This is a genomic window from Paracoccus zeaxanthinifaciens ATCC 21588, from assembly GCF_000420145.1.
Classification (GTDB): Bacteria; Pseudomonadota; Alphaproteobacteria; order Rhodobacterales; family Rhodobacteraceae; genus Paracoccus; species Paracoccus zeaxanthinifaciens.
In genome coordinates this window covers 284,457-325,944 of record NZ_ATUJ01000002.1, presented here as the reverse complement: position 1 = coordinate 325,944, position 41,488 = coordinate 284,457, and the positions used below count along the sequence as shown (strand labels likewise).

Below are 41,488 nucleotides of genomic sequence, written 5' to 3'. Positions count from 1 at the left end.
AGCCTGCCTCGGGCGGACTGGCTGCTCGCCGACCGAGGCTATGATGCGGATTGGTTCCGCGACGCCCTGAAAGACAAGGGGATCAGGCCCTGCATCCCGGGCCGGAAGTCCCGCGGCAAGCCCGTCAAATACGACAAGCGACGCTACAGACGACGCAACCGCATAGAGATCATGTTCGGTAGGTTGAAGGACTGGCGGCGAGTAGCGACACGTTACGATAGATGCCCAAAGGTCTTCCTCTCCGCCGTCGCTCTCGCTGCCACCGTCATGTTCTGGCTGTGACCATCAATGAGTCTGGAGCCTAATGCCCGATGGCGGGACACCGTCAGCACCTTGAACGACGCACTCCGTCACAAAACCTTCACTTGGCAGGCGCTCTCTATTTTACTATTTCACGAAATATGAAAAAACAGTTCCCCGACCAGCTGTCCACCCTCGGCCACCCTCAGCGACTGGCGATCTTCCGGTTGCTGATGCGTCGCTATCCCGATCGCGTTCCGGCCGGAGAGATCGCCTCGGCGCTCGGCGTCAAGCCAAGCACCATGTCGACCTATCTGTCCGCGCTGACACGTGAAGGATTGGTGGATCAGCAGCGGTCCGGCACGTCGCTTCTTTACGCGATCGACATGACGACCGTGCAACGGCTGTTCGGATACCTGTTCGGCGACTGCTGCCGTGGTCGTCCCGAAATCTGCATGCCTTTCAGCACAGGAACCGCCCCCATGCCTGACCGGAAATACCGTGTCCTCTTCATCTGCGTGGGCAATTCCGCGCGGTCCATCTTCGCCGAATCGATCCTCCGCAAGGTGGCCGGCGACCGGTTCGAGGTCTTTTCCGCAGGCACCCGCCTCGGATCGGAACTGAACCCCTTCGCGGTCCAGATCCTGCAGGACAAGGGGCATGACGTCTCGGTCCTGCGCGCCAAGGACGTGTCCGAGTTCGCCCGCCCCGACGCGCCGCAGTTCGACTTCGTCTTCACCGTCTGCGATCAGGCCGCGAACGAGGAATGCCCCGCATGGGACGGTCAGCCGGTCAGCGGCCATTGGGGGATGCCGGACCCGGTCAAGGTCGAAGGCACCAATGCCGAGAAGGCGCTTGCCTTCCAGCAGGCCTACGGGTCGCTGAAGCACAGGATCGAAGCCTTCGCCGCCCTGCCGATCGGCACCCTGGACCGCATCGCATTGCAAAAGGCCGTGGATGACATCAGCCGCACCAGCCAAGAGACGCTCGCATGACCACCTACGCACTGAACGGCCTTGGCCGCATCGGCAAGCTTGCCCTGAAGCCCCTTCTGGAAAGCGGCGCCGAGATCGCCTGGATCAACGACGCCGTGGGCGATCCCGAGATGCACGCCCATCTGCTGGAATTCGATACGGTCCATGGCCGTTGGGATGCCGCGTTCTCACACGACGCCGACAGCGTCACCGTCGACGGCACCCGCCTGCCCTTCATCGGCGCCCGGACGATTTCCGACCTGCCGCTTGACGGTGTGGACGTGGTGATCGACTGCACCGGCGTCTTCAAGACCGAGGCCAAGCTTGCCCCCTATTTCGAGGCGGGCGTGAAGAAGGTCGTGGTCTCGGCCCCCGTGAAGGACGGAAATGCCGCGAACATCGTTTTTGGCGTCAACGACGACACCTACGATCCCGCCGAGCACCGCATCGTCACCGCGGCATCCTGCACGACCAACTGCCTGGCCCCGGTGGTGAAGGTGGTGCACGAGACCTTCGGCATCCGGCACGGCTCGATCACCACGATCCACGACGTGACCAACACCCAGACCATCGTCGACCGCCCCGCCAAGGATCTGCGTCGTGCGCGGTCTGCGCTGAATTCGCTGATCCCGACGACGACCGGCTCGGCGACGGCAATCACCCTGATCTATCCCGAACTAACGGGCCGTCTGAACGGCCATGCCGTGCGCGTGCCGCTGCTGAACGCGTCGCTGACCGATTGCGTGTTCGAGTTGCAGCGCGAGGTCACCGTGGCCGAGGTCAACGCCGCCTTCGAGGCCGCGGCCAATGGTCCCCTGAAGGGCATCCTCGGCTACGAGACGCGGCCCCTTGTCTCGACCGACTATACCAACGATGCGCGGTCTTCGATCATCGACGCGCCCTCGACCATGGTGATCAACGGCACCCAGCTGAAGGTCTATGCCTGGTATGACAACGAATGGGGCTATGCCAACCGGCTGGTCGACGTGGCGCTGATGGTCGGGGGTGCGCTGTGACCCCGCGCCCCGAGGGCATGTCCGCCTATGTCGCCGTCACGGCGGCGTACTGGGCCTTCATGCTGACCGATGGCGCGCTGAGGATGCTGGTCCTGCTGCATTTTCACACCCTGGGCTTCAGTGCCGTGCAGCTGGCCTATCTGTTCATCCTCTACGAGGTTGCGGGGATGATCACCAACCTCGCGGCGGGCTGGATCGCGTTGCGCTTCGGGCTGACCTCGACGCTCTATGCGGGACTGAGCTTGCAGGTGATCGCGTTGCTGGCGCTGGCGCAGCTCGATCCGGGGTGGAGCATCGCGGCCTCGGTCGTCTTCGTCATGTGCGTTCAAGGGCTTTCCGGTGTCGCCAAGGATCTTGCGAAGATGTCGTCGAAATCGGCGGTGAAGCTGCTGGCCCCCTCGGCCGATGGCGGGTTGTTCCGGTGGGTCGCGTTCCTGACCGGATCGAAGAACGCCGTGAAGGGGCTGGGCTTCCTGCTGGGTGCGGCACTTCTGGCGACCGCGGGCTTCGATGGGGCCGTGCTGGGCATGGCGGTCGTCCTTGGCGCGATCCTTGTCGCGGTCGTGCTGTTCATGCCCTCGGGCCTGCCCAAGGGCAGGAAGGGCACCAAGTTCTCCGAGGTCTTCTCGAAATCGGCCAACGTGAACTGGCTTTCGGCGGCCCGCGTGTTCCTGTTCGGCGCGCGCGACGTCTGGTTCGTCGTGGGCATCCCGATCTATTTCTACGCCGTGCTGTCGGACGGATCCGAGGCGGGCAACCGCGCGGCCTTCTTCATGATCGGCACCTTCATGGCGGCCTGGGTCATCCTCTATGGGATGGTGCAGGCCAGCGCACCGAAGATCCTGCGCGCGGCGGGCCGCCCCGAGGGCGAGCTGATCCGCGCCGCCCGTAGCTGGGCGATTGCGCTGTTCGTTGTGCCTGCGGTGCTGACGGTGGCCGTCGCGGTTTCGCCTGCGCCGCAGACATGGCTGACGGTCACGCTGGTCGTGGGGCTGCTGGCATTCGGGGCGCTGTTCGCCGTGAATTCCTCGCTGCACTCGTATCTTATCCTCGCTTTCTCGAAATCCGAGCGGGTCACGATGGATGTGGGATTCTACTACATGGCGAACGCGGCGGGTCGCCTGATCGGCACCCTTCTGTCCGGCCTTACCTACCAGATCGGGGGGTTGACCCTGGTCATGGGCACCGCAGCCGTCATGGTCGTCCTGGCGGCCCTGACTTCTGGCCGCCTGACCGACCAGACGGCCTGAGCCTTCGGGCCTGATCGCGGCGCGGGAGGTCATTCCCCGCCGCGATCAGGCCCCTGTCGGTCAGGTCGATCAGACCATGCCACCGTTGGCACGCAGCGTCTGGCCGTTGATCCAGCCACCGTCCGGACCGACAAGGAAAGAGACCGCCCCCGCGATGTCTTCCGGTTGACCCAGACGCTCCAACGGGTTCGCCTTGGACAGCGCCTCGATCTGCTCGTCGGACTTGCCGTCCAGGAAAAGCGACGTCGCCGTCGGTCCCGGCGCCACGGAATTGACCGTGATGTTCCGGCCGCGCAGCTCCTTCGACAGGATGTCGCCCATCACCTCGACCGCAGCCTTGGTGGCGGCATAGATGCCATAGCCCGTCAGCTTGGCCCCCACCACCGAGGTCGAGAGGTTCACGATCCGCCCCCCGTCCGGCATGCGCCGCGCGGCCTCGCGCATGGTGTTGAAACTGCCCCTGAGGTTGATGCCGATCATGCGGTCGAAGATCTCGTCCTCGCTGGCCGCCAGGGGCGAAAATTGCAGGATCCCGGCCGAGTTCACCACCACATCGGGGACCCCGAAGGCCGCGTTGGCGTCATCGAACAGCGTTGCCACCTGCGCCGGGTCCTGCACATCGGCCTGCGCTGCGATGGCGCGGCCCCCGGCTGCCTCGATGCGCGCCACGACATCATTGGCCGCATCCTCGTTTCCTACATAATTGACCACGACCGCGAAACCGTCCTGCGCAAGCCGTTCGGCGATGGCCGCGCCGATGCCCCGCGACGCGCCGGTGACCAATGCGGTCCTTGGGTGTTGCTGCGTCATTCATGCATCCTTTCTGTCCTGTCTTCAGGATTTCAGATAGGCAATTGCGCAGGGGAAATCATCCGGTGCTCATCGGCTTCAGAATCCGGGAAAGGCGAACTGTGGATCGAATAGAGGAGATGCGCGTCTTCGTCCGCGTGGCCGAAACGCGAAGCTTTCGCCGCACGGCGGAAAGCCTCGGGATTCCCAGGTCGACGGTCACGGATGTCATCAAGCGGATGGAGGCCCGCCTTGGCGTGCGCCTGCTGGACCGGACGACGCGTGTCGTCGCCCCGACGCTGGACGGCGAGATCTGGCAAGAGCGGTGCCGCGCGATCATCGCGCAGGTCGAGGATGCCGAGGCGTCCTTCGCCAGCGGGGCCGTCGCGGGGCGTCTGAGGGTGGATGTCCACGGCACGCTTGCGCGGCATTTTCTGCTGCCAGACCTGCCCGCGTTCCTTGCAAGGCATCCCGACCTGGACCTCGTCATGTCCGAAGGCGACCGCCTGGTCGACCTGATGGCCGAGGGCGTGGATTGCGTCATCCGTGTCGCCGAACCGTCGGACAGCGACCTGATCGTCCGCCGCCTGGGGACGCTGCCCGAAGCCACCGTCGCCGCGCCCGCCTATCTGGCACGTCACGGCATTCCGCGGACGCCGGACGATCTCGACGGTCACAAGGCGGTGGCGTTCCTGTCCTCGAAGACGGGGGCGGCGATCGATCCGGAGTTCACCCTGAACGGTCGGCAGGTCACCCGCCCGCTTCCCGCCGCGCTGACCACCACGGGGGCCGAGACGATGGTCGCGGCCGCACGGCTGGGCCTCGGCCTGATCCAGGCGCCCCGCTATCATCTGGCGGGCGATATCGCCGCAGGCCGTCTGGTCGAGGTGCTGCCCGAGTTCGCCCCTGCCCCGTCGCCGGTCGTCGCGCTGTATCCGCGTGACCGCCAACTCTCTCCTCGGCTGCGGGTATTCCTCGATTGGCTGGCCGACAGATCATTTGGTGAAGGGCTGCGGCCCAAGGCTGACCGCATTCCGTTCAAGTCCGCCAAACTCGGGTGGGCAGAGGCCTGACCGCCTTCAGATGCGTAGCATCTGTAATGCATGAAAACCCGCCAAGGGTGCCGCTGCAAATCTTCGCGGCGCCCCGTCCGAACATCCCGGACCTTCCCCTCGCCGCCACCAGCGGTCATTTCATCGCGAAAGATCCCCTTCGTTCCAGGCCGTCGTCAGGCGGGACAAGTGCCGTACCCTCGCCCGCATCGAGGTAACCGAACTCCGAGATCTGATGGGTTCCGCCGTCCGGTCCGTTCCATAGAACCGTGGCGCGGTGATTGCGCACCTCGTGCATCACCGCATCATATGTCAGCGTCGGGGCGGTCGAGAGATCCCCGACATCCTCGATCCGCCACTGGCTGACTATCAGGGCGAAATGTCCAAGGTGGTCATGATATGCGGATTGGATGCGCGCGTCGATCATCGTCAGGTTCAGGGGGGCGGCATCTTCCGTCACCGAAAGATGCTGCCCAAGATAGCGCCCCAAGGCCGCTGACAGGTCCTGCCGCACGGGCTGGCCTGCCGGCAGTGCCTCCAGGGCGGCAAGATCGGGTGCCGCGACGACCAGATCCTCGACCGGGAACTGGATCGTCAATTCCAGCGCGTCCCCCTGCTTGCGCAGCAGCAGCACACTGCCGGGCAGCGCATGGGCAAGGACGGCCCCCGCACTGCCGGCAAGGACCGCGACCGCCAGCATCGCAGCGCGGAGGTTCACTTCTGCTGCCCGCCGTAATCGTCGTTCAGGTCGCGCCAGACCGAATGGGGATGGTTCCCGACCTTCTCGGTGGACTTGTTCGACTGCAACGAGAACTCGATCCACAGCGACGGCCCATGCACCCGGACATAGTCGTCCTCGGAGCTCAGCTGCGGCGTGCCGGAATATCCCAGATAGGTCTCGGACAGCTCGGAGCCGTATTTCTCCATATAGGCTTCGGCATCGGCTTGCGCGATGTCGCCGACATAGGTCCGGATCGCGGTCAGAAGCAGCGCGGTCTGGTCGTCATCCAGTTCGGACACCGGCAGCCCCTCGAAGCTGTCCGGTATCGCGTCGTCTGCCTGCGGCCCCGCAAGGATGTCGCGATAGGTTCCCTCCAGCTGGGCAGCCGCCTTCTGGTCATCCGAAAGCTGGCTGAGCAGCGTGGCGAAGGCATCGCGTTCCTGCGTCAGCGGCTGGTTCACGCGGCCGTTCATCTCGAAATAGGGGAACGGCTCGACGCCCCGGAAGGAAGGCGTGGCCCCGGCCAGCTGCCCGTCGACATAGGTGTTGGCGAATGCCATGTGGTGGCCGCCGTAATACAGCTCCCACACCCCCGTGGGACCGGGCGTGCCAAGGAAGGCGAACTTGGTGTTGTAGGAGGAATATCCCGCCTTGTAGTCGGTGCTGACGGTGTCGATGTAGTCGTCGGCGTTCAGGGTCTGGACCATCTCGTCCCAACCCTCATTGGTCTGGCTGCCGGTCGCTTCCATCATGATCGCCTTGACCAGCCCGCGCTGGCGGGTGTTCAGCTCTCCCAGAAGGACGCCCGGGCGCTTCGGGAAGGCCCCTGCAGGCAGGTTGCTCCAGTATTCGGCCTCGGTGCGGGAATAGTCCAGCTGCAGCTTTTCAAGGATGTCCTCGGAAACATCGGCCTTCAGCAGGTCGATCAGGCACAGCATCCGGTCGTAACCCGGCGTATCCCCGCATCCCCCGGCATCCTCGGGGATCGGCACGGTTTCCATCAGCGTGCTGGTATCGCCCATGCGCGCCTGCAGCGCCTCGCTCAGCGCCTGGTCCTCCTCGGACCTGGGCGGGGGACCGCCATCGCCCGGCGGCGGGCCATCGTGGCCCTGTGCAAGCACCGGAGAAACCAGAAGCGCGGCCAAAGCGGCGGCGCAGGCAAGTTCGAGGCGATGCGACATTATCGATCCTTTTGCGGCAAGGCTGCGTTCGTCTCCGAAGGTGGGCGGAGCCGGCAAGAAAGGCAAGGCGATACCCGGCCAGCGAACGCGCACATGGCGGGCATTTCGGCTCGTGCCGGGGTCGGCATTGGGCGGAAGAAAGCTCATCGCCGTGAGATTGGCCTGATTGCCGCTTTGACGCGGCAGCCTATCTACGCGGCCCGCAACTGCATCTCGAACGTCACAGCGGCGGGGCTGTCCCATCCCGAGGCCCCGCCGGATCTTCCTGATCGAGCAAGGGCGCGGCCCGTCACGCCGCCAGCTTGCGGGCGGTGCGGAAATAGACCTCGATGCCGCGGGTCAGCTGGTCGTAGTCGGTCCATTCCTCGGGAGTGTGGGATATGCCGTCGCGGCTGGGCACGAAGATCAGCCCGACGGGTGCGATCCGCGACAGCACCATCGCGTCATGCCCCGCCCCGCTGGTCATGGCCCGCCACGCGAAGCCGCATTCCTCGGCCGAGGCGACAAGCCCTGCGCGGATATCCTCGGACATCGGCGTTTCGGGGACAGACAGCAGTTCCTCGACCTCGGTGCGGAAGCCGTCGCGGTCCAGATCGGCCAGGCGGGCGCGGATCGCGGTCTTGATCGCCGCGACCGTCTCGGCCCGCTCGGCGCGCGCGTCGATGCTGAAGGCCGCAAGGTCGGGGATGACGTTCGCTCCGCCGGGCTGCACCTCGATCTGACCGACGGTCACGACCGCGGCGGGGTCGATCGCCGCCGCCAGCGCGGGCAGTTCCGCGATCACGCCCGCCGCCGCGACCAGCGCATCGCGGCGGCCCGGCATCGGCGTCGTCCCCGCGTGGCCCGCCGCGCCCCCGATCCGCACGGACAGCTGCGACAGCGCGACCACCGCGCCGACGATGCCCACCGCATCGCCCGTGCTTTCAAGGATCGGCCCCTGTTCGATATGCAGCTCGAGAAAGGCGTGGATGCCGCCTTCGGGGATCACGGCCTGGTGCGCCAGGCCAAGATCCAGTCCGAAGCCCGCCATCGCGTCGCGCAGGGCAATCCCCTGCCCGTCCGCCATCGTCCCGAGCGTGTTCTGCCCCAGCTGCCCCGTCAGGATACGAGAGCCGAGCAGCCCGCCGCCGAAGCGGCCGCCCTCTTCCTCGATCATGGCGATCACCTCGATCGGGCGGCGCGGGCGCTCGCCCAGCTCCTGCAGGCAAAAGGCGGTCTCGATGGCGGCGACGACGCCTGCGGGTCCGTCGAAGGCCCCGCCATTCGGCACGCTGTCGATATGAGAGCCGATCAGCACGGGCGGCAGCGAAGGCTCGGTCCCCTCCAACCTGCCGAACAGGTTGCCGACCGCGTCGATGCGCGTGGCAAGACCTGCATCCTCCATCCGGCCGCGCAGGTAATCCAGCGCATCGCGGTGCTGCTGGCTGTAGGTCAGCCGCGTCGTCCCCCGTCCCGGCGTGGCGGTGAAGGTCGCCAGCGTCTCGATCATCTGGCGGATGCGCGTCTCGTTTGCGTGAAGTGTCATTACAGAAGCCCCGCGAAGATACCGGCCAGAAGCACGGACACGATGGTGACGGTGACGAAGCCCGCCACCAGCATGGGCGGCAGCATATGCGCCGACAGGATGCCGCGTTCCTCAGGGTCGTCGGACAGGGCGTTCACGACCTCGTTCGTGATGACGTAATCGGCAGGGAAGCCGTAAAGCGCCGTCAGGGAACAGGCGAAGGCCATTTCCGGCGTGCTGCCCAGCAGGCGCCCCGCGATGAACGAGAAGACGTACATCCCTGCGATGCCCACGAAGATCGCGCCGAACATCGGCCCCGCCAGATCCAGCAGCATGTCCGGGGTGGCGCGGTTCAGCCCGCCCAGGATGAACAGCATCAGCACCATGATGACGAAGCCGAAGGAATTGGCCTGCTGCAACGGCTGCCGTTCAAGGAACCCGACCGAGGATGCCACGACCCCCGCCACGAGGCACAGCACGAAGGGGCTGATCTGGAAGTAGGGGCTCACGAGCTGCGCGGCACCCCAGGCAAGGAAGGCCACGATGCCAAGGCGGAACAGCTTGAAATACACCGTGTCGTATTCGGCGGGCAGGCTCCGGAACATGGCGGGGCCGGAAGCGGTCGCGGTGGGCTTGACCTGCGCGACCTCAGCGGGGCCGTTCCAGCGGCCCGCGCGGTGCAGCGCCAGCACGCGCCGCCCCTCTCGCTGCAGCATCCACGAGGTCAGCGGATACCCGACGAAGCCCTGCATGACATAGATCAGGATCGCCAGCACCGCGAGGCTTTCAAGCCCCGCATTCGCCGCGGCCTCGGACATGATCAGCGACGAGACCACGCCCCCGGTCAGCGGCGGCGTCACCACGACGATCGTCTCGAAGTCCAGGAACAGCCGCCCGACGGTGAACAGCATCGCGGCGATCCCCGCGATCCCCAGCAGCGCGATGACCACCGTGCGCCACTGGCGGCGCAGTTCCTGCACCGACAGAAGCGTGCCCATGTTGGTGATCAGCAGGTACATCGACAGGTAGACGACCGGCGTGCCGAAGCCCGCGACCTGCACGATGTCCTCGGGGAAGAAGGTCCAGTATCCCAGCAGGAACAGCACCGCGCAGACGAAGATGGACGGCAGGCGCGACCGTGTCCGCGTGGCGGCGACATCGCCAAGGAACAGGATCAGCGTCAGCAAGGCGAAGGCGGCAAGTTGGGGCATCGGGCTCTCGTCTGGATACGGGTTCGTCGGATTGTTACATCCACGTGGATGTATTTCGCAAGGAGTGCTATTGCTGCGGCCCGAAAAATGAAAGAATGCATCGCGCAAAGCGTCAGCACCCCTGACGCATCACCCGGAACCGGAAGGAGGCCACGTGCGATACGAGACCGACGACATCCTGCGCGAGACCTTCAGCTCGGACCTGCGCTATCTCATGGCCGCAAGCTTCATCGTGCTGGCGAACAACCAGGTATCGAACCGCTTCTTCGAGAAGGATTACGGCATGCCGGTCCATGCGTGGTCCGCGCTCTATGCCGTCGTGCGCTTTCCGGGCCTGCTGGCGCGGGACATCCAGTCGCTGTTTCCCCGGCCGCAGAACTCGATCAGCCGCGCGGTTTCGCTGCTGCGCGAGCGCGGCTGGATCACCACGCGCACGAACGAGGATGACAGCCGCGCCAAGCACCTGTTCCCCACCGACGAGGGCCGCCGCGTCCTGGCCGAAATCGAGGCCCGCGTGCTGCGCAGGCAGGACGAGATCTTCGGCGGGCTGAGCGCGGCGGAACGCGACCAGTTCCTGCATCTGTGCCGCAAGGTGATCGAAGGCGGCGGGCTGCGCAGCTCGGACGCGCTGCGCCCGACGGACGATCCGCAATAGGCGCATTCGACGCCTTCATCCCGGCACCCACATCGGCTAAGGCCGCTGGCATCGAAATCGCGGCCTGACATCGACGCTCGGACCGTATCACGGGGCGCGGGCATGTCGTTCAGGCCATCCTGCCCCCGCAGACCCACCCGTCCACCCGACGGGCAAGGCTTCATGAAGGAGGCAAAATGAATGCTGTCGTAGTCGCCGTCGTCACGATGATGGTGCTGAGCCTGATCCGCGTGCCGGTGATCGTCGCGCTGATCGTGGCAACACTGGTCGGCGGGCTGACTGCCGGAATGCCGATCACAGAGATCGTCGCATCCTTCGAATCCGGCCTGGGCGAGGGCGCGACCGTCGCGCTGTCCTATGCGATGCTGGGCGCCTTCGCGGTCGCGCTGTCGCGGTCGGGGCTGACCCACCTGCTGGCGACGCGCATCGCGGGACTGGTCGGCGCGCGCAGTTCGGCCAGCAGCGGCATGTATGCGGCGATGGTGATCTATGCCGCCTTCCTGCTGACCGCGACCCTGGCCGAGACGCTGGTCCCCGTCCATATCGCCTTCATCCCCATCCTGGTCCCGCCGCTTCTGGCGGTGATGAACCAGTTGCGCATCGACCGCCGCGCGGCGGCCTGTGCGCTGACCTGCGGGCTGGTCTTCGCCTACATGCTGCTGCCGGTGGGCTTCGGGTCAATCTATCAGGACAAGATCCTGACCAAGAACATCAACCTTGCGGGCGCGGATCAGGGCTTCGAGATCAGCGCCTCGATCGTGCCGATGGCGATGCTGATCCCGTCACTGGGGATGCTTCTGGGCCTGCTGGTCGCGGTCGTCTTCTCGTATCGCGCGCCGCGCGACTATGCGACGGCACGGATCGGCGCGGCAGCGGGCGAGACCGCGCCCGCCGACCACGCCATGACACCGCTGCAGCTGGCGCTCAGCCTTGCATCCATCGCGGTGGCGCTGGCGGTGCAGCTGTCCAGCGGCTCGATGCTGCTGGGCGGGCTGGTCGGCTTCGCGGTGCTCAGCCTTGGCGGGTTCTTCCAGTGGAAAGAGGTCGACGACGTCTTCGTGCTGGGCCTGCGGATGATGGCGCTGATCGGGTTCATCATGGTCACCGCGCAGGGCTTCGCGGCGGTCATGCAGGCCACCGGCGCGGTCCCCGAACTGGTCGAAAGCTCGGCCGCGCTGATCGGCGACAGCAAGGGCCTTGCGGCCTTTGTGCTGCTGGCGGTCGGGCTGCTGATCACGATGGGGATCGGGTCGTCCTTCTCGACCGTGCCGGTCATCGCGCTGATCTATGTGCCGCTGTGCATCAGCTTCGGCTTCTCGCCCATGGCGACGATCGCGCTGATCGGGACGGCGGGCGCGCTTGGCGATGCGGGATCGCCGGCATCGGATTCCACGCTCGGGCCGACGGCGGGACTGAACGCGGACGGCCAGCACGACCATATCCGCGATACCGTCGTGCCGACCTTCCTGCATTTCAACCTGCCGCTGCTGGCGGCGGGCTGGATCGCGGCGATGGTCCTGTGACCCATGCGCCTGCCCGGAGACCGCTCCGGGCAGGCGTTTCGCTTCAGGCCGCGGCTTCGGACCCGCGGTCCTTGCCGAACAGCACGTAGTACAGCGTCGGCGCTGCGATCAGCGTCAGGATCGTGGCAAAGGCCAGCCCCCCCATGATCGTCACGGACATCGACGCGAAGAACGGATCCCACAGCAGCGGGGCCATCCCCAGGATCGTCGTCGCCGCCGCCAGCACCACGGGCCGCAGACGCGAGGTCGAAGCCTCGACGATGGCGCGGCGCAGGGGCTGCCCCTCGGCGCGGACCAGGTCGATCTCCTCGACCAGGACGATGCCGTTCTTCAGCAGCATCCCCGACAGCGATAGAAGCCCCAGAAGCGCCGTGAACGAGAAGGGCAGCCCCGTGACCAGCAGGCCGATGACCACGCCGTTCACCGCCATCGGCACCAGCAGCCACACGATCAGCGGCTGACGCAGCCGACCGAACAGCAGGATCGAGATCAGCACCATGATCAGGATGGTCACGGGCAGCTGGCCGCCCAGGCTCTCCTGCGCCTCGGTGCTGCTCTCATATTCACCGCCCCATTCAAGCACGTAACCCTCGGGCAGGTCGACCGCCTCGACGGCGGGACGGATCTGCGCGAAGACCGCCGAGACGTTCGTGCCGCTCGGCAGGCCGGCCTCGACCGTGATGGTGGGCACGCGGTTGCGGCGCTGGATCAGCGTGTCGCGGGGTTCCCACCGCAGCCCGTCGATCAGCTGCTCCATCCGCAGGTAGTCCCCGGCGGCGCTGGAATAGATCAGCTGTTCGGTCAGGTCGGGGGTTTCCCCGAAGGCGCGGGTGCGCAGACGGATGGGGATCTGGCGGTCGCCTTCCTGATAGGTGGCGACCGCCATCCCCTCGGTCGCCATCAGGCTGGCATCGGCGATGTCGGCGCGGGTGATCCCCGCCGTCTGTGCGCGCTGCGTGGCATAGTCGGGGATCAGCACGGGTTCGTATTCGCGCCAGTCGGTGCGGATATCCATCAGCGGCGCGTCCTGGTCGCGGAAGGTCTGCCCGATCCGTTCCGCCAGCTGCCGCAGCACGACCGGATCGCGCCCCGAGATGCGCGCCTGAATGGGCGCGCCGCCGCCCGGACCGAAGGCCAGGCGCTCGGTCCTGAACTCTCCGGCGAACAGGGTTTCGCGGCCGAACCGGTTCAGGTCGTCCAGCAGCGGCGGGATCGCCTCGAGCGTGTCGGTCCGGATGATCAGGTGCCCGTAGGTCGGCATGGATTCCTCGGGGGCATAGGTCAGCATGAACCGCGTGGCCCCGCCCCCGATGAAGCTTGCGACCGACGCCACGTCGTCGCGTTCCAGCAGCCAGTCCTCGGCCTGCTGCAGGTCGCGCGACACGGCATGCAGGTCGCTGCCCTGCGGCAGCTTGTAATGGGCATAGAAGATCGGCGTGCTGCTGTCGGGGAAGAACTGCTGCGGCACCGAGGCGAACCCGCGGAAGCACAGCGCCGTCACCACGACCAGCCCCGCAAGGAACAGCCAGCGCACGTTCAGCGCCATCCCCAGCACCCGGCGATAGGCGTTGAAGATCGGCCCGGAATAGCCGTCATCCTCGCCCGTGCCGCGCTTGAAGACGTAATGCGCCAGAAGCGGCGTCACAGTCAGCGCCAGCACCCAGGACAGCAGAAGCGAGATGCCCACCACCGCGAACAGCGAGAACATGAACTCGCCCGTGGCGTCCGGCGACAGGCCGATCCCGGCAAAGGCCATGATGCCGATCACCGTCGCGCCCAGCAGCGGCAGCTGGATGCGGGCCGCGCCCTCCTCGGCCGCCTGCCGCGAGGAGCGGCCCTGCTGCATCTTGATCTGCATGGCCTCGGCCACCACGATCGAGTTGTCGACCAGCATCCCCATCGCGATGATCAGCGCCCCGAGCGAGATGCGCTCCATCTCGATCCCGCCGAGCGACATGAAGAAGAAGGTGCCGATCACGTTCAGGAACAGCGTGACCCCCACGACCAACGCCGAACGCCAGCCCATGAAGACCGCCAGCACGACCACGACCAGCGCCACCGACATGGCGAGGTTCTTGAGGAACCCGTTCGAGGATTCGTCCACGACGACATGCTGCTGATAGATGGGGTGGAATTCCACCCCGTGCGGCAGGTCGTGGCGCAGCGTCTGCAGCTTGGCATCCACGCGGTTGCCGATATCGACGATATTCTCGGAGGCGATGCCCGCGACGGCAAGGGTGAATGCCTCCTGGCCGTTGAAGCGGATGATCTGGCTGGGCGTGTCCACGCGCCCGCGTTCGACCGTGGCGATATCGGTCATCTGCACCGTGTTCGCGCCGACATTCACGGTCAGTTCGCGCAGCGCATCGACGCTGTCGGTGCTGCGCGGCACGTCGATGTCGAAGCGCTTGCCGTCCGATGCCATCGATCCTGCGGGCGACAGCTGCGCCGCCGCCGCGATCTGCTGGGTCAGCGCGTCGGGCGCCACGTTCAGGTTCGCGGCAATGGCCATGTCGGGCATGACGAAGACCGCTTCTTCGGGCAGTCCGGCCAGCGCGACATCCGACACGCCCTCGACCGTCAGGATCTCGCGGCGGAGATAGCTGGAGATGTCGTGGATTTCCGCATCCGAGAAGCCCGGCGCGGTCACCGCGAAATAGATGCCGAAGACATCGCCGAAATCGTCGTTCACGATGGGCTGCCCCGCGCCCTGCGGCAGCTGGGCTGCGGCATCCGCCACGCGGTTGCGCAACTCGTCCCAGACCTGCGGCAGCTCGTCCCCGCCGACGGTCGGCAGGATCTCGACATCGATGCGGGACACGCCCGGCTTGTTCGACGAGGTGATGGTGTCCAGCACCCCCATCTGCTGGATGGCCGATTCCAGCGGCTCGGTCACCTCTTCGGCGACCTGCGCCGCCGATGCGCCGGGATAGGTGGTCAGCACGACCGCCGTCTTGATGGTGAAGGCCGGGTCCTCCAGCCTGCCGACGGTGGCATAGCCCCACAGCCCGCCGCCGAGGCAGCCGAGGATCAGAAGCCAGGTAAGAAGCGATGCCTCGATCGCCTTGCGTGCAAGATTCACGGCTGCCCCCCATCGCCCGACAGGCTGGTGAAGCGGCGCACGCGGTCGCCGTCGGACAGCATCGCGGCCCCTGCGGCCACGATGGTCGTCCCCGGCGCGGGGCCGCTCGTCATGCGGAAATCGGTGCCGGTCGCGGGCTCGATGGTGACATCGGCGATGCTGACGCGGCCGGTGTCGTCGTCGCCTTCGTCAGGGGTGAAGACCAGGACTTGCGCATCGCCTTCGGGGGTGAAGCGCAGCGCGCTGGCGGGAACGACGGGATGGCCGTTCGCGTCGCGGTTGCGGATCTCGGCCAGCACGGTGGCCGAGGAACCGGGCAGCAGGTAATCCGGCACATCGGCCCCAAGCGCGAAGGTCAGGCGATAGCTCTGGCCGACCTCGGTCGCCTCGGCGGCCAATTCGCGGAATTCCAGCGGATAGAGCGGGCCTTCATGGGTCAGCTGCGCGCTGGCGGTGAATTCGGGCTGCTCGCCGAACTTGCGGAACAGGATCTCGGGCGCCTTGATCTCGACCTGGATCTCGCTCATGTCGTGGGCGCGCACGATGGGCTCGCCCGCGGCGACCGTGGCGAAGCGATCCGCCAGCCGCTCCGAGATCAGCGCGTCGAAGGGCGCCGTCAGCGTCGCGTCGTCCAGGTTGTCCAGCGCGTCGTCATAGGCGACCTGCGCGACCTCGCGGGCGGTCTGTGCATCCTCGATATCGGCCTGGGGAACGATGCCCGGCCCCAGGTTGCTGAAGCGTTCCAGCTGGCGGTCGGCCTGGTCCAGCTGGGCGCGGGCCTCGCGCACGGCGCGTTCGAAGGGCGCGGGGTCCAGACGGCCCAGCACGTCGCCGCGCTCGACCAGCTCGCCCTCGCGCACGGACAGCTCCTCGATCTGGCCGCCCGCGCGGAACGACAGGTTCACCGTGTTGCGTGCCGTGATGCGCCCGAAGAAGCGGCGGCTCAGCACGTCGGCAGACCGTTCCAGTTCCATCAGCTTGGCCGGGCGCAGATCGTCGGCCTGCCCGTCCTGCGCGATGGCGCGCGTGGCGGTCAGCGTCGTCAGGAAGGCGAGGACCAGTGCAGTCGCTATTCGCATGAGAGACCTTCGTGATGTGTGGGGTGCCTTGCGCCCGTCCGAGGGCGCGCGCGGGGTCCGCAATCTCGGTCCGGGGAACCCGGGGCCGTGCCGCGGCGATATTTCATGGGCCATGCCGAAGCCTTTCGATTGATCATGTTGCATGTACAAGTTAGGCATCAGCCAATTACGGAACCCGCAAGTTCCGAAAAGGCTCTTACAGCGACGAACGCCCAAGGAAAAGCTACAATGAGACTGCAGGACCGCATCTGCCGCACGCGCGGGCGCCCACCGTCACCCGAGGCGGCCGAACGCATCGTCAAGGCCGCGACCGAGCTGTTCCTGACCAAGGGCTACTCGGCGACCTCGATGCAGGACGTGGCGCGGCAGTTCGGCGGATCGAAGCAGACGATCTATGCCCGCTTCCCCGACAGGCGCGCGCTGGTCGAGGCCGTGGTCACCGCCTTCGCGGAACGGATGCTGCAATCGCCCCGCCAGGTCACGGGCACCGGCGGCGACCCCGAGACGCGGCTGCTTGCGCTGGCCGATGCGATCCTGCGATCCGCGCTGGAGGGCGAGGCCGTGATGATGCTGCGGCTTGTCATCTCGGAATGCGAACAGATGCCCGAACTGGCCGAGATCGCCGAGCGTCGCGCCCGCATCCCCGGACAGATGCTGGTGGCCGACGTGATGGAGCAGCTGATCCGCGAAGGACGCGTGAGCGGTGACGCCGACACCCTGGCGCGGCAGTTCACCGACCTTGCGCTGGTCCCGCATATCTGGGACCGGCTGACCCTCGCGCGCCCCGCCCGCAGCATGGAGCAGATCGGGCCGGAACTGGAGGCGGCGACCCGCTTCTTCCTGAAGGCCGCCCGCCCGGAGTGACAGCGATCTCAGGCGGACCGCCACAGTCAGCGGATGAGCCCGAGTGCCTATCCTGCGGCCCCCGATTTCATGTCGTTCCGGGCCATCCCTGCTCGGCAGCGTTAGGGACCATATCGGGCACTCGCCATTTCGGCGTCGTCCGGCGCCCCCATCGGCCAGTCGGTCCATGCCATGCCGAAGGTGACGGGGAAGGCCGCCGCGTGATCCCCAATCCTGCGCATCAAATATGCGCCGATCTCGCAGCGTCCCCCGGTGCGGCAGAAAGCGTTGCATGGCGTAATTCATCAGGAACTGCAGGAGCCGCCAATGGGCGAGCACCAGTGCGAACAGCCTGCCGGGACGACCACCCCAAGATGCCCAAACGGGTCCAGTTATCGCAGTGATCCCGCCACCATCAGGACGCGCAATGTCGCGAGCGACATAAACCTTATCATATCAGCAGAGATTCCGAGCGCCTGACGTGACAGCAACCCAAAGGGAGTGGGGCGATCTGGCCAATTCCAAGAGCCGACGCTGCAACAAGGACAGCGGCCGCGTGCATCTCAGCGCCGTAGGGCGAAGCGCACGATCAGGCCGAACAGCAGCGCCCAGAACGGGGCGCCGATGCCCATCAGGCCGAAACCGCTGGCGGTCGCCATGAAGGTGACCAGCGCGGCCTCTCGGTCGGTCTTGTCGGTCAGGGCGGCGGACAGGCTGTTGCCGATGCTGCCCAGCAGCGCCAGCGCGGCGATCGTCAGGACCAGCGCCTGCGGCAGGATCAGGAACAGCCCGATCACCGTGGCCCCCATCAGCCCGACGATCACGTAGAAGATCCCGGTGAAGACGCCGGCCTTCCAGCGCGTGCGCGGATCCTCGTCGGCATCGGGTCCGGTGCAGATCGCCGCCGTGATCGCGGCAAGGTTGAAGGCATAGCCACCGAAGGGCGCAAGCAGCAGGCTGAATATCCCCGTCACGGTGATCGCACGGCCGATCCGGGGCTCGAATCCGTCGGCGCGCAGGGTGGCGACGCCCGGCATGTTCTGCGAGCTCATCGTCACAAGATACAGCGGCAGGCCCAGACCGATCAGCACGGCGGGCTGGAACTCGGGCATGACGAAGGACGGGCGCGCCAATGACAGGGGCAGCGCCGCATCCGCGAAACCACCCGTCACGGCGACATGGCCCAGCCCCGCAAGGAACACGACCGCGATGGCATAGCGAGGCCCGTATCGCCGCATCGCAAGATAGGTCGCGACCATGATCCCGACCAGAACCGGATTCGAGCTTATGCCATCGAATATCTTGATCCCGAACGAAAACAGGATACCCGCCAGCATCGCATTCGCAAGGCTGTCGGGAACCAGCCGCGCCAGCCTGTCGAACCAGCCGCCAAGGCCCGTCACGATCAACAGGACCGCGCAGAAGAGGAACGCCCCCGTCGCCTCGGGCAGCGTCGCCCCGGTTCCAAGCGCGATCAGCGCCGCCCCCGGCGTGGACCAGGCCGTCAGCACCGGCATCCGAGCGGTGAGGGACAGCAGCAGCGTCGACAACCCCATCCCCACCCCGAGGACCAGCATCCAGCTGTTGGCCTGCGCCTCGGTCGCGCCCAGCCTGTCGATGGCCTGGAAGATGATCGCGACCGAGCTGGTATAGCCGACAAGGACCGCGATGAAGCCGGCCACGACATGAGAGAGCTTGAAGGGAAGCATGGCAGTCTCTAATCCGGGAATCGTGCGCTATGACGTACGCAGGCCTAGCACGCGTGCGTTATGACGCACAACACGGGAATGACGGGGATGCACATGACCGAGCCACGCAGGGATGAGATCGTGGGCGACAATCTTCGCGAGGCGCGCGCCCGTGCGGGCCTCAGCCTCAGCGCGGCGGCCGAGGCGACAGGGGTCAGCAAGGCGATGCTGGGCCAGATCGAGCGGGGCGAGAGCAGCCCGACCATGGCCACGCTGTGGAAGCTGTGCCGGGGGCTGCAACTGCCGCTGACCGCGCTGATCGGACCGTCGCGCAGTGACAGCGCCCCCATTCGACCGCACGAGGGTTTCGTCGACGGCCCCGCCTTCCGCACGCTGTTCCCCTTCGATCCCAAGACCGGCACCGAGGTGTTCCTGCACGACCTGGCCCCGAACTGGGAACATCGCTCGGAACCCCATGCCCCCGGCGTCGTCGAGGACATCTTCGTCATCGAGGGCGCGGTCGAGATCTGGCTGGGGTCCGACTGGATCAGGGTCGAGCCTGACCGCGCGCTCCGCTTCAACGCGGATCAGGCGCACGGGTATCGCAACCCGCTGGACCGCAGGTCGCGGTTCCTGAACACGATGCACTATCCGGGCTGACGCCGCTTGAAGGATCGCGACCGATCCGCTAACAAACCGACCGGATGGTTTGTTAGCGGGGCCGACATGCAGGCATGGCTTATCCTTGGGGTCGCGATCGTGGCCGAGGTCGCGGGATCGACGGCACTGATGAAATCGCAGCAGTTCACGCGGCTGCTGCCGTCGCTGGCGACGGTGGCGCTGTATGTGCTGGCCTTCTACTGCCTGTCGCTGGCGCTGCGGCACATCCCGCTTGGGATCGCCTATGGCGTCTGGGCGGGCGTGGGCATCGTGCTGACGGCGCTGATCGGCGTGGTGCTGTTCAGGCAGGCGCTGGATCTTGCGGCGATCGTGGGCATCGGCTTCATCGTGACCGGGGTGGTGCTGATCAACGCCGTATCGGGTTCCGCGCATTGAGCGGGCTTCACAGGCCCAAGCGCCCGGAACAAGTCCAGCAGGCGATCCTGCACGCGGCAAGCGGCATCGCGGTCCGGCACGGGATCCAGACCGTGACCCTGCAGGCGGTGGCGGATGCGGCGGGCGTCACCAAGGGCGGGCTGATGCACCATTTCCGTGACAAGAGCGCGCTGATCGACGCGATGCGCGAACATGCGATCACCACATTCTCGGCCATGCTGGACGATCATCTGGCGTCCGAGGTCGGCATGGGCCGCTTTACCCGTGCCTATGTCAGGACCTGCCTGGATGTGACGGCGGACGATGTGGAGCTGCAACTGACCGCCGCGATGTGGGCCGATCCGCAATTGCGGGCGGATTGGTATGCGTGGATGGCCGACCAGGAGGCCCGCCACGCCGCCACGGATGCAGGGACGCGGTTCAAGGTGATCCGGCTGGCCGCCGACGGCGCGTGGCTTGCCGCGCTCGATGGCTGCGACACGGCGGATTGGCAGGCCGAGCTGCTGGCCATGGCATAGAAGCGCGCCGCCCGACATCGCGGGCGGCGCAAATCGGGATCAGGCCAGCAGGGCCAGCACCTTCTCGGCTGCGCCATCCGAGGATGCGGGGTTCTGGCCGGTCACCAGACGCCCGTCCACGACCGAATGCGGCTGCCAGTCGGCGACGTTCTCGAAGATCGCGCCCAGCTCGCGCAGCTTGGTCTCCAGCAGGAAGGGCATCGCATCGGCCAGGCCGACGGCGCGTTCCTCGCTGTCGGTGAATGCCGACACCTTGCGGCCCTTGACGATGGGATCGCCATTCGCATCGACCGCCTTGGCGAAGGCCGCCGGACCGTGGCAGACCGAGGCGACGACCTTGCCCGCGTCCCATGCCGTGCCGATCACGCCCGCGACCAGGTTGCTTTCGGCCAGGTCGTACATCGCGCCATGCCCACCGGGAATATAGAGCGCGTCGAACTGCTTGACGTCCATATCCTCGAGCCGGCCCGGCGCGGCCAGCAGCGCGGTGGCTGCCTCGTCGCCGCGGAAACGCGTGACGCTGGCGGGGGCGTTCTCGCCCGTCTCGTCGGAGTTCGGATCGATGGGAACGGGCTTGCCCGCAGGCGTCACCAGCACGACCTCGTGCCCGGCATCGAGAAAGGCGTAATAGGGGGTCGCCAGTTCCTCGTACCAGACGCCGGTCGGCTTGCCGGTATCGCCCATCACGTCGGCGGCGGTCGAGAGGATCAGGATGCGTGCCATATGCGGATCTCCTTCTGTTCGGTTCCTGCGCACGGGCATGTGCCGTGCTTCGGGATGGAACATAGGGACGCGCGTATCGTTCGGGAAATTGATGCAGGCAACGTCAGATATCGATATTCTGGACATATGACGCCAGACATCTCCCTTCTTCGCGTGTTCCATGCCGTCATGGAGGAACGCAACGTGACCGCCGCCGCCGAAAGACTGGGCCAATCCCAGAGCACCGTCAGCGCGGCCCTGTCCCGCCTGCGCGAGGCCCTGGGCGACGAGCTGTTCCTGCGCGCCCGCTACGGGGTCGAACCGACCGAGAAGGCGCTGGAGATCGCGCCCGACATCGCGGCGGGCCTCGAACGGCTGGAACAGGCGTTCCGCGCCGCCGAACCCTTCGATCCCTCGCGCACGACGCGCCGCTTCCGGCTGCTGCTGGGCCCATATGCCGAGATCGTGCTGACGCCCGCGCTTGCGGCGGCCTTCGCGACGCAAGCCCCACAGGCCGCGCTCGAGGTGTCGCCCATCGGGCCCGACCTCGACCCGCGCCACCTTGCGGGGCGGGCTTTCGACCTTGCGATCGGGCGGTTCGACACCCCGCCCGAGGATCTGGTCGTGTCCGAGCTGTTCAGCGACGGGTTCCGCTGCATCGTCGCCCCGCAGGCCCTGCCCGACGGCGCGGCGCTGGACCAGGCCCGCTACGAGAGCCTGCCGCATGTCGTCGTGGCCCCGCCCGGCAAATGGCGCACGGGCCTGCACAAGCGGATGGAGGGCACGGGCCTTCGCCGCCGAACCGCGGTCGTCGTGTCGCATTTCCTGTCGGCCCCGCCCGTGGTCGCGCGACTGGGCGGCATCGCCACGGTGCCCGCGCGCGTGGCCTCCATGACCGCGGATGCCTATGGGCTGCGGAACCTGCCCGTTCCCGTGGACCTAGGCCGCTTTCCCAGCCAGATCGCATGGCACCCGCGCTTGCGCCGCGATCCCGGCCACCTGTGGCTGCGCCGCATGATCGGCCAGATCGTGGCGGATTTCGACTGATTGACGCGCCACCCACGCCCGCGACCGGCAGTGCCGCATCCTGCCCAAGCTATGGGACTGCGCCATCTGCCTGCCGACACGGGTGGAACCAACAGCGCCCATGCGTTGCACCGCGTCGACCGACGGGAAATTGGTTCAGGGCAATGACGCGGTCGTAATCCGCGGGCGCGTTTCCAGCGCGTCAGCGTGGCGGGCAAGTCCCACGAAGTCGGCCGCCGCAGTCACGCAGCAACTCAAGCACCTCTTTGCAGGCAGTCGAGACCACGCGCGGCAGAACCTTACCCAGTGGTCGTCTTACGCGTTCAACGCCCCTCGAACGGCGCGATCAGGCTGGCGTCGGGGAACAGGTACAGCACGTCGGCGGCGCTGCTTTCCTCGAAGATCAGCTTGACGTTCGGGCCGGCATCCATCGTCGCAAAGGCCGCAAGCCCGTCCGCGCGGGCCTGCCACAGGCGTTCCAGCACCTGCCAGCTGCCGCCCGTCAGGTAGCAGAGCGGCGGGCGCGCGGCCATCATCGTGGCGTGCATCGCAAGGGCGTTCGCCTCGACCCGCGGACCCAGGGCGGCCATGTCGCGGGCGGCGATCGCATCCTCGATGACGCGGCAATCCGCTTCCGCCTGCGCAGGCCAGGGCGGGAACAGCGGGCTGGTCTCGACCGTGTGGTTCATGCCGTCGCGCGAACTGAAAGGCTTGGGCCCCTTGTCCACGGCCACGATCGCGATGCGGAAGCCGGGCCAGCGCAGGTCCAGCGGGACGCCGTGGCTGTCATGCCCATCCTCGGCCTCGCCCCGGTTCCAGCGGACGAAGCCGTGCCAGATCGAGCGGGCGGCGCTGCCACTGCCGATCCGGGCGATGCGGCTCAGATCCGTGTCGTCCAGATCCAGCCCGAACGCCCCCGCCAGCGCACGGGTCAGCGCCGCGAACCCCGAGGCCGACGAGGCAAGCCCCGCCGCCGTCGGGATCGAGTTCTGCGTCGTGATCCGCAGCGGCAGGTGCCTCCCCCCCCGGAACAGGTCAGCGAATGCCAACGCGCGGCGCGCGAAGGCGTCGCCCGGATCCAGCAGCGTGCCGTTGTGATGCACCTCGTCGTGGCCCGTGCCGGACCCCTCGACCCGCGTATGAGAGCCCCAGTTCGCCAACGAGATCGAGACGGAGCTGTTCAGCGGAAGGTTCCGCGCGGCGTCGCGCTTGCCCCAGTATTTCGACAGCGCGATGTTGCTGGGCGCATAAGCCTCGGCTGCTCGGATGTCGGTCGCGCCCGCCATGGCACGGGCGATCATGTCGCGGACGGCATCAGTCATCGAAAACAAGTCCCTTCTCGGCAATGCTTGCGGGCACGAAACCCTTGGGCTGGTCGCCCAGTGCCAGCACGCAATCCCCCAGCCCCGAGCCGGAGATCTTGGCGACTGCGGCGCCCGCGTCGCGCGCCTCGCGGATGATCGCGTCCAGCGTGTCGTCGGACACGCCCAGCTGCTCCATCAGGCGCTGGTATTCGTTCAGCGCGTCGTGGAATGCAGCCCAGTCCAGCCCTTGCGCCGCGCGGATCGCGGCATCTGCGCTTGCGCCCATCCGGGAGTAGAGCGCGTCGAAAGCGGCCTCGTTGCCCGCCATCCGATCGGCCACAAGGCGCAGCACCTCGGCTGTCGGGGTCTTGTAGCCCGCATAGCGCAGGCCGAACGGCCCCGGCGGCACCGGAAGCGCCTCGATCTGCGCGGCACCGCCATCGGGCGCGCGATAGGCGACGAAGCCGCCATGCAGGCTGGCCGCCAGATCGGCCCCGCTGCCCCTGCCCTGGATGGCGCGGACGATGCGCAGCGCGTCGTCATGCAGCCCCTCGGTCCCCCGCCCCGCCAGCCGCGACAGCGCGCCGAGGCAGGCGACCGTCACCGCCGCCGAGGATCCAAGCCCGAGCCTCGGATCGATCCCCGAGGTGATGTCCATGTCGAACCCGCAAGGCAGGTCCGGCGCGTGTCGCGCGATGGCGGCCAGCACGAAGCGATAGGTCCCGCCCGCAGGCAGATCGTCCAGCGACCCCTGCTGCGGCGCCCCGATCTGCGAGGTGATGCGAAACATGCGGTCGGCACGCGGGACGATCGTCACATGGGCGCGCTGCTCGATCCCGGCGACGATGGCGCGGTGTCCATAGACCACGGCATGTTCGCCCGTGATCATGACCGAACCCGGCGCGCTGGCGCGGATGACCTGATCCATCAGCCCTGCCCCGGCAGCGGTTGCGCACGCGGCGCGGGGCCGGGTGCCGCCCCCGTGCGCGACATGCGCAGGGGCGCCCAGTCGAGGTCGGGATGGCGCGCCATGACCGAAGCCATCGCCTGCGCGTCGTCAATCCGCACGAGGACCGCCCCGCCGTGATCGCCCCGCACGGAACCTGCGCCGCAGATCTTGGCCGCGCCACCCGCCTCCTCGATCTGGGCCACGAGGGCCTGCGTCGCTGCCGGCACGACGCCGATGCGTTCCAGCAGGCGCTGGTTCTCGGTGATGGCGGCGTCGGGGCTGCCCCCAGACAGCAGCGCGGCCTCCAACGCGCGGGTGCAGGCTGCGAAGGCGTCCCACAGCGCCGCATCGCGACCATGCGCCGCCGCGACCGCGCTGACGCATTCGCCGGTCCCGCTGACGGGGCGCCCGTGCAGTACCCAGTACCAGCCGCGTCCCGCGACAAGGTCGTGATCCTCGGGCAAATCGAAGCTGCTGATCGAACCCGGCCCGTTCCCGCCCACGCGGACAAGCCCGCCGCGCACGACGCTGGCCGCGTCGATGGGACCGGCCTTGCCGTGCTTCAACCGCTCGCAGAAGCGGACGCGGTCGAAGCGCTGTTCGGGCGTCTTGGGCCGGTCCAGCAGCGTCTCGAACAGGACCGTGGTGGCCGCGACGATGGCCGCAGACGACCCCATGCCCGCGCCGATGGGCAGCTCCGTCCGGCTGCCCAGCTCACCCGGTCGCGGCAGGTGGTGCATCGCGCCGATGCCCGGCATCGCGGCGGTCCCCGGCGGCTTGTCGTGCAGAAGCGACGCCAGCGCATAGACCGCCAGATCGTCGGGATGGGTCAGGACCTTGTGCACCTTTAGGTCGCCGTTCAGGAACTGCTCGAACCGGCGGTCCAGCCGCGACTTGAACCCCGACAGCAGCTTCAGCGAATAGGTCGCCCCGCCCGAGAGATTGGCGAATGTCGTGCGTATCCCCTCGCCAATGCCAAGCGGCGTGAACCACACCTCGGTATAGCGGGCGATGGCCATGGCAAGCGCGGGCGCACCATAGAGCACGGAATGTTCCCCGGACAGGATCAGCTTGCCCGGGGCATGGGCGCCTGCTTCAGGCCTGCCGGTCGACATAGATGCGCTTCTCGTCCTCGATACCTGCCAGCCTGAAACGACCGCGCGCCTTGTCGGGCGCGCCCTGCGTCAGGTCGATCTCGTCCCACAGGGCAACGTATTCGTCATATGTGACGGGCGTGCGATCCTGCAGCAATTCGCGATGGCGTTCCGCGAACAGGTGGTCGCGGTAACCGGGCGCGATCCGCGCATCGAAGAATTCGCCCGTCGCACCCGAGCCATAGCTGAACAGACCGACCAGCGCGCCGGTCAGGTCCTCCTGAGCGTTCTCCAGCAGCGAGGCGAATGCCAGGTAGATCGACCCGGTATAGCAGTTCCCGACCTGCCGGTTGTAGATCAGGCCCGTCTGCACCTGCCCCATGTCCACCGGCGTCTTGTTCGCCTTGGCCAGGTGGCTGTTCGCCTTCTCGCCCATCCGCGAGAACGGCACGTGATAGCAGAAATGCGCGAAATCGGCGAACTCGTGGCCGCCATTCGCGCGATAGTCGTTCCACGCCTCGACCAGCGCGTTCAGATAGCGCAGCGTCGATGCCTTGCCGTCGAACAGGGGCGTGCGGCGGTGGTTCGGCCGCCAGAAATCCATGATATCCTCGGTGAACAGCCCCGAGACGGTGCCGATCTCGGCCACCTTGGGATCGGCGCTGACAAGGATGGCGACGGCGCCCGCACCCTGCGTCGCCTCGCCCGAGCTTTCGCGGTCATAGCGCGCGACATCGGACGCGATCACCAGCACCTTGCGGTCGGGCTTGCGGGCGACATGCGCGCAGGCCATCTGCAGCGCCGCCGTCGCGGAATAGCAGGCCTGCTTCAGCTCGACGCAACGGCAGTTGGGCGACAGGTCCAGCAGGCGGCGCAGATAGATGGCGGCGGCCTTCGACTGGTCGATCCCGCTCTCGGTGGCGAACAGAACCGTGTCGATGCCCTGCGTGCCCGCGCGTTCGATGATCGGCAGCGCGGCCTCGGCGGCCATGGTCACGATATCCTCGTCATGGCCGGGCAGTGCGATTTTCTCCTGCCCGATCCCCTTCGAGAACTTCTCGGGGTCGATCCCGTGATGCGCGGCAAGGATATCCAGTCCCACGTAGTTCTGGGGGGTGTAGAAGCTGATCGCTTCGATTCCTGTCACGGTCATCTTAGGCACTTTCATTGACGGATAAGCGAGGAATTGTCCTTCAGGTCGGCAAGCGTGCCGCAACCCAGGAGGAACATGGCTGTCCGGAACTCCAGATGCAGTTTCCGGATGGCGGATACAACCGCCTCGCGCGAGTTTTGGGCCGCTTTCAGCAGGGGCGCGGCGACCCCGCACATGTCGGCCCCCAGGATGACGCATTTCGCCATGTCGACACCGTTGCGGATGCCGCCGCTGGCGATCAGCACGCTGGTTCCATCATGGGCCGCAAGCGCGGGCCGCGCCTCGCGCAGGGCGTCCACGGTCTGCAGGCCCCAGTCCTGGAAGACCAGGCCCAGGTCGTCATCGGCCCGCTGGCGGCGGCGATACTCGATCCGGCTCCAGGATGTGCCGCCGCGACCGGCCACGTCGAAATGCCGGATCCCGGCGCGCAGCCCGATGGCGATATCGGCCGCCGACAGGCCGCAGCCCACCTCCTTCAGCAGGACGGGCACGGGAACGTCGCGGGCGATGGCCGCGATCTTGCTGCCCAGATCGGCAAAGTCGCGATCCCCCTCGGGCTGGACGGCCTCTTGCAGGGGGTTCAGGTGCAGATACAGGCCGTCCGCCTGCAGCACCTCGATCGCGGCCAGGCATTCCTTCAGCCCCAGCCCCATGTTCAGCTGCACCGCGCCGATATTGGCCAGCAGCGGCACGGTGGGCGCATGGGCGCGCAGGTCGAAGCTGGCCCGCGCCGAGGGGTCGGTGAACATCACGCGCTGCGAGCCCACCGCCATGGCGACGCGGGCCTCCTCGGCACCAGCGGCCAGGTTGCGGTTGATGCGCTCGATCTCCTCGCCGGTGCCGCCGGTCATGGACGAGATCAGCAGCGGGAAGGACAGTTCACGGCCCAGGAAGCTGGTCGCCGTGTCGATGGCGTCGAAATCCACCTCGGGCAGGGCGCGATGGGTCAGCGCGATGCGGTCGAAGCCGCTGTCGCCCCGGTCGATATCCGCATCGTCGTCCAATGCACGCAGATGGTCCAGCTTGCGCCCCGCGACATGGTGATCCTTGCTGTCGGTCATCGCTCCATCTCCATGTGGGTGCGGACCAACTCTCCGGGGTTGGTCTGGGCCGCAAGCAGCGACAATTCACCACACAGCACGACGCCCGCGCAGATCGCCGCAAGACGGCGCGCGTTGTCGCCGGGTTCGCCCGGCTGGCGGCAGCCCATCCGCGACAGGTTCTCCTCGATCGAGGGGATGCCCTTGCCGGCACCGACCGAGCCCATGATGAGGTTGGGCAGCGTGCACGAGAAATACAGATCCTCGCCGCGGGCCTCGCAATGGACGAAGCCCTGGCTGGCCTCGATGATGTTGGCCGCGTCCTGCCCCGTCGCCAGGTAGAAGCCCAGCAGCATGTTGGCGAAATGCGCGTTCGCACTGCGCAGCGACCCCGCCAGCGTACCCCCGACATAGTTCTTCTCGTAGTTCAGGCGGACCATCTTCTCGGCGCTGGTGCGCAGCACGCGGGTCAGGATCTTGCGCGGGATCTCGACCTCGGCGACGGCGTATTTGCCGCGGCCCAGGATGCCGTTGACCGCCGACGCCTTCTTGTCGGTGCACAGGTTCCCCGAGATCGTGGAATAGGCCAGCATCGGGTATTCCGACAGGATCCAGCCCTGCACGGCCTCGGCGGCCTTGGTGACCATGTTGTGACCCGAGGCGTCGCCCGTCACGCATTCGATGCGGATGTAAAGCAGGTTGCCCACGATCTGGCGATTCAGCTCGACAAGGCGGGCGAAGCGGCTGGTGGTGGCGACCACGGCCGCGACCTCTTCCTGGCGGGCCTTGATCGACTGCCAGGCGGCGGTCGCCGCCGCCCCGTCATGCGCCCGCAGCGCGATCGAGCGGCTCATGCGTTCGTCGACCAGCGAGACCTGGATCCCGCCCGAATGCCGGGAAACCCCTGCCCCCCGCGCGGTCGAGGGCCAGAGCGGCGTCTCGTAGGTGGCCAGCGGCGCGCTGATCGGGCCCTCGACGACGGGGCCGCGGAACAGGATCGGGCCGACCCATTGCGTGGGCACCGGGGTATGGGAAATCATCTGGTCTTTCACGGGCGCTTCCGCTTCTTCGTTCTGCATCATCTGGATGCATCGCATTCTTCGCGGGCAGAATCGAGACGTCGCGTGCAAGTTATGTCAACTTGCCGCGCGTTTCCGTGCGGAAACCGGCGTCGGACGGGCGGTTCGACGCGTGCAGGACATGGTGGCGGGGCGGTTTCCCGCCCAGCCTGTCCGCGCCCCCGTCGCGCGGCCCTAGAAGTCCCCCGGCGCGCATTGCAGGCAGACCAGCCCCTCGGCCCGCCAGGCATCCACGACGGACCGCCGGTCGTCCACGACCAGCCAGGGCGCCAGCCCGTCGGCGCGCATCTCGGCTAGGGCGCGGCGCTTGACCTCGGGGTCGCTGGCGCCGTCCTGATCCTCGGGGCGCAGATAGATCCCGTCGAAGGGCAGGTCGTGCTTGCGCAGCCATGCGATCGTCTGATCCTGCCAGCCGCGGGGCCGCCCCGAGCAGATGACGACCGTCTCGCCCCCCTCCTTCAGCTTGCGCATCAGGCGGGCGACCTCGGGGATGGGCGGGGCGTCGGCCATCGCGTGGTGGAAGGCGTCCCAGTGCTTGGTCGTGCCGTGGACAAGATGGCCCAGGCGGTCGGCGTCGAATTCGGCAAGCGTGCCGTCCACGTCGAAGACGACGCAGGGGGTGGTGGCGGTCATATCGTTCCTTCCTTTAATCGGTCGCCGTCCGGGCTGAACAGGATCGGCGTGGCGTTGGGCGGACGGTCGCCCGCATCGCCGGTGGTCCACAGCACGCGCGCGGCACGGATCACGCCCGAATGGCAGACCAGCACCGGCAGCGCATCGCCCGAGGTCGCGCAGATCCGCCGGATCGCGCGGTCCACGCGGGCCAGCACGTCGTCCCAGCCCTCGCCCCCCTGCGGCGTGATTTCGCGCGGGGGCAGATCGGCGACGGGGCGTCCCTCGAAGATGCCCCAGTCGCGTTCGCGCAGATCGGGTTCGGGCTGGTGGTCGCGCCCCGGAAAGGCCAGCAGCGCGGTATCGCGGGCACGCGACATCGGGCTGGCGAACAGCGCGATGCCCGATGGCCATTCGCGCCCTGCCAGGGCGCGGGCCTGATCGCGGCCCCTTGGCGTCAGGGGCACATCGGTTGCGCCCGCGATGATCGCCCCTGCATTGGCGGTCGTTTCGCCGTGGCGGATCAGGCAGAAGCTGCGGGCGGGGATCATGGCGTCACCTCCTGGTGCATGAAGACCTGCGCGCCCATGTCCAGCGCCAGATAGATCTCGGGGTCGGGGCAGAAGGCCGGGGCAAAGCGCCGCGCGGCCAGCCGTTCCAGCATCCGTCGCTGGTCGCGCAGCGGCGGATGCACGTTCCAGCGGCGGAAATGCCCGCCGGGGCGGTCGCAGAATGCGCGCGCATGGGCGTTCATGTGCCCGGTGAAGACGACATGCGCGTCCCGCCCCAGCCTGCCCGCATCGCGCCATGCTTGCAGATGCCGCCATGCCGCGCCGGCTTCGGCGTTCGGCGTGTCGCAGACAAGAAAGCGTGCCTCGGTGGCGTAGGCCAGTCCGCGCGCCTCGGGCAGTTGCGCGATGGCCGGCAGGCAGGCGTCGTCGACCATCACGCTGCCCGGTCCGTGGCGGCGGATCAGCCGCAGGGCCAGCTCGGCCGCGCGGCCGGATGGCGGCACCGGCAGCAGTACCTGCCCCGGCAGCACCTCGAGCAGGTCGTCCAGGTCCGCGATGCAATCCGATTGCGCCACGTCGAAACCGCCATAGGAGCAGTCGAGAATCGCCGTCCCCGCAGGCGGGGGCGGATCGAAGGCGAACCAGTCGGATTCCTCGGACCAGTCGCCGGAATAGAACAGCCCCTCGCCCATGTCGAAATGCATCCAGACGCCGCCCGCGGCATGCCCGTTGCGACCGGTCGTCAGATCGACCCCGGCGATCCGCGTGACACCGCGTTCGGGCAGCAGGCGCAGATCCGCCCCCGCGGGCAGCAACCCCGCCGTCTGCCGCGTCGCATGGATCGGCAGCCCCGCCGCGACCGCGTGACGCGCGCCGCCGATATGGTCCACGTGGTCATGGGTGATCAGCACCGCATCCGCGTCCGCCAGCCAGGCGGGGTCGAACTCCGCGCCCTCGTCCGGGCCGGTCCCGCAATCGAGGATCAGGCGCATCCCGCCGACATCCAGCCTGATGCAGGCAGGGCCCTTCACGCCCATGCCCGAAAGGATCTTCACGCTGTCCATTCAATCCTCGGCAAAGGCCCAGGGGGCGTTGATGGTCAGGCCAAGCTGCGCGCCCGTATCGAAGCGGGCGCGGGTCTCGGTCACCAGCCGGGTGCCGCAATCCAGCACGGTTTCCAGCAGGTATTTCCCGCCAAGATAGGTGACGCGCGCGACCTTGGCGCGCAGGTCGCCCGTCTCGGAGATGGCAAGGTTCTCGGGGCGCAGGCAGACGTGATCGACAAAGCGCGATTGCGGGGCGGCGTTCACCGCCACCTCGGCCCCCAGGATGCGGGCGCGGCCCGCGCCGTCATGGGCCTGCACGGGCACCACCGTCCCGCGCCCGACGAATTCCGCGACGAAGCGGCTGGCGGGACGTTCGTACAGGTTCTGCGGCGTGTCGAGCTGCCGGATCCGGCCCCGGTCCATCACCGCGATGCGGTCGGCCATGGCCATCGCCTCGGACTGGTCATGGGTGACATAGACCATCGTGGCCCCGGTGCGGCGGTGGAAATCGGTGAAGACCGCCTGCATCGATGCGCGCAGCGCCACGTCCAGGTTCGCCAGCGGCTCGTCCAGCAGGACGGCCTGCGGGTCGGACACGAGGCAGCGCGCAAGGGCCACCCGCTGGCGCTGGCCGCCCGACAGGTCCGACGGCATCCGGTCGGCATAATCGCCAAGGCCGGTGGCCTGCAGCGCGGCCTCGGTCCGGGTGGCAATGGCATCGCGCGACAGGCGGCGTATCTCCAGCGGATAGGACACGTTGCGGCGCACCGACATGTGCGGCCACAGGGCATAGGACTGGAAGACGAAGCCGATATTGCGATCCTCGGGGGGGACCATCGCGCCCCGCCCCGCATCGGCCATGTCGCAGCCGCCGATGGCGATGCGGCCACGGTCCGGCATCTCGAACCCCGCCAGCAGGCGCAGCAGCGTGGTCTTGCCGCAGCCGGACGGACCCAGCAGGGCGATGAACTCTCCGTCATCGAAGCGGGTGGTGATGTCCTGCAGGGCGGGCGTGCCCGCGAAATCCTTGCCGACAGAGGACAGGTCTATGTCTGCCATGGGACGACTCCTTTCGGGAAGCGGCGCGAGAACAGCTGGATCAGGCCCATCAGCACCATGACGACCAGCACGATGGTCATGGCAAGCGCGCTGGCCATCGCGGTCTCGCCGCTGTCCTCGAGGTTGAAGATCACCACCCCGAGCGTCTCGGTCCCCGAGGACCACAGAAGCGCCGAGACGGTCAGTTCGTTGAACGCGGTCAGGAAGACCAGGATCGCCCCCGCGGCGGCGGCGGGCGCCGTCAGCGGCAGGACCACGTCGCGCATCCGGCGCGACAGGCCCGCGCCCACCGATTGCGCGGCCTCGGCCATGGCGGGGTCCAGCTGCTTCAGGCTGGCCTGCACGGGGCGGAACATCACCTCGAAGAACCGTGCCAGATAGGCCAGGAAGATGATCCAGACCGTGCCATAGAGCGTCGCGTCCGTCAGCGGCAGGTCGATCAGCAGCAGGATCATCGCGATGGCCAGCACCACCCCCGGCAGCGCATAGGGCAGGTCCAGCAGGCTGTCGAACAGCCGCGTCAGCCGCGTCGGGTTGCGCGACATCAGCCATGCCAGCGGCAGGCACATCGCCATCAGCACCAGCGCGACCCCAAGCGCGAGGCAAAGCGAATTGGCGAAGGCGCGGCGGGTGACGGGCTGGCTGAACAGCACCTCGGCCCAGGATTGCAGCGTGATCGTGTCCAGCCGCAGCGGCACGCCATAGGCCGGCACCAGCGAGGTCGCGACCAGCCCGAACATCGGCAGCACGAGGATCGCCGCGACCACGGCCCACAGCGCGATCTCGACCGGCAGGCGGGCGCGGCCAAGCGGGATCGCCAGCGGGCGCGAGGTCGATCCGACCAGGTGGACGCGCTGGCGGGTCTGGAAGAAGCGCTGTGCCAGGATGCCCGCGATGGCGACCGTGCCGATCAGCATGGCCAGGACCGACACCTCGGCCAGGACGCCCGTGCCCATGCCCGCCAGCTTCTGATAGACCAGCGTGGGCAGCGTGGAATAGCCTGCGGGAATGCCCAGCATCGCGGGGATCCCGAAATTCCCGAGCGCGGTGACGAAGGTGATCGCGCTGCCCGCCGCAAGGCTGGGCAGGGTCAGGGGCATCACGACCTGCCACCATGTCCGAAGCCCGCGCGCGCCGCTGATGCGGGCGGCCTCGACGACCTCCTGCGGGATGGCGCGCAGGCCCGCGCGCAGGGTCAGGAACACGATCGACATGTGCTGGATGCCCAGCAGCAGCACGATCCCCCCCGGCGAATAGAGCGGCTGCGCCGAACCCAGTGGCGGCGCGATCCCGAGCGTCTTCAGCAGCACCGAGGACGGCCCCATCAGCTGGATCCAGGACAACGCCGTGATCTGCGGCGGGATCATCATCGGGATCATCAGGCAGAAGACCAGCGCCGCCTTGGCGCGCAGATCGGTCAGCGCCACGATGAAGGCGAAGGCCGATCCCAGCACGACCGAGATCACCGTCCCCAGCCCCGCCGTGACCAGCGAATTGCGCAGCGCATCCAGCGTCGCGGGCTGCGACAGCACATCCGCCGCAAGGCCGAGGCCGGGGCGCGTGCGGTCGGTCAGCCCCTCGACGAACAGGCGCATGACCGGCGCCAGCGTCACGAAGGTCGCGATCAGCAGCACGACCGAGAGCAGCCGGTGCTCGGACCGGCTGCCCCCTTTCTGCATCGCAGCCTGCATCACTCGGCGCCGAACAGCTCGGTGAACTTCGCCTTGTCGGCCTCGGCCTGTTCCAGCGCGGCGGCGGGGTCGAAATCCATCAGCCGGATCTGGTCGCGGGCGGGAAAGCCCTCGGGCACGCCCATGCCTTCGCGGGCGGGGATGTAGCCCATGTCCAGGACCAGCTGCTGGCCTTCCTCGCTGATGAGGAAGTCCACGAATTTCTGCGCGCCTTCGAGGTTCTTCGCCGTGGACATGATCGCCACCGGTTCGGTCACGTAGGACACGCCCTCGTTCGGGAAGACGAATTCCACCGGCGAGCCTTCGGCCTTGTTGCGGATCGCAAGGAAGTCCACGACCATGCCATAGGGCTTCTCGCCCGAGGCGACGGCCTTGAAGGTGCCGCCATTGCCGCCCTGCGCGCGGGCCTCGTTCGCGGCCAGCGTCTCGTAATAGTCCCAGCCCAGGCTGTCATCGCCGGTCAGCGTCGCCAGGTGGATCAGCGCGGCGCCGGAATACAGCGGCGACGGCATCGCGACCTGCCCCTTCAGCCCGTCCTGCGCCAGGTCGGCCCAGGATTCGGGCGCGGTCTCGACGCCGGTATTGTAGACGATGCCGGTCGTGATCAGCTTGGTCGAGTGGTAATACCCCTCGGGCGAATTCAGCGCGGCGTCGTAATTCTCGGCCTCGGGGGACTGGTAGGCGGTCAGCAGACCTTCCTGCGCCATGCCCTCAAGCGTGACGGTATCGGCGATCAGCAGCACGTCGGGCTGGGGGTTGCCGGCCTCGATCTCGGCGCGCAGGCGGGCCATCAGCTGGGTGGTGCCGTCGCGTACCCATTCGACCTCGGTGCCGGGATTGGCGGCCATGAAGGCATCGACGGTCTGCTGCGCATCCGCGTTCGGCTGCGAGGTATAGAGCGTGATCGTATCCGCCATGGCGGTGCCCGCCAGCAGCACGAGGGCGGTCGAGGTGAGGAAGGTCTTCATCGGGCTCTCCTGAGGTTTGCTTTCGTTCGAAAGCCAAGCACAGGGGCCTTATGGTCGCGCAATGTGACGGTTCGACGACGCGAGTTTGAAGAATTTATTATATTGCAGACACTTGCGCCGATACCCTAGGCTTCGCGCAATCTGCGGTGGTTTCGAAGGAAAATCATGTCACGGCTCGATCTGCTCGAAAGGCGCGATGTCATCGTCGCGCTTCTGTCCGAGGGCGGCCCCTTGTCCGCGACCGAGCTGTCGGACCGGCTGGGCGTGTCGGTCCAGACCGTGCGCGCCGATCTGCGCGACCTGGATCAGGCGGGGTTGGTGCAGCGTCGCAATGGCCGCGTGCAGCTGCGCAACCGGACCGAGAATATCGGCTATCACCCGCGCGTGGGTATCGCATGGCAGGACAAGCAGCGCATCGCCACCGTCGTCAGGGGGCTGATCCCCGACGGGGCGCGGCTGGCGCTTGGGACCGGCACCACGGTCGAGCATTGCGCGCGCTTTCTTGCCGGGCATCGCGATCTGTTCGTGGCGACGAACAGCATCCACGCGGTATCGGCGCTGCAGAACGCCCCCGGCATCGCGGTGGCCATGGCGGGCGGGACCGTGCGGATGCGCGACCTGGACCTGGTGGGCGCGACCGCGCTGGAGTTCTTCGCAGGCTACCGGATGGATTTCGCGATCTTCAGCTGCGGCGGCCTGACCCCTGGGGGCGAGGTGCTGGACTATGACATAGACGAGGTGATGGCCCGCCGCGCGATCGCGGGCTGCGCTGCGACCCGCATCCTGGTTGCCGATGGCGGCAAGATGGGGCTGGACCTGGCCTGTCGCCACGGGCGGCTGTCCGATCACGACATCGTCGTGACCACCGCCCCGCTGCCCGATCGGGTCATGCGCGAATGCGCGGGGCGGGGTACCAGGGTCCTGGTCGCCTGACGCCCCGCGCCGCCTACATCAGCCAGTTCGGCAGGAACATCACCACGCCGGGGAACAGGATCATCAGCACGACCGTTCCCAGCACCGCCGCGATGAAGGGCAGCGCCTCGACCGTATAGTCGCGATAGGAACAGCGCAGGATCCCGCAGACCGTGAACATCGACACCCCGACCGGCGGCGTCATGCCCCCGAAGGTCACCAGCGTCATCATGATCAGCCCGAAATGCACCGGATCGATCCCCGCCGCCGTCACGACCGGCACCAGGATCGGCGTCAGCAGCATCACGAGGACCGTCGCCTCGATCAGCATGCCCAGCACCAGCAGGAAGGCCGAGACGACGAACAGCAGCACCGTCGGGTCGGTCAGCGCGGTCAGCGCGAATTCCGCGATGTCCTGGGGGACGCGCTCGAAGGTGATGACATAGCCGAAGGCCCCCGAGAACAGGATGATCAGCATGATCATCCCGATATCGCTGAGCGTCTGCATGAACGCCTCGTAGACGCGCCGCAGGGTCAGTTCGCGATAGATGCCCATCCCCACGATCAGCGTATAGGCGATGGCGAAGGCGCCGGCCTCGGACGGGGTGAAGAAGCCGAAGCGGATCCCGACCAGCAGCCAGACGGGGAACAGCACGGCCCAGAACCCGTGGATGAAATCGCGCCAGACCTCGGACAGGGTGGGCGCGCGGTCGCGTTCGGGCACATAGCCGCGCCTGCGCGCGACGATGGTGGTGGTCAGCATCAGCGCGATGGTCAGCAGCACGCCCGGCACGATGCCCGCGATGAACAGCCGCCCGATCGACACTTCGCCCAGATAGCCGTAGAGGATCAGCCCCAGGCTGGGCGGGATGGTCGCGGTGATCAGCCCGCCGATGGCCAGAAGCGACCCCGCGAAGCCGGGGGAATACCCCCGCGCGACCATGGGGACGCCAAGGATGCGGGCCTGCATCGCGGCATCCGCCACCGCCGAGCCCGACACGCCGCCCATCAGCGCGCTGAGCAGGATCGAGGATTGCGCCAGCCCGCCCCGCATCCAGCCCGCGAGCGTGGTGGACAGCCGGATCAGCCGCTCGGTGATGCCCGATCCGTTCATCAGGTTGCCCAGCAGGATGAACAGCGGCACGGCCAGCAGCGGGAAGGACTGGCTGACGGCCACGATCCGCTGGACCGAGGTCTGGTCGGGCAGGAAGGTCGAAGGCAGCAGGAAATAGGACGTCCCCGCGATCCCGATGGCGAAGGCCACGGGCATGCCGATGGCGATCAGCGTCAGCGCAAGGATCAGGATGAGGCTCGAGATCACAGGATTTCCTCCTTCGCCGCATATTCGGACGGGGCGTCCGAGGGGGCGTCCTCGTTTGCCAGGTGGTCGAACAGCCCCGCCAGTCCCTCGGCGCACAGGCGGCGCGTGAAGGACAGGATCAACAGCACCGCGCCCACCGGCAGCGCCAGCGTCACGAGGCCATAGGACAGCCCCGAAGCACCCAGTTCCCGTTCCCAGTTGTTGGTCGCAAGGAACCAGCCGTGCCAGGCCACGAAGCCGAGAAAGGGCAGGATCAGCGCAAGGCTCAGCGCGGTGAGGGCCGCGCGAACGGGGCGCGGCAGCATGTCGAAGATCGCGCCGACGCGGATGTGCTGCCCCTGGCGGGCGGCGATGTCGGCACCCAGCATGCAGGCCCAGATCAGCGACAGCTGCGCGTATTGCGGCGCGGCGGCGACGGGCCAGCCAAGGCTGCGCCCGATCCCCGCCACCAGCACCGACAGGACCACGGCCACCAGCGCCAGCAGCGCGGCCAGCCGTTCGACCCGGTCGAAGATGTTCCAGAACGTCACGGCGTCCCCCATTTCCGTCATGGGCCCGCCCCCGGTCCGGCCGGAGGCAGGCACCCGTGTCACTGGTTCAGATAGGGCTGCAGCGCCTCGCGCGCCTCGACCAGGTCCAGCGTCTCGTAGACGGCAGCGGTCGCCTCGCGGAAGGGGGCGGTGTCCAGCTCGTTGAAGCTGACGCCCGCGGCCTCCATGTCGGACTGGACCTGCGCCAGCCGCGCGACGGTGCCTTCGGTCGCCATGTCGCCCGCGGCCATCAGTTCCTCGTCCAGAATCGTGCGCAGGTCGTCGGGCAGCGACTGGTACCAGTCCTCGGATGTCACGAGACCGGTGAACAGCTGGATGTGGTTGGTGAAGGCCACGTTGGTCGAAACCTCGTGCAGCTTGATCCCGAAGGCCCCGGTAAGCTGGGCCTCGGCGCCGTCGATGGCGCCCAGCTGCAACGCCGAATAGACCTCGGACCAGGCCATCGGCGCGGGCGTCGCGCCCATCGCCTCGACCGTGGCGACCCAGCCGGGGGCGTCGATGGTGCGCACGCGGACGCCCGACAGGTCTTCCGGACCCTCGACCAGCTTCTTCGTGAACATCTGCCGCGTGCCCTGGAACCAGTTGTAGTTCATCAGCCGCAGGCCCGAGCTTTCGGCCAGCTCGTCCGCCCAGCCCTGGAAGACCGGCGACGAGGTGATCGCCGCATAGCCGGTGTAATCCTCGACCAGATAGGGGGCGGCCAGGATGCCCATCTCGCGCTTGAAGGCCGACAGGCGGCCCGCATCGACCAGAACGGCAATGGGCGCGCCGCCGCGGATCTGTTCCAGCACGTCGTTATCCTCGCCCAGCTGAGAGCTGGGATAGATGGTGACCCCGATCCGGCCCTCGCTGCGGTCCTCGATCTTCGTCTTCGCCTCCTCCATGGCGATGACCATCGGGTCCGTGGTGGGCTGGGACGTGGACAGCGCCAGCTTGAAGTCCTGCGCCATTGCCGGCGATACGGCCAGCGCAAGAATGGCGGCGGCGGTCGCCTTGGTCAGATGGGTCATGGTGTCTCCTCCTTGTTGTTCGGTCATGTCGTCGTTGCGACGCATCATGCGGTCGCGGGGCCGATCCTCCAGCAGCCCGCGCGATGCCCTTCGGTCACGAAGATCGCCACGTGATAGAGAAGCCGCGTCAATGCGGCATCCCACGTGGTGCGACCCTCGGCATCCAGCCGGTTGATCCAGCGGGGTTCGTGATCCGGCGCGAAATAGGCGCCGAAGATGATGTCCGCGATGCGGGTGGTCCGGTCAGCATGGCCAAGCCGCGCATGCAGCTTGCCCGCCTCGGTCAGCGGCCACAGAAGGTGCTCGGGCAGGGTCGGACGCCCCGTGGCGTCCACCGCCTCGAAGGGCGCGCCGTCCAGCGGGCCGCCCCGGCGCAGGCCGTGCGTTTCCGCGAATTCGGTCATGCGGGCCGCGGCCTTGCGCAGGTCGTCGCGCCCCGTCGCGTCGGCCAGGCAGTGCAGCAGCCACGCCCATTCGTACTGGTGGCCCGGCTCTCGTCGGGCTCCGCTGGCGTCGTCGGTCGGTTGCAGGTCAGGGCCCGTGAACTCGCGTACGGCACCCGTCGCGGGATCGACGAAATGGCGCAGGCCGACCGCCGCAAGACCTTCGGCGCGGGCCAGCCAGACGGGATCGCCGGTCGCGGCATGCGCCTCGAGCACGGCCTCGAGCATGTGCATCTGCGGGTTCTGGCTGCGGGTGTCGGGGCTGTCTGGGCCGCGCTCGTCCTGCCACAGGGCGCCGGTCGCGGGTTCGATCAGCCTGGTCTCGATGAAATCCCAGATGCGGTGCAGGTCGCGCGCGCCGACGCGGTCCGACCCCGCGCGCATCAGCGCCGCGACGGACAGCAGCGCGAAGCTTTGATCATAGCTGCGGCGCAGGCAGGCATCCGACCCCTGCCCGTCCGAGAAACGGTGCCCCCAATCCGCGCCGCGCAGGTGCAACGACACGAAACCGTGGATGCGATGCGCCGCGTCCAGCAGATCGCGGCGGTCGGCCACGCGCGCCAGATGCGCCAGCGCAAAGACCGTGCGGCATTGCGCCAGCGTGGTGCGGGGGCCGTCATCGCCAAGCGCCTCGATCACCGGCGCGGGACCGTCGCCCTGCGGCAGCGCGACGGCCAGCCAGGCGGGGATCAGCCGCGAGGCGAAGCCTTCTGCGCCCGCGATCCCCGTCATGACGCAACCAGCGGATGGGACAGCGCGGTCATGATCCCGCGCAGCTCGGCCAGCCCCTTCAGCCGTCCGATTGCCGGATAACCGGGCTGCGCGTTGCGGCGCAGATCGTCCAGGATGTCCTGCCCGTGATCGGGGCGGAAGGGGATCGACGCATCGTCGCGCCCAGCAGCGCGACGCCCGGCCTCCTCGGCCAGCACGGCGTGGATCAGGGCGACCATGTCGGTGCCGCCGCCCAGATGCTCGGCCTCGTGGAAGGAACAGGGCGTGGCCTCTTCCTCTCGGGTGACATTGCGCAGGTGCAGGAAATGCACGCGATCGCCCAGGCGGCGCATCATCCCCGGCAGATCGTTATCCGCCCGCGCCCCAAGCGATCCGGAACACAGCGTCACGCCGTTCGCGCGCAGATCGACCGCGTCGAGGATGGCCTGGTAATCGGCCTCGGTCGACATGATCCGCGGCAGGCCCAGCAGCGGGAAGGGCGGATCGTCCGGGTGACAGCACAGGCGGATGCCCAGCCGCTCGGCCTCGGGGGCGATCTGCGACAGGAAGTCGATCAGGTTGGCGCGCAGACGCTCGGTCGGGATGGTCGCGTATTCCGCAAGGTGATCGCGCACATCGGACAGGCTGAAATTCTCGGCCGCGCCCGGAAGGCCAAAGACCACGTTGCGCGACAGCCCCTCTCGGCGGGCATCGTCCATGGCGGCGAACCGGCGGGCGGCCTGATCCGCGACGCCCTCGGGGAACGAGTCCGCAGCTCCTTCGCGCTGCAGGATGTGGATGTCGAAGGCGGCAAAGTCGATCAGGTCGAAGCGCATGGCCGTCCCGCCATGTCCGACGCGCCAGGCAAGATCGGTCCGCGTCCAGTCCAGCACCGGCATGAAGTTGTAGCAGACCGTCCGGATCCCCGCCGCCGCAAGGTTCGCAAGGCTGTCGCGATAGGCCGCGACATGGGTGCGCCACTCGCCCGACTGCCGCTTGATGTCCTCGGATACGGGCAGGCTCTCGACGACCTCCCAGGCAAGACCCGAGGGCGTCCCGTCGGGTCGCGTCGCGATCTCGGCCTGGCGGCGCGCGATTTCCTCGGGTGTCCAGACCGCGCCGGTCGGCACGTGGTGCAGCGCCGAGACGACCCCCTCGACCCCTGCCTGAAGCATGTCCTCGATGCCGACCCCGTCACGGGGGCCGAACCAGCGCCATGTCTGCCGCATGATTCCTCCCTTGTCCCCCTTCATGCCTAGCGCGGGCCCCCTCTGATTACAAGTATGGTAGTATATCAACTTGGCAGGGGCCGTGTGGCGGAGTAGAACGCTTGGCATGGATACGCTTGCCACAATCGAAGCCACCGCGCCGCTTGGCGTCCAGCTGATCGCCGATCTGCGCAACCGCATCGTCAGCGGCAGGCTGCAACCCGGAACGCGGCTGTCCGAACAGGAGATCGCCGCCGCCTATGGCCTGTCGCGCCAACCCGTGCGCGAGACCTTCATCAAGCTGGCAGCCGAGAACCTGGTCGAGATCCGCCCGCAGCGCGGCACCTTCGTGTGCAAGATCGACATGAACGACGTGACACAGGGCCAGTTCGTCCGCGAGGCGGTCGAGGCCGATATCGCGCGCATCGCAGCAGACCGCGCCGATGCCGCCGCCGTCGCGCATCTGCGGGGCCTGATCGCGGAACAGCGCCGCGCGAAGGGCGGTGCGGGCTTCTTCGCGCTGGACGAACGCTTTCACCAGGCGCTGGCGGCGGCTGCGGGCCGTGGCGGGGTCTGGGCGCATATCCAGCAGATCAAGATGCAGATGGACCGCGTGCGCCACCTGACCGCCGAAGAATTTCCGACCGATCACCTGATCGACCAGCACGAAGCCATCGTCGAGGCCATCGCCGCAGGCGACGCGACCGCCGCCGAG

Annotated in this window: 40 protein-coding genes (1 of these 40 running past the window's edge); 14 read left to right on the top strand and 26 right to left on the bottom strand. The window is 67.6% G+C overall.

The window, feature by feature from the left end; genetic code table 11:
- The 4 genes from F804_RS0103320 to arsJ all read left to right on the top strand — a co-directional run.
- The coding region (locus F804_RS0103320) for an IS5/IS1182 family transposase (protein ID WP_022706326.1) at positions 1–282 on the top strand (282 nt) is incomplete at its 5' end.
- 119 nt (positions 283–401) lie between these two features.
- A complete protein-coding gene (locus tag F804_RS0103315) occupies positions 402–1,235 on the top strand; it encodes an arsenate reductase/protein-tyrosine-phosphatase family protein (RefSeq protein WP_022706325.1) in 834 nt (277 codons plus the stop codon).
- Positions 1,232–2,230 carry an ArsJ-associated glyceraldehyde-3-phosphate dehydrogenase gene (locus F804_RS0103310; protein ID WP_022706324.1) on the top strand — a complete coding sequence of 333 codons (999 nt, stop codon included), beginning with the start codon at positions 1,232–1,234 and terminating at the stop codon, positions 2,228–2,230. Before F804_RS0103315 ends, F804_RS0103310 begins: the two co-directional genes overlap by 4 nt.
- Positions 2,227–3,480, top strand: a complete 1,254-nt coding sequence (gene arsJ / locus F804_RS0103305; protein ID WP_022706323.1) for an organoarsenical effux MFS transporter ArsJ — start codon at positions 2,227–2,229, stop codon at positions 3,478–3,480. Before F804_RS0103310 ends, arsJ begins: the two co-directional genes overlap by 4 nt.
- Before the next feature lie 69 nt (positions 3,481–3,549).
- On the opposite strand, the gene F804_RS0103300 is transcribed toward arsJ, so the two are convergent.
- On the bottom strand, positions 3,550–4,290 hold the full coding sequence (locus F804_RS0103300) for an SDR family oxidoreductase (protein ID WP_022706322.1): 741 nt from the start codon (positions 4,288–4,290) through the stop codon (positions 3,550–3,552).
- A 101-nt stretch (positions 4,291–4,391) separates the two neighbouring features.
- On the opposite strand from F804_RS0103300, the gene F804_RS15510 reads away from it, so the two are divergent.
- Complete coding sequence (locus F804_RS15510) at positions 4,392–5,342, top strand: LysR family transcriptional regulator (protein ID WP_022706321.1); 951 nt, start codon at positions 4,392–4,394, stop codon at positions 5,340–5,342.
- A gap of 115 nt (positions 5,343–5,457) precedes the next feature.
- On the opposite strand, the gene F804_RS0103290 is transcribed toward F804_RS15510, so the two are convergent.
- From F804_RS0103290 to F804_RS0103275, 4 genes are all read right to left on the bottom strand, one after another.
- On the bottom strand, positions 5,458–6,039 hold the full coding sequence (locus tag F804_RS0103290; RefSeq protein WP_156845197.1) for a hypothetical protein: 582 nt from the start codon (positions 6,037–6,039) through the stop codon (positions 5,458–5,460).
- Entirely contained in the window at positions 6,036–7,223 is a 1,188-nt protein-coding gene (locus F804_RS0103285; RefSeq protein ID WP_022706319.1) for a DUF3500 domain-containing protein, read from the bottom strand. The genes F804_RS0103290 and F804_RS0103285 overlap by 4 nt, the downstream gene beginning before the upstream one ends.
- Positions 7,224–7,512: 289 nt before the next feature.
- Positions 7,513–8,748: a Zn-dependent hydrolase gene (locus tag F804_RS0103280; protein WP_022706318.1), complete on the bottom strand. Its 1,236-nt coding sequence runs from the start codon at positions 8,746–8,748 to the stop codon at positions 7,513–7,515.
- Positions 8,748–9,938: a hypothetical protein gene (locus F804_RS0103275; RefSeq protein WP_022706317.1), complete on the bottom strand. Its 1,191-nt coding sequence runs from the start codon at positions 9,936–9,938 to the stop codon at positions 8,748–8,750. The genes F804_RS0103280 and F804_RS0103275 overlap by 1 nt, the downstream gene beginning before the upstream one ends.
- A gap of 154 nt (positions 9,939–10,092) precedes the next feature.
- Here F804_RS0103275 and F804_RS0103270 point away from each other — a divergent pair, with 154 nt between their 5' ends.
- Together F804_RS0103270 and F804_RS0103265 are read left to right on the top strand one after the other, a co-directional pair.
- Positions 10,093–10,593: a MarR family winged helix-turn-helix transcriptional regulator gene (locus F804_RS0103270; protein ID WP_022706316.1), complete on the top strand. Its 501-nt coding sequence runs from the start codon at positions 10,093–10,095 to the stop codon at positions 10,591–10,593.
- 176 nt (positions 10,594–10,769) lie between these two features.
- Entirely contained in the window at positions 10,770–12,116 is a 1,347-nt protein-coding gene (locus F804_RS0103265; protein WP_022706315.1) for a Na+/H+ antiporter family protein, read from the top strand.
- Between the two features lie 43 nt (positions 12,117–12,159).
- Here the strand turns inward: F804_RS0103265 and F804_RS0103260 are convergent, their stop codons facing one another.
- Both F804_RS0103260 and F804_RS15505 read right to left on the bottom strand, forming a co-directional pair.
- Entirely contained in the window at positions 12,160–15,198 is a 3,039-nt protein-coding gene (locus F804_RS0103260; protein WP_022706314.1) for an efflux RND transporter permease subunit, read from the bottom strand.
- Positions 15,195–16,277, bottom strand: a complete 1,083-nt coding sequence (locus F804_RS15505; RefSeq protein WP_022706313.1) for an efflux RND transporter periplasmic adaptor subunit — start codon at positions 16,275–16,277, stop codon at positions 15,195–15,197. The genes F804_RS0103260 and F804_RS15505 overlap by 4 nt, the downstream gene beginning before the upstream one ends.
- 228 nt (positions 16,278–16,505) lie before the next feature.
- On the opposite strand from F804_RS15505, the gene F804_RS0103250 reads away from it, so the two are divergent.
- Positions 16,506–17,141, top strand: a complete 636-nt coding sequence (locus tag F804_RS0103250) for a TetR/AcrR family transcriptional regulator (RefSeq protein WP_022706312.1) — start codon at positions 16,506–16,508, stop codon at positions 17,139–17,141.
- Between the two features lie 542 nt (positions 17,142–17,683).
- Here the strand turns inward: F804_RS0103250 and F804_RS0103240 are convergent.
- The gene (locus F804_RS0103240; protein WP_022706311.1) at positions 17,684–18,829 is read right to left on the bottom strand and encodes a benzoate/H(+) symporter BenE family transporter; all 1,146 of its coding nucleotides are present in this window, start codon (positions 18,827–18,829) and stop codon (positions 17,684–17,686) included.
- 93 nt (positions 18,830–18,922) lie between these two features.
- Here F804_RS0103240 and F804_RS0103235 point away from each other — a divergent pair, with 93 nt between their 5' ends.
- The 3 genes from F804_RS0103235 (at position 18,923) to F804_RS0103225 (ending at position 20,382) form a co-directional block, all read left to right on the top strand.
- Positions 18,923–19,468: a helix-turn-helix domain-containing protein gene (locus tag F804_RS0103235; RefSeq protein WP_040595668.1), complete on the top strand. Its 546-nt coding sequence runs from the start codon at positions 18,923–18,925 to the stop codon at positions 19,466–19,468.
- Between the two features lie 66 nt (positions 19,469–19,534).
- Positions 19,535–19,864, top strand: coding sequence for a DMT family transporter (locus F804_RS0103230; protein ID WP_022706309.1), 330 nt, complete (start codon positions 19,535–19,537; stop codon positions 19,862–19,864).
- Positions 19,861–20,382 carry a TetR/AcrR family transcriptional regulator gene (locus F804_RS0103225; protein WP_022706308.1) on the top strand — a complete coding sequence of 174 codons (522 nt, stop codon included), beginning with the start codon at positions 19,861–19,863 and terminating at the stop codon, positions 20,380–20,382. Before F804_RS0103230 ends, F804_RS0103225 begins: the two co-directional genes overlap by 4 nt.
- Positions 20,383–20,421: 39 nt before the next feature.
- Here the strand turns inward: F804_RS0103225 and F804_RS0103220 are convergent, their stop codons facing one another.
- Complete coding sequence (locus F804_RS0103220; protein WP_022706307.1) at positions 20,422–21,105, bottom strand: type 1 glutamine amidotransferase domain-containing protein; 684 nt, start codon at positions 21,103–21,105, stop codon at positions 20,422–20,424.
- Positions 21,106–21,231: 126 nt separating this feature from the next.
- Here F804_RS0103220 and F804_RS0103215 point away from each other — a divergent pair, with 126 nt between their 5' ends.
- Positions 21,232–22,131 carry a LysR family transcriptional regulator gene (locus F804_RS0103215; protein ID WP_022706306.1) on the top strand — a complete coding sequence of 300 codons (900 nt, stop codon included), beginning with the start codon at positions 21,232–21,234 and terminating at the stop codon, positions 22,129–22,131.
- Positions 22,132–22,433: 302 nt separating this feature from the next.
- On the opposite strand, the gene mvaD is transcribed toward F804_RS0103215, so the two are convergent.
- The 12 genes from mvaD to F804_RS0103155 all read right to left on the bottom strand — a co-directional run bounded on the left by mvaD (position 22,434) and on the right by F804_RS0103155 (position 34,617).
- Positions 22,434–23,432: a diphosphomevalonate decarboxylase gene (gene mvaD, locus F804_RS0103210; protein ID WP_022706305.1), complete on the bottom strand. Its 999-nt coding sequence runs from the start codon at positions 23,430–23,432 to the stop codon at positions 22,434–22,436.
- Positions 23,425–24,342 (bottom strand): mevalonate kinase family protein, encoded by a 918-nt coding sequence (locus tag F804_RS0103205; protein WP_022706304.1) that lies wholly within the window; start codon positions 24,340–24,342, stop codon positions 23,425–23,427. The genes mvaD and F804_RS0103205 overlap by 8 nt, the downstream gene beginning before the upstream one ends.
- The gene (locus tag F804_RS15500) at positions 24,342–25,478 is read right to left on the bottom strand and encodes a mevalonate kinase family protein (RefSeq protein WP_022706303.1); all 1,137 of its coding nucleotides are present in this window, start codon (positions 25,476–25,478) and stop codon (positions 24,342–24,344) included. The genes F804_RS0103205 and F804_RS15500 overlap by 1 nt, the downstream gene beginning before the upstream one ends.
- Positions 25,459–26,610: a hydroxymethylglutaryl-CoA synthase gene (locus tag F804_RS0103195; protein ID WP_022706302.1), complete on the bottom strand. Its 1,152-nt coding sequence runs from the start codon at positions 26,608–26,610 to the stop codon at positions 25,459–25,461. The genes F804_RS15500 and F804_RS0103195 overlap by 20 nt, the downstream gene beginning before the upstream one ends.
- An 11-nt stretch (positions 26,611–26,621) precedes the next feature.
- The gene (fni, locus tag F804_RS0103190; protein WP_022706301.1) at positions 26,622–27,671 is read right to left on the bottom strand and encodes a type 2 isopentenyl-diphosphate Delta-isomerase; all 1,050 of its coding nucleotides are present in this window, start codon (positions 27,669–27,671) and stop codon (positions 26,622–26,624) included.
- Complete coding sequence (locus F804_RS0103185) at positions 27,668–28,702, bottom strand: hydroxymethylglutaryl-CoA reductase (protein ID WP_028725555.1); 1,035 nt, start codon at positions 28,700–28,702, stop codon at positions 27,668–27,670. Before F804_RS0103185 ends, fni begins: the two co-directional genes overlap by 4 nt.
- Before the next feature lie 201 nt (positions 28,703–28,903).
- Entirely contained in the window at positions 28,904–29,362 is a 459-nt protein-coding gene (locus F804_RS0103180) for a phosphatase domain-containing protein (protein WP_022706299.1), read from the bottom strand.
- The gene (locus tag F804_RS0103175; protein WP_022706298.1) at positions 29,359–29,892 is read right to left on the bottom strand and encodes a histidine phosphatase family protein; all 534 of its coding nucleotides are present in this window, start codon (positions 29,890–29,892) and stop codon (positions 29,359–29,361) included. Before F804_RS0103175 ends, F804_RS0103180 begins: the two co-directional genes overlap by 4 nt.
- Positions 29,889–30,917 (bottom strand): MBL fold metallo-hydrolase, encoded by a 1,029-nt coding sequence (locus tag F804_RS0103170; RefSeq protein ID WP_022706297.1) that lies wholly within the window; start codon positions 30,915–30,917, stop codon positions 29,889–29,891. Before F804_RS0103170 ends, F804_RS0103175 begins: the two co-directional genes overlap by 4 nt.
- Positions 30,918–31,958: an ABC transporter ATP-binding protein gene (locus tag F804_RS0103165; RefSeq protein WP_022706296.1), complete on the bottom strand. Its 1,041-nt coding sequence runs from the start codon at positions 31,956–31,958 to the stop codon at positions 30,918–30,920.
- Complete coding sequence (locus tag F804_RS0103160) at positions 31,946–33,649, bottom strand: ABC transporter permease (RefSeq protein WP_022706295.1); 1,704 nt, start codon at positions 33,647–33,649, stop codon at positions 31,946–31,948. Before F804_RS0103160 ends, F804_RS0103165 begins: the two co-directional genes overlap by 13 nt.
- Positions 33,649–34,617 carry an ABC transporter substrate-binding protein gene (locus F804_RS0103155; protein WP_022706294.1) on the bottom strand — a complete coding sequence of 323 codons (969 nt, stop codon included), beginning with the start codon at positions 34,615–34,617 and terminating at the stop codon, positions 33,649–33,651. Before F804_RS0103155 ends, F804_RS0103160 begins: the two co-directional genes overlap by 1 nt.
- 165 nt (positions 34,618–34,782) lie before the next feature.
- Between F804_RS0103155 and F804_RS0103150 the strand changes: the two genes are divergently transcribed.
- Positions 34,783–35,550, top strand: a complete 768-nt coding sequence (locus F804_RS0103150; protein WP_022706293.1) for a DeoR/GlpR family DNA-binding transcription regulator — start codon at positions 34,783–34,785, stop codon at positions 35,548–35,550.
- Positions 35,551–35,563: 13 nt separating this feature from the next.
- Here F804_RS0103150 and F804_RS0103145 read toward each other — a convergent pair whose 3' ends face one another.
- The 5 genes from F804_RS0103145 to uxuA are packed head-to-tail and all read right to left on the bottom strand — an operon-like array spanning position 35,564 to position 40,794.
- A complete protein-coding gene (locus F804_RS0103145) occupies positions 35,564–36,850 on the bottom strand; it encodes a TRAP transporter large permease (RefSeq protein ID WP_022706292.1) in 1,287 nt (428 codons plus the stop codon).
- The gene (locus tag F804_RS15495; RefSeq protein ID WP_022706291.1) at positions 36,847–37,392 is read right to left on the bottom strand and encodes a TRAP transporter small permease; all 546 of its coding nucleotides are present in this window, start codon (positions 37,390–37,392) and stop codon (positions 36,847–36,849) included. The genes F804_RS0103145 and F804_RS15495 overlap by 4 nt, the downstream gene beginning before the upstream one ends.
- 47 nt (positions 37,393–37,439) lie before the next feature.
- On the bottom strand, positions 37,440–38,411 hold the full coding sequence (locus F804_RS0103135; protein ID WP_028725554.1) for a C4-dicarboxylate TRAP transporter substrate-binding protein: 972 nt from the start codon (positions 38,409–38,411) through the stop codon (positions 37,440–37,442).
- Positions 38,412–38,455: 44 nt separating this feature from the next.
- Positions 38,456–39,586: an AGE family epimerase/isomerase gene (locus F804_RS0103130; RefSeq protein WP_022706289.1), complete on the bottom strand. Its 1,131-nt coding sequence runs from the start codon at positions 39,584–39,586 to the stop codon at positions 38,456–38,458.
- The gene (gene uxuA / locus F804_RS0103125; protein ID WP_022706288.1) at positions 39,583–40,794 is read right to left on the bottom strand and encodes a mannonate dehydratase; all 1,212 of its coding nucleotides are present in this window, start codon (positions 40,792–40,794) and stop codon (positions 39,583–39,585) included. The genes F804_RS0103130 and uxuA overlap by 4 nt, the downstream gene beginning before the upstream one ends.
- Positions 40,795–40,900: 106 nt before the next feature.
- Here uxuA and F804_RS0103120 point away from each other — a divergent pair, with 106 nt between their 5' ends.
- Positions 40,901–41,488, top strand: partial view of a GntR family transcriptional regulator gene (locus tag F804_RS0103120; protein WP_022706287.1) — the 5' portion only. Its footprint extends 87 nt past the window's final position; 588 of the gene's 675 nt are visible here — the first part of the coding sequence; the start codon lies at positions 40,901–40,903; its stop codon lies beyond the right edge, outside the window.

Bases quoted from the DNA above. Each gene is read 5' to 3' on its own strand.
- F804_RS0103150 (WP_022706293.1), top strand. From the start codon at position 34,783: ATGTCACGGCTCGATCTGCTCGAAAGGCGCGATGTCATCGTCGCGCTT.
- F804_RS0103165 (WP_022706296.1), bottom strand. From the start codon at position 31,958: ATGGCAGACATAGACCTGTCCTCTGTCGGCAAGGATTTCGCGGGCACG.
- F804_RS0103235 (WP_040595668.1), top strand. From the start codon at position 18,923: ATGACCGAGCCACGCAGGGATGAGATCGTGGGCGACAATCTTCGCGAG.
- uxuA (WP_022706288.1), bottom strand. From the start codon at position 40,794: ATGCGGCAGACATGGCGCTGGTTCGGCCCCCGTGACGGGGTCGGCATC.
- fni (WP_022706301.1), bottom strand. From the start codon at position 27,671: ATGACCGACAGCAAGGATCACCATGTCGCGGGGCGCAAGCTGGACCAT.
- F804_RS0103230 (WP_022706309.1), top strand. From the start codon at position 19,535: ATGCAGGCATGGCTTATCCTTGGGGTCGCGATCGTGGCCGAGGTCGCG.
- F804_RS0103205 (WP_022706304.1), bottom strand. From the start codon at position 24,342: ATGGATCAGGTCATCCGCGCCAGCGCGCCGGGTTCGGTCATGATCACG.
- F804_RS0103170 (WP_022706297.1), bottom strand. From the start codon at position 30,917: ATGGACAGCGTGAAGATCCTTTCGGGCATGGGCGTGAAGGGCCCTGCC.
- F804_RS0103310 (WP_022706324.1), top strand. From the start codon at position 1,232: ATGACCACCTACGCACTGAACGGCCTTGGCCGCATCGGCAAGCTTGCC.
- F804_RS15505 (WP_022706313.1), bottom strand. From the start codon at position 16,277: ATGCGAATAGCGACTGCACTGGTCCTCGCCTTCCTGACGACGCTGACC.
- F804_RS0103175 (WP_022706298.1), bottom strand. From the start codon at position 29,892: ATGATCCCCGCCCGCAGCTTCTGCCTGATCCGCCACGGCGAAACGACC.
- F804_RS0103195 (WP_022706302.1), bottom strand. From the start codon at position 26,610: ATGACCGTGACAGGAATCGAAGCGATCAGCTTCTACACCCCCCAGAAC.
- F804_RS0103240 (WP_022706311.1), bottom strand. From the start codon at position 18,829: ATGCTTCCCTTCAAGCTCTCTCATGTCGTGGCCGGCTTCATCGCGGTC.
- F804_RS0103280 (WP_022706318.1), bottom strand. From the start codon at position 8,748: ATGACACTTCACGCAAACGAGACGCGCATCCGCCAGATGATCGAGACG.
- F804_RS0103285 (WP_022706319.1), bottom strand. From the start codon at position 7,223: ATGTCGCATCGCCTCGAACTTGCCTGCGCCGCCGCTTTGGCCGCGCTT.
- mvaD (WP_022706305.1), bottom strand. From the start codon at position 23,432: ATGACTGATGCCGTCCGCGACATGATCGCCCGTGCCATGGCGGGCGCG.
- F804_RS0103135 (WP_028725554.1), bottom strand. From the start codon at position 38,411: ATGACCCATCTGACCAAGGCGACCGCCGCCGCCATTCTTGCGCTGGCC.
- F804_RS0103265 (WP_022706315.1), top strand. From the start codon at position 10,770: ATGAATGCTGTCGTAGTCGCCGTCGTCACGATGATGGTGCTGAGCCTG.
- F804_RS0103160 (WP_022706295.1), bottom strand. From the start codon at position 33,649: ATGCAGGCTGCGATGCAGAAAGGGGGCAGCCGGTCCGAGCACCGGCTG.
- F804_RS0103275 (WP_022706317.1), bottom strand. From the start codon at position 9,938: ATGCCCCAACTTGCCGCCTTCGCCTTGCTGACGCTGATCCTGTTCCTT.
- F804_RS0103300 (WP_022706322.1), bottom strand. From the start codon at position 4,290: ATGACGCAGCAACACCCAAGGACCGCATTGGTCACCGGCGCGTCGCGG.
- F804_RS15495 (WP_022706291.1), bottom strand. From the start codon at position 37,392: ATGGGGGACGCCGTGACGTTCTGGAACATCTTCGACCGGGTCGAACGG.
- F804_RS0103250 (WP_022706312.1), top strand. From the start codon at position 16,506: ATGAGACTGCAGGACCGCATCTGCCGCACGCGCGGGCGCCCACCGTCA.
- F804_RS0103130 (WP_022706289.1), bottom strand. From the start codon at position 39,586: ATGACGGGGATCGCGGGCGCAGAAGGCTTCGCCTCGCGGCTGATCCCC.
- F804_RS15500 (WP_022706303.1), bottom strand. From the start codon at position 25,478: ATGTCGACCGGCAGGCCTGAAGCAGGCGCCCATGCCCCGGGCAAGCTG.
- F804_RS0103215 (WP_022706306.1), top strand. From the start codon at position 21,232: ATGACGCCAGACATCTCCCTTCTTCGCGTGTTCCATGCCGTCATGGAG.
- F804_RS0103220 (WP_022706307.1), bottom strand. From the start codon at position 21,105: ATGGCACGCATCCTGATCCTCTCGACCGCCGCCGACGTGATGGGCGAT.
- F804_RS0103315 (WP_022706325.1), top strand. From the start codon at position 402: ATGAAAAAACAGTTCCCCGACCAGCTGTCCACCCTCGGCCACCCTCAG.
- F804_RS0103180 (WP_022706299.1), bottom strand. From the start codon at position 29,362: ATGACCGCCACCACCCCCTGCGTCGTCTTCGACGTGGACGGCACGCTT.
- F804_RS0103155 (WP_022706294.1), bottom strand. From the start codon at position 34,617: ATGAAGACCTTCCTCACCTCGACCGCCCTCGTGCTGCTGGCGGGCACC.